A 57,671-nucleotide genomic window follows, 5' to 3' on the forward strand; every position below is an offset into this window, starting at 1 on the left:
CGATGGACCGCTCTCACGCTTCCTTCGCTCCCTTCACGCCCGCCGCGCCATGACCGACCTGCACGCCTCCTCCGCCCACGCCGCCTCGCCGCCCCAAAACGCCCGCATTACCGCCGATCAAGCCGTCGCGGCCGGCAAGGACTACGCCGAACTCGCCGCCAGCGAGCGCGGCGTGTTCTGGACGCAATTCGATCCCGCCGATAGCGCCACGCGCATTTTCCACGTCCCGAGCGGCGAGCCAGGCGCGGCGCCGCGCTGCCTCACGCCGGACGGTTTCAGCGTGCGCGGGCGCGTCTACGAATACGGCGGCGGCGCGTTCTGCGTCGCGGGCGACACGCTCGTGTTCGTCAACGAAAAGGATCAGCGGCTGTATCGGCAAGCCATAGACGGCGATACCCACGCACCGCTCGCGCTCACGCCCGCAGGCCGCCGCTACGGCGATTTGCGCGCGCATCGCGACCACGTGCTCGCGGTGGAAGAAGACGGCGACACGCATCGCATCGTCGCCATCGCGCTTGAAGACGGCGCGCGCGAAGTGCTCGCCGAGGGCGGCGACTTCTATGCCGCACCCTGCCTCCACGAAACCCGCGAAGGCACCGCGCGCCTCGTCTGGATCGAATGGCAACGCCCGCATCAGCCGTGGACTTCCACGCAGCTGCGCGAACGCGTGCGCGACGCCCGCGGCGCGTGGTCTTCGCCGCGCACGCTCGCGGGCGGCGATCGCATCGAGGCGCTGCAACAGCCGCAGTTCGACGCGCACGGCGCGCTCTGGTGCCTTACCGACCGCGCGGGCTACTGGCAACCGTGGCGCGTGCGAGATGACACGCTCGAAGCGCTGCCTTGCGCGGCCGCCGATCACGCTTCGGCGCCGTGGCAACTCGGCGCGCGCAGCTGGCTCGCGCTCGACGAGGGCGCGAGCTTCGCCACGTGGTTCGACGACGGCTTCGGCGTGCTCGCGCATCGCCTCAACGACGGCACGCACGCCATTGCCTCCGCTTACAGCCGCTTTCACCATCTCGCCGCCGACGCCACGCACTTCTACTGCCTCGCGGCCTCGCCCACCTGCCCCGCCGCCGTGCTCGCCATCGCGCGCGACGATCGTCGCGTGGAAGTCCTCAGCGAAGTCTCGCCAATGCTGCCCGCAGCGCGCATTCCGCAGCCCGAAAGCCTGCGCTTCCCGAGCGGCGATTCGCACGCATACGGCTATTTCTACGCGCCACAAGCGGCTGCCGATACCACCGGGAACGCCACCCCGGCGCCGCCCGTCGTCGTGTTCGTGCATGGCGGCCCGACCTCGGCGTGTTACCCCGTATTCGATCCGCGCATGGCGTACTGGACGCAGCGCGGTTTCGCCGTCGTCAATCTCAACTATCGCGGCAGCACGGGTTACGGCCGCGAGTTTCGCGAGGCGCTGCACGACAACTGGGGCGTGGCCGACGTGGACGACGCCTGCAACGCCGTCGCGTGGCTGGCCGCACAGGGCCGCGTGGACGCCACGCGCGCGTTCGTGCGCGGCGGCAGCGCGGGGGGCTACACCGTGCTCTGCGCGCTCGCGTTTCGCGAGGTGTTTCGCGGCGGCGCGAGCCTCTATGGCGTGAGCGATCCGTTGACGCTCGGCGCGCACACGCACAAGTTCGAAGCCGACTATCTCGACTGGCTGATCGGCGACCCCGTCGCGCAGGCCGACCGCTATCGTGCACGCACGCCGCTGCTGCACGCGGACCGCATCGACGCGCCCGTGATCTTTTTTCAGGGCGAACTCGACGCCGTGGTCACGCCCGACCAGACGCGCCGCATGGTGAGCGCGCTCGAAGCGCGTGGCGTCAAAGTCGAAGCGCACTATTACGCCGACGAACGCCACGGCTTTCGCAAGGCCGCGAATCAGGCCCATGCGCTCGAAGCCGAATACCGGTTCTATTGCGCGGTGCTCGGCCAACCGGCGTGACCGGAAAATCGCGTACGTGACACGGCGCGCGTGACGCCGCGCGGTGCGGGACATCGGCGCGCGATTCACGCCTCGGCGCGCCGCCCGGAAAGTAGCCAGACCGCCAGCGCGACCGCCACGGCCAACACCCCCGCCACCGCGAGCGCCGCCGCGAAGCCGCTCGCGAAACTCGCGGGCGCGGCGCCCGCCATCGCCGCGCGTCCCTCCGGCGCGACGCGTGCGAGCGCATGCGCGAGATCGCCCGCCAGCAGGTCCGACATGAACGACGCGTCCACACACGCGCTCACCGCGTGGGCGCACGCCGCCGTGGCATCGAGCGCGCCTCGCGTGCGTGCGGCGAGCACCGCGCCCAGCACGCCCACCGAACTGACGATAGCCGTGAAGCGCGTGGTCGTGCTGATACCCGACGCCATGCCCGTGCGATGCGCGGGCACGCACGCCATGATGGCCTTCTGCGTGTCGCCGTTGAGCACGCCCGCGCCCAGGCCCGTGACGATCATGCCGAGCGCGACCCACGCGTAGTGCCCCGCGGGCGCGAGCGCCGCCGTCGCCAGATTGCCGATGCCGACCAGACCCAGGCCGATGGAAAGCGTCGAAGTCGCGCCACGAAACCGCCGCGCGATACGCGCGCCGAGATACGGACCGGCGATCATCGAAAGCGCGAACGGCAACATCCCCACGCCCGCCGCCACCGGCGACCACTCGAACGCGTTCTGCAGATAGAGCGGCAGAAACGTCATCATCACCTGCGCGCACGCCGCGTAGCCGAACATGCCGAGCACGGCGGCCACGAAGCGCGCCTGCGAGAACAGCGACAAGTCGATCACCGCATGCGCGAGACGCTTTTCCACGACGACGAAACCCGCGATCAGCAGCACGCACGCGCCAAAACGTGCGACCGTCGCCGCGCCGTGCCAGCCCGCGCTTTGCGTGCCGATCAGCGCCCAGATGCCGCACGCGAGGCCCACGCCGAACAGCACGCTGCCCGCGAAGTCGACGCGTTGCGCGTGCGGATTGCGCGACTCCGGCACGACGCGCCGCGCGCACGCCGCGAGAAAGCCACATACCGGCAGATTGAGCAGGAAGATCCAGCGCCAGCCCACCCATTGCGTGATCACGCCGCCCACCAGCGGCGCGATCGTGGTCGCGATACCCATCGTCATGCCCCAGATCGCCCAGGCGCGCGCCCGCTCTCGCGGCCCCGGAAACGCGTGGGCGATCACGGCGAGCGCGGCCGTGAGCAGCATGGCCGCGCCCACGCCTTTGAACGCGCGCGAAACGTTGAGCACGGCCACGCCCGGCGCGAGACCGCAACCGAGCGAGGCGAGCGCGAACACGACCAGGCCGAGCACGAGCATCCTCCTGCGGCCGTAACGATCGGCGAGACCGCCCATCGGCAGCAGGCACGAGGCGAACGACACCATGTACGCGCTCACCACCCATTCGACATCGGCGAAACCGGCGTGAAACGCGCGCGCGATCGAGGGCAGCGAGACCGCGACGATATTGGTGTCCAGCGAAATCAGCGCGCACGTGGCCGATGCCGTGGCGAGCAGCAACCCCGGCGATTTCAGCGCGTTAGCCGGTATCGCGGCCTGCGCGCGTTCCGGCTTGATCGGCCGCCGTAGTTCGCCGATGGTGCTCTCGCACACGGCCTCGTTGCGTCTCTGCTCCATACACGTTCCTTCGCCTGATTCAACCCTGACATAAGGCGATGCTAAAGCCACGCGTGTTAAGAATCGATAGCCGATAGAATCATGTGTATTCATTTGTGGATGAATACCCATGCAACTCGAACTACGCCATTTGCGCTGCATTCTCGCCGTCGCGCGCCATCTGCACTTCGCGCGCGCGGCCGACGAACTCGGCATCGCGCCGCCCTCGCTCACGAAACAGATTCGCGACGCGGAAACGCTGCTCAAATTCCGGCTCTTTCATCGCACGCGGCGCTCGGTCTCGCTCACGAGCGCGGGCGAAGCCTATCTGCCCGGCGCGGCGGCCGTGCTCGCACAACTCGAAGCGGCGCGCGAAAACGGCCTGCTCGCGCAGCGCGGGCAACTCGGGCGCATTCGTGTGGGCTACGTGGCGTCGGCGGTGTATGCGGGCGTGATGCGCAAGACGCTCACGCGGTTTCGCGCGTCGCATCCGCGTATCGAAGTCGAACTCACGGAAATGCCGATGGACGAGATTCCGGCACGCATCGCCGACCGGCAACTCGACGTCGCGTACGTGCGCCCGCCCATGGCGTTCGCCGAGGAATTGCAGGCGACCTGCGTGCATCGCGACGAATTCGTGGTGGCCGTGCCCGCCGATTCGCCGCTCGCCGCGCTCGATCGCATCGCGCCGCAGCAGTTGCGTCACGAGCGTTTTGCGGTGCCCGAGCAGGAACTCGGCACGCTCGAAGTCGCGCGGCGCGGCCGGTTTGCCGCGCCCGCCGGCCGGCGGCCCGGCCCGTTGATCGCCGTGGTCGCCAGCGTCTCGCTCGACGGCACCGTGGCGATCGTGCCCGCCTCGCTCTGCGCGTGCGTCGCGCTGCCGGGCGTGGCGTACCGGCCGCTGAGCGGCAAACCGATTGCTTCGGAAATCGCGCTGCTGTACCGGCGTCACGAAAGCTCGCGTGCGGTGAAGGCATTTTTGCACGATGCGCGCGACGAGAAGGACGTCTAACACCGCGCACGTCTAAAAACACGTCGCGCGAATCATCGGCATTCCGAACGATGGGTCAGGCAGTGTGCTCGACATGCTCGCGCAAATACGCCACCACGCGTTGCGCGCGCGGCGTGAGCGGCCATTCGGCGCGATGAATGAGCCACAGCGTGTCCACCACGCTCTCGCCACCCTCCATCACTTCAATGGCGTCCTGACGCGCGAACGCGCGGCGCGCATAGCGCGGGATCACCGTGAAGCCCAGGCCGCGCGCCACCGGCTCGAGAATCAGCCCGATCTGGTTGCTGAAACCATGGCGCGGCAGCGAGCGAGCGCCCGCGTTGCCCGGAAAACGGCGCGCGAGCAGGCGGTTCGCCATCGCCATGCCGTCGGGGTGATCGATGAAACCGAGGCGCGCGAGATCGCTCCACGTGCGCGCGGTCGCGCCCGCCGGCACCACGAGTTCGAGCGGCTCCTGCGCGAAGCGCGTGGCCGCGATGTGTTCGTCGTCGGGCTTGAGCGTGAGCAAGCCGAGATCGTAATGATTGGCGAGCACGGCCGCGAGCACTTCGGCGTCGGGCGCGAACCTGTGACGCACCGCGAGGCCCGGATGCGCGCCCTGTAAATCGAGCAGCAGCGGATAAATCGCGAGCCCGATGCTACCGGGACTGATCAAGCCCACTTCGCCGCTTTCCGCGCCGCTTTCGGCGAGCCGGCCGCGCAGCCTGCGATCGGCCACTTCGAGTTCGGCGCAATAGTCGAGCAGCGCGCGCCCGGCCGGCGTGATCTCGATGCCGCGCGGGCGCCGGAACACGAGCAGGCCGAGCCGGTCTTCGAGTTGCCGCAAGTGCTGGCTCACGGCCGCTTGCGTGAGCCCGAGCCGTTCGGCCGCGCGTGTGAAGCTGCCCGCTTCCGCGAGCATTTCGAACGTGCGCAGCCATTGCGGATTTAGCATAAGAATATTTTATCGAAGCGATAAGACAGGCGTGCTTGTCATTATAGCGACGCTCCCTAAGATGAACGCGATCGGCCGCGCCGCGCTGGCGCCGCCATGTTTCGATATTTTTCAGGGGGCCAGAATGAGCCAGACTTATCCGCGTAGCTTTTCCCATATCGGCCTGTCCGTTACCGATCTCGACGCCGCCGTGAAGTTCTACACGGAAGTCATGGGCTGGTATCTCATCATGCCGCCCACGACCATCAGCGAGGACGAAAGCGCCATCGGCGTGATGTGCACCGACGTATTCGGCGCGAACTGGGGCTCGTTCCGCATCGCGCATCTCTCCACCGGCGACCGCATCGGCGTGGAAATCTTCGAGTTCCGCAACGCGCAGAAGCCCGAGAACAACTTCGAGTACTGGAAAACCGGCGTATTTCACTTCTGCGTGCAGGACCCGGACGTGGAAGGTCTCGCCGCGAAGATCGTCGCGGCCGGCGGCAAACAGCGCATGCCGGTGCGCGAGTATTTCCCCGGCGAAAAGCCGTATCGCATGGTCTACATGGAAGACCCCTTCGGCAACATCCTCGAAATCTACAGCCACAGCTACGAGCTGACGTACTCGGCCGGAGCGTATCGATGATGGTGACGCCGCCCGCGTGGCGCGCGTGGGTGTGGCAAGGTTCGGCGGACCCGCGGGACCTCGCGCTGGAAACGGTCGCGCGCGAACCGCTCGCGCCGGGTCACGTGCTCGTGCGCAACGCCGTGATCGGGTTGAATCCCGTCGACTGGAAAGTGCTCGGCGGCGACCTCGTGAACTGGCGGGCCGGCAAGGTGCCGGGCGTGGATGGCGCGGGCACCGTGGTCGGCCTGGGCGCGAACGTGGCCGCGCACTGGATCGGCCAGCGCGTGGCATATCACACGAGCCTGCACGCGCCGGGCAGTTTCGCCGAATACACGCCGGTTGCAACGCGCGCGCTGCTGCGCGTGCCCGACGGCGTGGACTTCGCGACGGCCGCGAGCATGCCATGCCCGGCGCTCACGGCGTGGCTCGCGCTCGACAAACTGCCGCGCCGCGTGGGCGCGCGCGTGTTGATCGCGGGTGCGGGCGGCGCGGTCGGCCAGTATCTCGTGCAGCTCGCGGCGGGACGCGGCTTCGAGGTCACGGCGATGAGCCACCCGCGCCACTGGACACGCCTGACCGCGCTCGGCGCGACGGCGTGCATGCATGGCGCGCCGGGTTCGTCGGCGTGGCTCGAGGAAAACGCGGGCCGCTTCTTTGCCGCCATCGACAGCGTGAATGCCGAACACGCTGCACGGATCGCCGGCGTGCTCGAAGCGAACGGCCATCTCGTGTGCATTCAGGGGCGGCTCGCCGCCGCGCCATGCGCGCCGTTCGGCCGCGCGCTCTCCGTGCACGAAGTCGCGCTCGGCGCGCTGCACGATCATGGCGACGACGCCGCGTGGGCGCGTCTCACGCAGGCGGGCGAAGCGCTGCTCGCCGCGCTCGACTACGGCACGCTGCGCGCCGAATCGCACACCATGGCCGCCTTCGAGTCGCTCGCGCAACATCTGCACGCGCTCGAGCATCGTGCGTTCTCCGGCAAGGCGCTGGTGGCCGTGCCGTAAACGCGCAACGCGGCCCGTGACGAGGTCAACGGGCCGCGCGTTGCCTGACTCGGTGCTTCAGGCGTTCGAACGTCAGTCCAGGCCGCCCTGGCACAGATACTTGATGCTCAGGTAGTCGTCGAGACCGTACTTCGAGCCCTCGCGGCCGTAGCCCGATTCCTTCACGCCGCCGAACGGCGCGGCTTCGCTCGCCACCGCGCCTTCGTTGATGCCGACGATGCCCGTTTCGAGTTTGCGCGCGACGCGGTCGATACGGCGCACGTCGTTCGTGTAGAAGTACGCGGCGAGACCGAACGGCGTGTCGTTGGCGATGCGGATGACTTCGTCTTCGTCGCTGAAGCGGAACAGCGGCGCGACCGGGCCGAAGGTTTCCTCGCAGCACAGCACCATGGCGTCGGTGGCGTCGGCGAGCACCGTGGGCGCGTAGTAGTTCGGCCCGAGTGCCGTGAGACGCTGGCCACCCGCGAGCACGCGCGCGCCGTTCGCCACGGCGTCTTCCACGTGCTTGGCGATCTTGTCGATGGCGCGCTCGTTGATCATCGGACCGATCTGCGCGTTCGCGTCCGTCGCCGGGCCCACATGCAGCGCGCTCACGCGCTTCGCGAGCAGCTCGCCAAATGCTTCGTAGACCGAATCGTGAACGTAGATGCGGTTCGGGCACACGCAGGTCTGGCCGCCGTTGCGGAACTTCGCGAGCATGAGGCCCTGCACTGCCGCTTCGAGATCGGCGTCGCCGAACACGATGAACGGCGCGTTGCCGCCCAGTTCGAGCGAAAGCTTCTTGAGCGTGCCCGCCGACTCGCGCGCGAGATGCTTGCCCACGGCCGTCGAGCCCGTGAAGGTGATCTTGCGCACGCGGTCGTCGGCGAGCCAGTCGGCCACGGCGGCAATGCCTTCGTCGCGCGCCGCCGAGATCATGTTGAGCACGCCGTCGGGCAAGCCCGCTTCCTGCGCCAGCGCGACGAGCGCGAGCGCCGTGAGCGGCGTGTCTTCGGCGGGCTTCGCCACCACCGTGCAACCGGCCGCGAGCGCCGGGGCGATCTTGCGCGCGATCATCGCGAGCGGGAAGTTCCACGGCGTGATCGCCGCCACCACGCCAATCGGCTCCTTGATGGCCGTCATGCGCTTGCCGCGCTGCGTCTGCGGAATGATGTCGCCGTAAATCTTCGTGGCTTCCTCGGCGAACCACGCCACGTACGACGCGCCATAGGCGACTTCGCCGCGCGCTTCGGCGAGCGGTTTGCCCTGCTCCAGCGACATCAGGCGCGCGAGGTCTTCCGTGTTCGCGAGGATGAGCGCGTGCCAGCGGTTCAGCACGGCCGCGCGTTCGCGGGGCAGCTTGTCGCGCCATGCGGGCAGCGCGCGCGAAGCGGCGTCCGTGGCCGCGCGCGCGTCGGCGGCGGCGCTGTTCGCGACCTGCGCGAGCGTGGCCTGCGTGGCCGGATTCGTCACGGCGTAACGGTTGTTGCTGGCGGCGGCAACCCACTTGCCGCCGATGAAATTCTCGTGTCGAAGCAGTTCGCCTCGCGTCAACTCCAAACTCACTGCGTTCTCCTTTCTACAAGGGATATCGGGCGTCGAACCGGTTAGTTCGATGCGGATTTAGTTCGTTGCGGCCGGTTCTTTCACGGACGCTTCGGCCGGCGCCGCCTCGCCGTTCGGCTGGCGATCGAGCCACTGCGCGAGATGGAGCGCCGTGCGACCCGTGGTGTTGCGAATCTGCGAGCGGCAGCTGAAACCGTCGCTCACGATCACGGCTTCGTCCTGCAACGCGTCGATCACGGGCACGAGTTCCGACTGCGCGACCTGCTTCGCGAGACCCGCGGTTTTCTGGTGATAACCATACGCGCCCGCCATGCCGCAGCAACCCGTGGGCAGCACCGAGCCCTTGCTCGTGGCCTGCTTGAGCAGTTGCGTTTCGGCCTTCATGCCGCCGCACGCCTTCTGGTGGCAATGGCCGTGCACGTGCACGTCTTCGTCGAGCTTCGGCAGCGTGACGCCGTACTCTTGCAGCAGTTCGGCGAGCGTCTTCACCGCCTTTGCGAGCGCATGCGCGCGCTCGTCGTTCGGGAACAGCGCGCGCAATTCGTCGCGGAACACCGAAAGACAGCTCGGCTCCAGCACGACCACGGGCAGCTTCGAGTCGATCACGTTCGACATCCCCGTCATGATCGTTTCGAGGTTGCGCTTCGCTTCGTCGAGCAGACCCGCGTCGTACATCGGCCGGCCGCAGCACACGTGCTTGCTCAGCAGGCGCACTTCGAAGCCCTTCGATTCGAGCACGCGCACCGCCGCTTCCATCACCTCGGGCGTGAAGCCGTTGTTGAACGTGTCGGTCCACAGCAGCACCGGCGTGCGCTTCGTGGTGGCGGTTTCCGCTTGCGCGAGCAGGCGCTTCGCGCTCGCGCCGTTGCGGAAGGTTTTCGCGGCGATGGCGGGAAACTTCACGTCTTCGGCCAGCCCGAACTTCGCGCTCACCTTGCGGAACGCGGGATTGCGCATCAGCGCGTTCGCCACGCCGCTCACGTGCGTGGCCACGGGCAGCCAGTTGCCGATACGGCTCACCATCGCGTCCATCACGTGACGGCGCTTGTGCTTGTGATACTCGTAGAGGAAGTGGCTCTTGTACTTGGCAATGTCCACGTGCGTGGGGCAATCGCTGCGGCAGCCCTTGCACGCGAGGCAGTGATCGAGCGAATCCTTCACGGCCTCGCTCTGCCAGCCGTCCTCGATCACTTCGCCTTTGAGCAGTTCGAACAGCAGGCGCGCGCGGCCGCGCGTGGAATACTTTTCCTCGCGCGAAGCGCGATAGCTCGGGCACATCGTGCCGCCGCTCAGCGAACGGCACTTGCCCATGCCGATACAGCGTTCCGTCGCGCGCGCGAACGTGTCGGGCTTGCCGAGATCGCCGAACGTGAACGGGCTCGACACGTCCACCCGGCGATACCCCGGTCCGAGGCGCAGGTTTTCATCCACGGGCATGGCATCGACCAGCTTGCCCGGGTTCATGCGGCCGCGCGGGTCCCAGATCGCCTTGAACGCGCGAAACGCTTCCATCAGTTCCGGCGAGTACATGAGGTGCAGCAATTCGCCCTTCGCCTGGCCGTCGCCGTGTTCGCCCGAGAGCGAGCCTTCGTACTTCACGACCAGTCTGGCCGCGTCGAACAAAAACTCGCGCCACGTCTTCACGCCTTGCGCGTTGCGCAGGTCGAAGGTGATGCGCGAGTGTATGCAGCCGTCGCCGAAGTGGCCGTACATGTTGGTCTTGTAGCCGTACGACTCCACCAGCGCCGAGAATTCGCGCAGGTAGGCGCCCAGGTGACGCGGCTCCACGGCGGCGTCTTCCCAGCCCACCACGGGGTCGGGCTTCGACATGTCGTCGCCGATGGACGTGGCCGACGCGCCCGTTTCGCGCACCGACCACAGCCGCTTCATGAGCGCGGCATCGTCGACGAGACGCGCCGAAGGCGTGCCCGGCAACTCGGGCGCGAGCGCCGCCGCGCGTTGCGCGAATTCCATCGCCACGGCCTTGTCGGTCGCCCCGAATTCCACCATCAGCCACGCATTGCCCTCGGGCAGTTCGGCGATGTCGGCCAGCGCCAGACCGCGCTCGCGCAAGCCGCCCACGATACCCGTGTCGAGCCCTTCCATGGCGATGGGCGAGAGCGGCAGCAGTTGCGGCACGCAGTCGGCGGCATCGAAAATGGTCGGGAAACCGTACACCACGAGCAGGCGATGCACGGGGTTGGTCACGAGCGTGGTTTTCGCGCGCAGCACCGAGACGCAGGTGCCTTCGGAACCCACGAGCGCACGCGCGATGTTGAAGCCGTTCTCCGGCAACAGTTGATCGAGGCTGTAGCCGGACACGCGGCGCTTGAGCTTGGGGAAGCCTTCGCGAATCGCGTCGCCGTATTTTTCCACGAGGCCGAGCAGGCCCGAGACGATTTCCGCGCGGCGGCCGCCCGCGGCGAGATGCTCGCGCAGCGCGGCTTCGTCGGTCGGGCCCACCCAGAACTGCTCGCCGTCGTAGGTGAGCACTTCGAGCGCCTCGATGTTTTCGGCGGTTTTGCCCGCCATCACCGAATGCGCGCCGCACGAGTTATTGCCGATCATGCCGCCGAGCGTGCAGCGGCTGTGCGTGGCCGGATCGGGGCCGAACGTGAGGCCCTTGAGCGCCGCCGCGTCTTTCAGCTGATCGCAGATCACACCGGGCTGCACCGTGGCCACGCGGCCCGCCACGTCGATCGCTTCGATGGTCGTGAGGTACTTCGACGCGTCGATGATGACCGCCGCGTTGACCGACTGCCCGCACATGGATGTGCCCGCGCCGCGCGTGAGCACCGGCACGTCGGCGTCGCGGCACGCGCGCATGGTCTCGACCACGTCCTCGATGCTGCGCGGCACGACGATGCCGATCGGCACCTGCCGGTAGTTCGACGCTTCCGACGCGTAGGCGGCGCGCGTGCCCGAATCGAAGCGCACTTCCGCGCGCGTGTTGCTGGCAAGCCGCCGCTGGAGCGAGAGCAAGGCGTTGATATCGTGGCGGGGCAGATCGTTTGAATTCATGACATCGCTAGCGTGGGGCGCTTTTTTCAATAATGGCTACGGCGGGTACAGCGTATTTTGCAACGGGTTTCGTCATCACACGGTCGCCACCGGCGTGACCGGCGAACCGACCGCGCGCGGCAGGCGCAACGGCGGCGCCGTCAGCAGGAAGCGGTTGCGGCCATGCGCGTGCAGCCAGTCGGCCAGTTCGCTCAAATGCCACAATTCGCCGAGGTGCACGCCAAGGCGGAACAAGCACAAATCGTGCAGCGGGTGCGAAGGATACCGCGCGTCGTCGCTGGGCGCGGCCGGCAGAAACTCCACGGCCACGTTATCCGAGATCAGCGCGGCCACGTTCGAGTCGACGATCCAGCGGCGCAGCGCCTCGTCGCGGCCGTCGAGACCGGCGAAGCCGCCTTCGAGCGCCTTGCCGTTCTGCGTGCGATACACGTCGAGCAGCGCTTCGTCCAGACCCGTGCGCAGGCACAGCATGTCGCCGGGCTCGACCACCACGTGCTGCGCCTCCATCGCTTCCCTCAGTTCGTCGTAACCCACGCGCAGCGGCACCGCGCCGAACTGGCGCTTGAGGTCGACCATGACCGCGCGGCCTTGTACGCAGGTGGCGGCCATGTTCTCGATGCCGAGCCGGTACGCGCCCGGCGCGCGATCGGTGGCGGGCAGCGGTTCGCCCGCTTTTTCGTGGCGGTAATCGAGTGGGCCGATCACATCCTCGCCCGCGCGGAAGCCGTTGTAGAAACACATTTCGGGCTGGCCGTCGCCGTCGGCGTCGAACCATTGGCCCATGTGCGCGAGGCTGTCCCACTGCGTCGAGTACTGCAACGCGAGCGTGACGGTGTCGTCGCAGATCACGTCGGTGAGGCTCGCGTTGTCGCGCGAGAGCGGGTACGTCATGTTCGGCAGCTCGCCGCGCACCGTGGGTTGCAGGTGCGGCGGCGCGCGGCGCGGGTTCAGCACGCGGTTGCCGGGACAGTCGAGCGGCAGGCTCAAACAGAACGTGCGCCCTTCGCGCGCCTCGCGCAGGCCTTCCAGCACCTTCGCGGGCGTGATGAGGTTCAGGCGGCCAAGTTGATCGTCGGCGCCCCAGTCGCCCCACGTGGAATCGGCGGGGCGTTGGGTCCAGCGGCGTGCGGTGGTGTTCATCGACATGTCCCGGTTGGTGCGTGGATACGTTCAGCGCGTCGCGTTGCCAGCCGCCAGCAGCGGCGCTTCGGCTTCGCTTTGCATGGCGCCGGTTTCGACGTTGCCTTCGGCTTCCTCGCCGCGCGGCATCCAGCGCGACGTATCGAACAGGCTGATCGCGATCAGCAGCAGCGCGCCGCCCGCGATGAACGACGCCATGCCGAACTTGAGGCCGAGCGAGGGCGTGACGAGCGCGATCGCATACGGCGCGACCACGCTGATCGACGTCATCGCATAACTGATGCCGATGCCGGTTGCGCGGCCTTCCACGGGGAAGCGGCGCGACTGGTAGAGCGGCATGATGCCGAACAGGCCGTTCGCGAACATGCCCATGCAGAACGCGCCCACGCCCAGCAGGAAGTGGCTTTGCACGAGCGTGTAGAGCACGGTGGACGGAATCACCACGCCGAGGAACAGGCAGATCGTGCGGCGCTCGCCGAAGCGCGCGGCCGAGTAACCCGAAAGCGGCTTGCCGATCACCGAGCCCACCGAATACGCGATCACGAACGGGAAGATCTGGCTCGAATCCAGATGCTGCGTGGTCAGCAGGAACGTGGGATACAGCACCTGCACGGCCCACAGCATGAAGTTGATCGCCGCCGAAAACACCCACGCCTGAAACACGGCCGGATTGAAGATGAAGGCCTCGCGCGCGCTGCGGCGCTTGCCGCGCTGCTGTTCGCGTTCCCAGTCGGGCGACTCGCCCACGTTGCGGCGCAGGAACAGCGTGAGCAGCGCGGGCAGCACGCCGAGGAAGAACATCCAGCGCCAGCCCGCGACCGGAAACAGGAAGTGGAACGCGAGCGCCGCAAGCAGGTAACCGAACTCGTAGCCCGCCACCATGATGCCCGAGGCGAGCGGACGGATCTTCGCGGGCACGGTTTCCATCAGCAGCGCGACGGACGCCGTCCATTCGCCGCCGAAGCCGATGCCGAACAGCACGCGCATCGCCATGAACGACGCATAGCTCCACGCGAGGCCGCTCAAACCGGCCGCGCACGAGAACCACAATACGGCGGCCATGAACACGACCTTGCGGCCGAAGCGGTCGGCGGCGAAACCCCAGCCGATGGTGCCCGCGACCTTGGCGAAACCGGTGGCGGTCACGACGAAGGCCATGGCGGGCAGGCCCACGTTGAACACCTTGCCCAGGTGCGGGATCAGGAACAGCAAAATGGTGAAGTCGAAGGCGTCGAGCGCCCACCCCGCCGTGGCGGCGAAGATGATGCGCCAGTTCTCGCGCAACGCCTCTACGTGCGTGCCCGTCTGCGCGGGCCGGTTCACTGCGAAATCGTTCATGTCGTGTCTCCTCCTTTCGTTATGGGCGCCCGATGCGATCGATGCGCGTGGCTCAGTCCGCCGTGCGCACGTCCGCGAAGTCGCGGGCCAGCTTGCGCGCCGCGTTCGCGAACATCAGGATGTCCACGCCCGTGGCCACGAACGTGCAGCCGAGTTCGAGGTAGTGACGCGCGAGCGCCGGATCGGACGTGAGCGTGCCCGCCGCCTTGCCCGAGGCGACGATGGTGCGGATCGCGCTGTCGATCGCCTGCTGGACTTCGGGGTGTGTCGCCTTGCCGCGATACCCCATCGAAGCGGCGAGATCGGCCGGGCCGATGAACACGCCGTCCACGCCGTCCACCGCGCAGATCGCCTCGAGATTGCTCAGCGCCGTGGTGGTCTCGGCTTGCACCAGCAAGCACACTTCGTCGTCCGAAACATCGAGGTAGTCGGTGCGCAGGCTCCAGCGCGACGCGCGGCCCACGGCGCTGCCCACGCCGCGAATGCCGTGCGGCGGATAACGCACGGCGGCGACCAGCGCGCGCGCTTCGTCGGCGGTATCGACCATCGGCACGAGCAGACTGCGCGCGCCAATGTCGAGCAGGCGCTTGAGCAGCGCGGGGTCGCCGTTGACCGGGCGCACCACGGGCTCGCCCGCGTATGGCGCCACCGCCTGCAACTGCGCGAGGATCGTGCGCAGGTCGTTGGGCGCGTGTTCGCTGTCGATCAGCAGCCAGTCGAAGCCCGCGGTCGCGCTCACTTCGGCGAGGTACGGGTCGGCCATCGAGAGCCAGAAGCCCACTTGCTTCCTGTGCGCGGCCAGCGCGGCCTTGAAGGGATTAAGCGCCGAGGTCTGCTTGTTCATGAATGCGTGTCTCCAGTGAAGGGTCGCCGAATTGAATGGGTTCCACCTTCCCGAGGAGGAACAGATAGTTGACGATCGCAATCGCGATCAGCGCCGCCGAGAACAGCAGCGCGGGCACGAACGAACCGGTCATGCCGACGATCGCGCCCGTGATGACCGGGCCAACGACGCCGCCGAGATTCGACACCGTGTTTTGCAGGCCCGCGACCATGGAAACCGCGTTGGGCGGCGCGACGTCGCCGGGCAGCGCCCACACCTGCGAGGCGGCCACGGTGGTGCCCGACTTGGCGATGCACAGCAGCAGCACGGCCACCCAGGCGGACTGCGCGAACGCCGCGAAACCGATGCTCGACGCCATCACCAGACCGACCACGAGAAACAGCTTGCGCGTGGCGGTGAGCGAGAGCTTGCCGCTCGCGAACACGCGGTCCGAGGCCCAGCCCGCGAAAATTTCCACGACGATGGACGCGAGCAGCGGCAGCGAGGCCATCCAGCCCATTTGCAGCACGCTCATGTGGCGCTCCTTCATCAGATACGTGGGCAGCCACGTGATGAAGAAGTACGAGTTGTAGTTGATCATGAAGAAGCCGATGCACATCGCCCAGACGTTGCGATGCGCGAGCAGCTTGCGCCATTGCGGGCGCACCGGGCGCGCTGCGCGTTGCGCGCCCTTGTCGCTCTCGATGTAGGCGAGTTCGGCGGCGCTCACGCGCGGATGCTGCACGGGCGAATCCGTGAAGCTCACGAGCCACACCGCGAACCACACCACGCCGAGCAGACCGGTGAGCACGAAGGTCATCTTCCAGTCGAACGCGGCCAGCAGCCAGGCGATCAGCGGCAAGGCGATCGCGCCGCCGAGTTTCGAGCCGCTGTCGAAAATGCCCGCCACGGTCGCGCGCTCCTTGCGCGGAAACCAGCGCGTGGCAATCCCGGCGTTGCTCGGGTACGCGCCCGCCTCGCCCACGCCCAGCGCCACGCGCAAGGTCACGAGCGAGCGAAAGCCGCTGGCGAGACCCGTCATGGCCGTGGCGACCGACCACCACAGCACCGCGAAGCCCAGCACCTTCTTCTGGCCGAAGCGGTCGGCGAGCAGGCCCGCGGGCAATTGCAGCAGCGCATACGACCAGAAGAACGCCGACATGACGATACCCATCTGGATCGCGTCGAGATGAAACTCCGCCTGGATTTTCGGCGCAGCCGCCGAGAGCACCGTACGATCGATGTAGTTGATCGCGATCGCGGCCCACATGAGGCCCGCGACCCACCAGCGCATGTTCGAGCGGCCCGGCCGCCGAGCAGATTGCAGCATCTGCTGTCTCCCTACCTGTTCTATTGATGTCGATGCAACGCGCGCACGCGGCACGCGTTCAGCTCACGATGCCCATGTGCCAGGGCACGAATTCGTTGTCGCCGAGTCCGAGCAGCTCGCTCTTGGTGCGCTCGCCCGACGCCGCGCGAACGATCAGATCGAAGATGTCCTGACCCATTTCCTCGATGCTGCGTTCGCCGTCGATCACGAGCCCGCAGTTGATGTCCATGTCCTCTTCGAGGCGCGTGAACATGGGCGTGTTGCTCGCGAGCTTGAGCGTGGGCGCGGGCTTCGAGCCGAACATCGAACCGCGTCCGGTCGTGAAGCAGATCAGGTTCGCGCCGCTTGCGATCTGGCCCGTCACGGCGACCGGATCGTAGCCCGGCGAGTCCATGAACACGAAGCCCGCGCGGTCGATCGGTTCCGCGTATTCGTACACGGCTTGCAGCGGCGTGGTGCCGCCCTTCATGGCCGAGCCGAGCGACTTTTCGAAGATGTTGGCGAGGCCGCCCTGCTGGTTGCCCGGCCCCACCACACCGTTGAACTGGCCGTTCTGGCCGCGCGTGTAGCGCTCCCACCAGGCGAGGCGGTCGAGCAGCTTCTGGCCGACTTCCGGCGAGACGGCGCGGCGCGTGAGCATGTATTCGACGCCGTGAATCTCGGGCGTTTCGGAAAGGATCGCGGTGCCGCCGTGGCGCACGAGCAGGTCCATCGCGGCGCCCAGCGCGGGATTCGCGGTGATGCCCGAAAAGCCGTCCGAGCCGCCGCATTCGAGGCCGATCTTCAGATGGCTGACCGGCACCGGCGTGCGCACGATGTCGTTCGCGACGGGCAGCATCGCTTGCACGGCCTCGATGCCCGCTTCGATGGTGGCGCGCGTGCCGCCCGTGTTCTGCATGACGAGCGCGTGCACGGCCTTGCCGGTTTTGAGCCCCTGCGAGTCGAGCAGGTCGCCCACCTGGTTGCGCTCGCAACCAAGCCCGACGATCAGCACGCCGCCGAGATTCGGATGGCGCGCATAACCGGCAATGGTGCGGCGGAGCACGTCGAAGTGCTCGCTCGGCGAGGACATGCCGCAGCCGCTCGTTTGCGCGAATGCGACCACACCGTCAACGTTGGGATAGTCACGCAGGCGCTCGGGCGTGAAATAATCGGCGATATGACGAATCACGGTGGCCGAGCAGTTCACCGAAGCCATGATGCCGATGAAGTTGCGCGTGGCCACGCGGCCGTCGGGACGCACGATGCCCCGGAAGGTCGCACGCTGTTCGGGCGCGACGTAATCCACGGGCTTCACGTCCAGGCCGAAGCCGGGATCGCGGTCGAAGTCGACAAGCGTGATGTTGTGCGTGTGAACGTGGTCGCCGGGTTCGATGTCGCGCGCGGCCACGCCGATCACGGTGTCGTACTTGCGGATGGGTTCGCCCGCCGCAATGCGGCGCGCCGCGACCTTGTGGCCCGCGGCTACCTGGGCGCGCAGGCGGACCGACTCGCCGTCGAGCGCGACCTGATGGCCGATCGTGAGCGGCTCGCGTGCGATCAGAACGTTGTCGTTCGGGTTGAGCCGGATGAGCGGCCCGTTGTAGTTCTTGCTGGACTGGAGCATTCGCCTGTCTCCGTGCGTCGAAGGGGCAAGGCCGCTCCGATCACACTCATAATCTTGACGCCGCGCCGGGGAACGCGCGGCCTTTTCGTTCTGGAACCAAGTTACCGGTTAATGTAACCGGTAACATTGATGCCATCGTAGTACAGTTTTGGGATAATTGCCAACACCTTTTTGCAGCAGGAAAACCCGCGCCCGTGACCAAAAACCCGACAGTGACCAAAAACCCGACAGATTCCGCCCCGCCCGCCGCAGGCCCCGCCGCGCGGCGCGCCCGCAAGAACACCGGCCGCGTCACGCTCAGCGATCTGGCCCAGCTGACCGGCGTCACCAAGGTCACGGTGTCGCGCGCGCTCAACAATCCGGAGCTGGTCTCGGTCGAGACGCTCGAACGCGTGCGCGAGGCGGTGCGGCAAACGGGCTACACGCCCGACCTGATCGCGGGATCGCTCGCCTCCAACCGCAGCCATCTCGTCGTGGCCCTGATTCCGGCCATGGCGGGCAGCGTGTTCCAGGAAACCGTGGCCGCGCTCACGGCGGAACTCGCCACAGCGGGCTATCAGCTGCTGCTCGGCCAGAGCGGCTACGACGAGTCGCGCGAAGAGGCGCTGCTCGACGCCATCATCGGGCGGCGCCCGGCCGGCATCGTGCTCACCGGCGTGATCCACTCGGAGGCCTCGCGCCAGAAGCTGCGCGCGGCCGGCATTCCCGTGGTGGAGACGTGGGACATCACGCGCTCGCCGCTCGACATGCTGATCGGCTTCTCGCACACGCGCGTGGGCGAAACGGCGGCCAACTATCTGCGCGAACGCGGCGCGCGCCATCCGGCCATCGTCACGCCCGGCGACCGCCGCGCGAAGCTGCGCGCCGACGCCTTCATCGAAACCTTCGGCGGCAACGTGCCCGTGGCCGCCACGCCCTCGCCCGCGCATCTCGGCGACGGCCGCCGCGCGCTCGCGAAGCTGCTCGACGAGCATCCGCAGATCGACGCCATTTTTTGCGGCGCCGACATCATGGCGCTCGGCGTGCTGATGGAAGCGCACGCGCGCCAACTCGACGTGCCGGGACGCCTCAAGGTGATCGGCTACGGCGACCAGAACTTCGCGGGCGACACCGAACCGGCCCTCACCACCATTCGTATCGACGGCACGCGCATCGGCAAGCTCGCCGCCGCCATGCTGATCGAGAAGATCGAGACGGGCGCGTGCAAGCGCGCGAAAATCGACGTGGGTTTTACGCTGATCGAACGCGGCTCGGCGTGACGGTTGAATCGCAGCGGCAAAAGCAAAAGGCCTCGCAATCACTGCGAGGCCTTTTTTTACGGCACTTTCTACGCGAAAGCGCGTTTAGAACTTCGTGCGGATGCCGGTGAACACGTCCACCTGGCGATTCGTCGACGAAGCACCGCCCGCGTAGGCGATCGACGCGATCCGGCTATAAGCCGACCCCACGCGCGTGGACGCATCGCCCGCCGCGAGCTGGTAGGTGCCCGAGACATACACGTCGGTGCGCTTCGAGAGCGCGTAGTCCACGCCCAGCGTGAACTGGTGCCACTTCGGCTTGAGCGAGGCGCCGCCCGTGCCCGGCAGGTTGTTCGCGCGGCCGTCCGTGAACGTGTAGATGCCGATCAGCGTCGTGGCCGGCGTGAGCGAGTAGCGCAGGTTGGCGTCGTAGTTGTTGAACTTGCGCGACGAGCCGTCCGTGTAATCGAGCTGCGTGTGGCTGAACGCGAAGCCCGCGATCGCCTTGCCGATCTTGTAGTTCGCACCCGCCACGGCGATCTGCTGGCGTGCCACGCCGCCGTCGAGGTTGTAGAAGAACGCGCCGCTGTAGTCGTCGCCGGTCGTGCTCGACGCGCCGCCGATCGCGCCGCCCGTGTTGGTCGTCGTGTTCGGGTGGTCGAGCAGCACGTAGCCGCCGCCGAACGAGAGCGGGCCGTTCACGTAATTCGCGGCGATACCCCACGCGCGGTTGTTGCCGAAGCCCGTGCCCGTGCCGCTCGCCTGGTTGCTGAACGCGTACATGCCGTCCACGGTGAAGCCCGCGACGGTGTCGCTGCGGAACTTCACGGCGTTGTTGATGCGGAAGGTCTGGTTCAGGTTGTCGTTGTCGCCCACGTGCGTGGACGGCGACCAGATGCCCGAGCCCGCGTATTGCGCCACGAGGTCCGCGAGCGGCTCGTACTGGCGGCCAAACGTGACCGTGCCCACACCGCTCTTCGCGATGCCCACGAACGCGCTACGGCCGAACAGACGGCCGCCTTGCGCCGCGGTACCGTCGTTGGGCTTGAAGCCGCCTTCGAGCGTGAACACCGCGCTCAGGCCGCCACCGAGGTCTTCGTTGCCCTTGAAGCCCCAGCGGCTGCCGCTCAGGCGGCCGCTCGTGGCCTGCACCGCCGAACCGCCCTTGATGTTGTTGACATAACCGATACCGGCATCGACCAGACCATACAGCGTGACGGAACTCTGGGCCTGCGCGACCACGGGTGCGACGGACAACAGTCCGGCCGCTGCGAAAAGTGCTTTTTTCATCCAGGTGACCTGTGAGGTTTTATGTAATTTGGACTACTACGTATTCCGACTTCAGGGGAAGAGCGGGAATTTTTCCTTCGATTCAACGAGCGCCCGGCGGCGCCGAATTTACGGGGCGTGGCTGTGTTCGCGTGCTTGCGGCTGCGTCGCGGTGCCGTCGAGTCCGATCGGCTCAACCTTGCCCAGCAGGAACAGATAATTGACGATGGCGATGGCGATCAGCGCCGAAGAGAACAGCAGCGCGGGCACGAACGAACCCGTTGCACCCACGATCGCGCCCGTGACGATCGGGCCGACCACGCCGCCGAGATTCGACACCGTGTTCTGAATGCCCGCGACCATCGAAACCGCATTGCGCGGCGCGACGTCGCCCGGGAGCGCCCACACCTGCGAAGCCGCCACGGTGGTGCCCGACTTGGCGATGCACAGCAGCAGCACGGCCACCCACGCCGACTCCGCGAACGCCGCGAAACCGATGCTCGACGCCATCAACAGACCGATCACCAGAAACAGCTTGCGCGTGGCGGTGAGCGAGAGTTTGCCGCTCGCGAACACGCGGTCCGAGGCCCAGCCCGCGAAAATTTCCACGACGATGGAAGCCAGCAGCGGCAGCGAGGCCATCCAGCCCATTTCCATCATCGTCATCCCGCGCGCCTTCACCAGATACGTGGGCAGCCACGTGATGAAGAAGTACGAGTTGTAGTTGATCATGAAGAAGCCGATGCACATCGCCCAGATGTTGCGATGCTTGAGCAGCTGGCGCAGCGACGGGCGCGCGCCGTCGTGCTGGCCGGTCAGCGCGTCGCTTTCGATATGCGCGAGTTCCTCGGCGTTGACCCACTTGTGCTGGCGCGGCGAGTCGCTGAACGTGAATTGCCACACCACGAACCAGATCAGCCCGAGCAGACCCGTGATGGCGAACGTGAGCTTCCAGTCGAACGCCGTGAGCATGGCGGCAATGAGCGGCAGCGCGATCGCGCCGCCCAGCTTGGAACCGCTGTCGAAAATACCCGCAACGGTCGCGCGCTCGCGGCGCGGAAACCACTTCGAGGCAATGCCCGCGTTGCTCGGGTAGGCACCCGCCTCGCCCACGCCCAGCGCCACGCGCAGCGCGACGAGCGACTTGAAGCCGTTGGCGAGACCCGTTACCGCGGTGGCCAGCGACCACCAGACCACGGCGAAGCCGAGCACCTTTTTCTGGCCGAAGCGATCGGCGAGGAAACCGGCGGGCAATTGCAGGAGCGCGTACGACCAGAAGAACGCCGACATGACGACGCCCATTTCCACCGCGCTCAGATGAAACTGCGACTGGATGCGCGGCGCCGCGGCCGAGAGCACCGTACGGTCGATGTAGTTGATCGCGATGGCCGCCCACATGAGGCCGGCAACCCACCAGCGCACCCTGGAGCGACTCCGCACGTTGGCGGCCTGAATCATCTGAGTCTCCTGTTGTATTAATAATGGTCGATTCCAGCCGCGCCGGGGAATGCGTGGCCTTGACTACGTTCTTCGTTTCTAATGTTACCGTTTACTGTAACCGGTAACATTTGGCGCCATCGTAGTATGGCCGTCAGATAAATGCCAGCTTCTTTTCCCTGGGGTAAGTGCCGATTCCCAAGCTTTCAGCGCGCAAGCGTAGCGCGCCCGCTTTGAAAGCAAATGGGTGTTGAAAAGCGTGAGAAGCAGGGGTTGCGCGGCCACGCGAGAAGGGCGTCGCACTTTGGGATGGCTGAGATGTTCGAGGCAAAACGGGCCGCGTAGATAGCGCGAACCGACGCTCCAACCCGGCGCTCGATCCGGCGCAATCCCGCACGGAAAACGCCGCGATTCGTCAGGTGTCCGATACGTGTGTTGCGTGCGCGCCGCGCGCGTAGTGCTGCGGCGTCACGCCGCTCGCGCGGCGGAACATCGTTGCGAATGTGCGCGCGTCGGCGTAACCGAGTTCGCGTGCGATGTCGGCGATCGCATGGCCGACCGCGAGCCGCGCCCTCGCCTCCGTCGTGCGCAACTGTTCGCGCCACTGACCGAAACTGAGCCCCGTTTCCACCCGAAAGTGCCGCGCCACCGTGCGCCCGCTCGCGCCCACTTGCGCCGCCCATGCCTCGAGCGTGTCGGGGTTCGCGGGCTGGGCGATCAGGCTCGTGCAGATGCGGCGCAGGCGCGCGTCGGCGGGCAGCGGCAGGCAGGCCGCATCGGCGGTGCGCGGCGCTTCGTCGACGAGATCGAGGATCAGCGGTTCGAGCAGCGCGCTGCGCCGGTTGCCCGTGGCCTGCGTGCCCGCCGCGCACAGATCGGCGATCGCGGCGCGCAGCAGGTCGCCTGGCGCGATCGGGCGGCAGTCGCGTTCGGTCACGGCGAGCGCGCCGGGCTCCAGATAGAGCGTGCGCATGGCGACATCGCCGAGCATGTGCAGTTCGTGCTCGACCTGCGAGCCGATCAGCAGCGCGTGCGCGGGCGTGACCATCCACAACCCGCGCGGCGTGAGCACACGCACGATGCCGCGCGTGGCGTAGACCAGTTGCGCGCGATGGTGCACGTGGGCGATCTCATGCGCGCCATGCGCGTAGTCGAGCGACTGCGCGATGACCTTACGGTCGGCGAACGTCTTGCCGAAAGTTTGCAGTTTGGCGGAAGGCGGGATCAGGGACATGTCGATATCAGTGCGTGAGTCCGATCAACTTGCGCCGATACGGACAAACTCGTCCCGTTTAACGCGCAAGTTGTCCGGACTGAAGGCAGGGTAACAAATTAAAGTCACGGATGGCCGCACGATGCCCTACCCATCCCACGCCGGATCGACTCGCCACACGATGCGATCGCCCTTCCCGCGAGCCGCATCGACACGCCCAAGTCCAAGTTTAATTGTTATAGCGAATCATTCGCATTATTATTTACGACCGAAAAGGAACGACACATGAAAACCGGGGTGCGCGGATCGACCGCCTTGAGCAACACGCTGCTGTTCTGCCTGCTGGGCAGCGCCCTGGCGGCGCACGCGCAGACCGCCGCGAGCGATGCGGGCAGCACGGGCGGCGCGATCGAGGAGAACAGCGCGGCGGCGCCAGCGGGCCCGGCAGGCACGCGGCAAGCCGCCAGCGCCGCGGCCACGCTGCCCACCGTCAAGGTGACCGGCCAGCGCGCCTCCGCCACGGGCACCGCCGACGGCTACGTGCCCGTGAGCGCCCTCACCGCCACCAAAACGGACACGCCGCTGATCGAGACGCCGCAGTCGGTGTCCGTCGTCACGCGCGACCAGATGACCGACCAGGCCGCGCAAACCGTGGCCGAGGCGCTACGCTACACGGCGAGCGTGCTGCCCGAGATACGCGGCGCCTCCGCGCAGGCCGCACCGTATCTGATGAGCCGCGGCTTCTATCTCGAGCAATTTCTCGACGGCGCGCGCATGCCGAGCGACGTGAGCTTCGGCTATGCGATTCCGAGCTTCGACCCGTACGGGCTCGAACGCATCGACGTCGTGCACGGTCCCGCTTCCGTGCTGTACGGCCAGGCGAATCCCGGCGGCGTGGCCAATCTCGTGAGCAAGCAGCCGACCACCGAGCCCGTGCACGAAGTGTTCATGACCACCGGCAGCCATAACCTCGTGCAGGGCGGTGTGGACTTGGGCGGCGCGCTCACCTCCGACGGCAAGCTCGCATACCGTTTCACCGCCACCGGCCTCGATTCGAGCACGCAGACCGCCGGCACGCGTCAAAAGCGCGTGTATATCGCGCCCGCCGTCACGTGGAAACCCGACGCCAACACCACGCTCACGGTCATGGCGAAGTATCAGCGCGATCCGGACGTGGGCTATTACAACTTCGCGCCCGCCGTGGGCACGGTGCTGTTCAATCCGGCCGGGCAGATTTCGTCGCATACGAATCTCGGCGCTCCCGACTTCGATCATCATTCGCGCACGCAATTCACGCTGGGCTACCAGTTCGAGCATCGTTTCGGCGCCACCTGGACCGTGCGCCAGAATCTGCGCTACACCTACGTGAAGGACGATTTCGCCAACGTGTTCCCCTACGCGTACGCGGCCGGCTCGAACACCACGCTCAACCGCTATACGTTCTGGAATCGCGAGAGCGCCAAATTCTTCACCGTCGACAACCAGGCGCAGGCGAAATTCAACACGGGCCCGCTCGCGCACACGATGCTGTTCGGCCTCGACTTCCAGCGCGTGATCTACGGCGAGGACGTGGGCGCGGGCTTCGACGCGCCCTCGCTCGACGCGTTCGCGCCCGTGTACGGCAACAACACGATGCCCGCCGAAACCTCGTTCGATCACATTCGCCAGAAGCAGCTCGGTGTGTATGCACAGGACCAGATCGCGTGGCGCAAGTGGCGCTTCCTGATCGGCGCGCGCGAAGACTGGGCCGACGCCGACGACACCAACACCGCGACCGCGACCTACGCGGCGCAGTCCGCGCGCGCGTTCACGTGGCGCACCGGTCTCGTTTATCTGTTCGACAGCGGTATCGCGCCTTACGCGAGCTTCTCGAAATCGTTCGACCCGCAGGTGGGCGAACTCTACGGCGGCGGCATCGCGAAACCCACCACGGCGCAGCAGTACGAGGTGGGCGTGAAGTATCAGCCGCCCGGTTACAACAGCTTCGTCACGGCCTCGCTGTTCGACCTCACCGAGCGCAACGTGCTCACCTCGGACCTCGATCATCCGGGCTACAGCACGCAGGCCGGTCAGGTGCGCGCGCGCGGCGTCGAACTCGAAGGCCACGCGAGCCTCACCAACGACCTCAATCTCGCGGTCTCGTACACGTATCTCAACGACGTCACCACGGAATCGAACGATAGCGCCACGACGATCTCGGGCCAGTCCACCTCGCTGCAAGGCAAAACCGCGTGGGGCATTCCGCGCAACATCGCCGCCGCGTGGCTCGACTACACGCTGCACGGCGGCCCGCTGCGCGGCCTCGGCTTCGGCGGCGGCATCCGCTATCTGGGCGCAAGCTACGACCAGAGCAACTCGATCCGCGTGCCTTCGGTCACGCTCTTCGACGCGGCCGTGCACTACGACACGGGCCTGCACTGGCTGTTCTCGCTCAACGCGAAGAACCTCTTCAACCGCACTTACGTGGCCTCGTGCTTCAGCGCGGTGACCTGCACTTACGGCGACGGCGTCGAAGTGCTGGCCACCGCGCGGTATCGATGGTGACGGCATGAGGCCTTGATGCGGCGACGCGACTTTCTGCTCGGCGCGGCGTGCGCGCCGGTCATGTCGATGTCGATGTCGATGTCGACGGCGCGCGCGGCGGCCACGCGCGCGCCGCGTCTCGTCGTACTCGACTGGGGCCTCGTCGAAACCTTGCTCGCGTTGGGCGTGACACCCGCGGGCGCCGCCGAAGTCGCCGACTACAACGCGAGCGTGGTACGCCCGCTCGCGCCGCCGCGCGTGACCGACGTGGGCCTGCGTCTCGCGCCGAGTCTGGAACGGATCCAGGATCTCGCGCCCGACTTCATCCTCATCAATTCGAGCCAGGAAACGCAGCGCGCGATGCTCGAACGCATCGCGCCCGTGCGGGCGTTCGCGGTGTACACCGAAGCGGGCGCGCCGTATCGGCATGCCGTGGACATCACGCGCGAGCTCGCGCGGCTCTGCGCGTGCGTCGCGCAAGGCGAAGCGCTCATCGGCAACACGGCGGCGGCGCTCGCCCGGCATCGCGCGCGACTCGCGACGCAGCCCGACGCTCGCGCGCAGGCGACCTACGTGATGCGCTTTTTCGATGCGCGCCACGTGGGCGTGTACGGCGCGCGCAGCCTGTTTCAGGACGTGATGGACGCGCTCGCGGTGCTCAACGCGTGGCACGGCGCCACCGACTACTGGGGTATCGGCGTGACCGGAATCGAAGCGCTCGCCGCGCCCGCCACACGCGTGCTCTACTTCGATCCGCTGCCGCCCGGCGTCGCGCGCGCGCTCGCGACCAACGCGCTGTGGCACGCGCTGCCCGCCGTCGCGGCGCATCGCGTGGCGGCGCTGCCGCCGTTCTGGGGCTTCGGCATGCTGCCTTCGGCGGCGCGTTTTGCCGATGCGCTGAGCCAGGCGCTCATCGGCACGGCGGCCGCATGAACACGCCGCGTCGTTTCATGTCGATGCGCGCGCCCGCGCTCCGCGTGCGTGCCACGCCTGCGTTCGCCGCTTGCGCGCTCGCGCTGCTGGTGGCCGCCGCACTCGCGCTGAGCGCAGCGAATCTCGACGCGATCCTGCCGCTCGCGCACTGGCGCGACCTGCTCGCGACTGGCGACGCGCACGCCGTGCCCACGCTGGCCGCGCTCATCGCCCGCGACACGTGGCTGCCGCGGCTCGTCGTGAGTGGACTGTGCGGCGCGCTGCTCGGTCTCGCGGGCACGATCTTCCAGCAGGTCTTGCGCAATCCGCTCGCCGAACCGATGACGCTCGGCGTTTCCGCTGGCGCGCAACTCGCGCTCACGCTCGCCACGCTGGGCGCGCCCGCGCTGCTCGGCGCGAGCACGGAGGCGCCGCAATGGATCGCACTGGGCGGCGCCACCTGCGCAGCGGCCCTGGTGTTCGGACTCGCGTGGCGCAGCGCGCTCGCACCGGCGGCCGTCGCGGTTTCGGGGCTCGTCGTGACGCTCTGGTGCGGCTCGATCGGCGTGGCCTTGCAACTGTTCTACGCGCCGTATCTGCGCGCGCTGTTCATCTGGGGCGGCGGTTCACTCGTGCAGCAGGACTGGAGCGTGGCGGCGCTGCTCGCACCGCGTCTCGTCGCGGGCGGCGCGCTCGCGTGGCTGCTGCTGCGCCCGCTGACGCTGTTCAACCTCGACGACGCCAACGCGCACGGCCTCGGCCTTTCGCTACGCACGGCGCGTCTCGCGGCGCTCGCGCTCGCCGTGATCCTGAGCGCCGCCGTGGCGGGCGCGGTGGGCGTGATCGGCTTCGTCGGGCTGGCCGCGCCTGCGCTCGCGCGCCTTGCGGGTGCCCGGCGGCTCGGCCAACGGCTCGTGGCGGCGCCGCTCTGCGGCGCGTTGCTGCTGTGGCTCGCCGACCAGACCGTGCAGCGCTACTCGGGCGCGATGGGCGATCTCGTGCCGACGGGCGCGGCCACCGCGCTATTCGGCGCGCCGCTCATGCTGATGCTGCTGGCGCGCGTGCGGCACGGCGGGCGCAGGCAAAGTCGTGGCGATACGGCGCAAGCGCGCACGCCTTTGCATCCTGGGCGCGCGAGCCAGCTTTATCGACGGATAGCAACGGTGGTCGTGCTGCTCGCGGTGGCATCGTTCCTTGCGCTCGATCTCGGGCGCGGCGCGCAAGGCGGGTACGGCTGGCACGGGTGGCATTTCGCAAACGCCGCGCAATTCGGGCAGGTGGCCATCTGGCGCGTGCCGCGCACGCTCGCGGCCTGCAGCGCGGGCGCGATGCTCGCGCTCGCCGGCACGTTGATGCAGCGCCTCACCGCCAATCCGCTCGCCAGCCCCGAAGTGCTCGGCGTGAGCGGCGGCGCGGCGCTGGGTCTCGTCGCGCTGATGTTGTGCGGCGCCGATCTCGGCCGGAGCGCGCGTTTCGCGGCAAGCGGCGCGGGCGCGCTCGCCGCGTTGCTCGCGATGCTGTGGTTCGCGCGCCGCTCGCGCTTCGCGCCCGAGCGCGTAATGCTCGCGGGCATCGCCATCGGCGCGCTGTTTCAGTGCGTGCTCGCCGTGGCCGTGGCGGGCGGCGGCGAACGCGCGGCCGCGTTGCTGCAATGGCTCGCGGGTTCGACCTATACGGTCACGCCCGCCGACGCCGCGCTCGCGCTCGCCGCCTGCCTCGTGCTGGGCGCGCTCACGCCGCTCGCGGCGCGCTGGCTGCGCGTCCTGCCGCTCGGCGAAGCGAGCGCGCGGGCGCTGGGCGTCTCGACGCAATGGGCGCGCGGCGCGCTGCTCGTGCTGATCGCGAGTCTCACAGCGGCGGCAACGCTGCTCGTCGGACCGCTCAGCTTTGTCGGGCTCACCGCGCCGCATTTCGCGCGGCTGCTGGGCGCGCGCACGCCCCTGCAACACCTCGCGCTGGCCGCGCCGCTCGGTGCGCTCGCGATGGTCGTGGCCGACTGGCTCGGCCGCGCGGCGTTGATGCCGCGCGAACTGCCCGCCGGTCTCGTGGCGACGCTGCTCGCCGCGCCCTACCTCATGGCGCTACTGGCGCGCTCGCGCTGAACCCATGCGCCGCCAGGCGGCTTGGGGAGGCTTGGGGAGGCTTGGGACTTTACCTTCCGGTTAAGGGGGACGGTGATTTTCTCAACTGCATGGACTCGGCGAAACGGCGATGCGAATATATCCGTAAGCCAACGCCGCGCGAAACAGGGAAACGAAATGAAACCGGATCAGCCGCACCGGTGTCATTCGCGTAAAACGCGCGCCTTCCAACCCTCCCAACCGTGCAGACGCACTGTAAACGCCACTCAATGGCGCGCTAACCCTCCTTTAAAGGCGCTTTAAAGACGCTTTAAAGGCACAAGCAATATCCGGTTTTACCCTATCCAGTCGAATGACACGATTCGACCGGAGGACCTCAATCGCCCTCGCATTCATAACGGGCGAAAAAATAATAGCAATTACTGGAGACACGATGAAAAGAGTAGTCGGAGCATTGGCTTTGGGCACGCTCGCGTGCGCCGCGCACGCCCAATCCTCGGTCACGCTGTACGGCATCATCGACGGCGGCGTGCGTTACACCAACAACGGCCACGGCGCGGTCGCCACCACCAGCACCAACGGCTGGCTCTCGTCGAGCCGCTTCGGCTTTATCGGCCACGAAAATCTGGGCGGCGGCTGGAAGGCGAATTTCGTGCTCGAAGCGGGTTTCAACGAAAGCACGGGTGCCTTCGACAATACCACCGGCATTCTTTTCAATCGCCAGTCCTATGTGGGTTTGAGCGGCCCATACGGGCAATTCACGATGGGCCGCCAATACAATATTCCGCACGACCTGATGTTCGTGCTGGACACCTTCAATCTGCAATATCCGTCGATCGTGCCGATCTCGCCGGCGCTCGTCGGGATTCACTACAACAACGACGTCAAATACAAGGGCGATTTCGGCCCCGTGCGCGTGAGCGCCGAAAATTCGTTCGGCGGCGTGGCCGGCAATTTCAACGACGCCTCGGCGCGCAGCGTCGGCCTGCAATACAAAACGGCGTGGGTGATCCTCGGCGGCTTTTATACGCATCGCAGCGTGGCCTCCGGCACGGTGTATCTCCCCGACGACTTCTGGGCCGTGGGCGCGAAATTCACCGCGGGCGGCCTGAAGCTCTCGGCCGGTTTGATGAACGAGAACGAAGGCGGCAACGCCAAAACCGCGCCCGTTCGCACCGAGAACTGGTTCGGCGGCGTGACCTACGACATCAATGCGGCGGTGCGCGTGGGCGGCGCGTTCTACGAGACGAACCTGCCCAATACCAGCGGCCGGCGCGACCTCGGCATTCTCAGCGTGACGTATTCGCTCTCCAAACGCACGATGCTGTTCGCCGAAACCGATTACACGCGGTATCACGGCTCCTATATCACCAACGCGACGCTCAACGCGCAGCACGCCGATCACCAGATCGCCGCAACCGTGGGCATCGACCACACGTTCTGACGCCGCGAAACGAGACGGGTAGCGTTAACTTCCCGGTTAACGCGCCGCCGTTTTATTTCAACTCGATGGACAACCTTTGCCGCAGCGCACGATGATGAATTCGGGCGGCACGCCGTCGGCGACTGGGCAGGGATTACCCGCAGACACGCGCCCACGAGACTGAGGAGACACATGAAAAGCTGGTACTCGGAGCTGACGCCGGTCGAACGACGCACCTATTGGGCGTGCTTCGGCGGCTACACGCTCGATTCGCTCGACTCCACCATGTACGCGCTGCTCGCGCCCGTATTGATCGCCGTGGTGGGCCTCACGCGGCCTGAGATCGGCGTGCTGGCCACGGCAGGGCTGATCGGCAACGCCATCGGCGGCTGGGCGGCGGGCATCGTCGCGGACCGCTACGGCCGCGTTTCCGTGCTCAAGTTCACGATCCTGTGGGTCGCGGCGTTCAGCGCGCTCGCGGCGCTCGCTTCGTCGTTTCACGCGTTCCTGTTTGTGCGCGTGCTGCAAGGCCTCGGCTACGGCGGCGAGGCGGCCGTGGGCGGCGTGCTCATCAGCGAGGTCGTGCGGCCGGCGCTGCGCGGTCGCGTGGCGTCTTCGGTGCAGGCGGGCTTCGCGGTGGGCTATGCGCTGTCCACGGGTCTCATGCCCGTGATCTTCGGCCTGCTGCCCGAAGCCACGGCGTGGCGCGTGATGTTCGGCATCGGCATCGTGCCCGCTTTTCTCGTGTTGCTGATTCGTAAGCAAGTGCCCGAGAGCCAGCTTTTCCAGGCGCAGGCGGGCCGCGCGGTCGCGCCGTTCTGGGCGATTTTCCGCCGCGTCCATTTGCGCAATACCTTATTGGGCTTGCTGCTCGCGAGTGGCATTCTGGGCGGGGGCTTCAGCATGAGCGCGTGGCTGCCCACCTACCTGCGCACCGACCTGCATCTCGCCGTGGCATCCACGGCCGGTTATCTGGCGATGAGCATCGCGGGCTCGCTGACCGGCCCGTTCGTGAGCGGATGGTTGAGCGACCGCGTGGGACGCCGCGCCAATTTCGTGCTGTTCGTGCTGTGCGAAGCGGTCGTGGTCGCCACGCTGCTGTTCGTGCCGATCGGTGCGCACGCAACCATCGTGCTGATCTTCCTGCACGGCGCGTTGCAAAGCGGCCTCGCGGCGGGCCTGCTGCCGGTGTTCGCCGAACTGTTCGATACGGAGATCCGCGCGAACGGCTCGGGCTTCTGCGCGACGGGCGGCCGTGGCGTGGCCGCCATCATGCCCGCTTCGGTGGGCGTGCTGTCGGCCACCATGCCGCTCGGCCGCGCGATGGGACTGGCGGCGCTCTGCGCGTTCGCCGTGGCGCTCGTCGCGGCGCTGCTGCTGCCCGAACGTTCCGGCACCGATCTGGCGCGCGTGGAGAACGAAGCCGATGTCGAAGCCGCCCCGGAGACCGCGTCGCGTGAAGACACGCGGCTTTGCGAACATGCGAGCCGCGCATAGCGTGCCGTAATATGCCTTGGCGCGCCGCTGGCTGACAAAGCGGCGCGAGCTAACTACAGAGAAAAAAGTATGGAGACGACCTTCAACAAGCGACGCATCACCGAGCGCCCCTGGGCCATCGTGATCCTGTTGGCGCTGGGCCTGATGATCTCGTTCGTCGATCGCACGAGCATGTCCTCGGCGCTCGCGCACAAAGGGTTTATCGAGGAATTCGGCCTCAACAACATTCAGCGCGGCTGGCTCAATTCGGCCGTGTTCTGGTCCTACGGCCTCGTGCAGATCGCGATGGGCTGGCTCGTCGACCGCTTCGGCGTGAAATGGCCATACGCCATCTGCTTCCTGCTCTGGTGCATCGCGGCGGCGGCGTGCGGCGTGGTGCCGACGCTGTCGGGACTCATCATCATGCGGCTCGTGATCGGCGTGGCGGAAGCGGTGGTCGTGCCCGCCACGTATCGCTATCTCGCCAATCGCTTCGACGAAACGCGCAAAGGCACGGCGCTCGGCATCTACTCGATCGGCGGCAAGCTCGGGCCCGCGCTCGGCGCACCCATTGCCGCGTGGATCATCGTGTCGTATTCGTGGAAGATCATGTTCATCGCCACGGGACTCGTGGGCCTCGTCTGGCTGCTGCCCTGGCTGCTGATGGTGCCGAACGACTATCCCTCGAAGGCGGAGCTTCAATCGGCCATGCGCCGCGCCTCCACCGTGCCGCTCAAGAATCTGCTCGCGAGCCCGGTCGTGTGGGGCGGCCTCATCACCAACTTCTGCTACGCGTATTTCAACTTCTACTGCATGACGTGGATGCCCGCGTATCTCGTCGAGCAGCGCCATCTCTCGCTGGAAAAGTCGGGCATCTACACGCTGGTGAGTTATATCGGCATTGCGATCGTGGCGGCGCTCGCGGGCTGGGGCGCCGACCGCATCATCGCGCGCGGTCACGACGCGGTGCTGGTGCGCAAATCGTTCATCGTTGCGGGCTTTATCGGCGCGACCACGGTCATGCTCGGCGTGTACGCGAAATCGGCGCAAATGGCGCTGTTCTGGAACGTGGTCTCGCTCTCGCTGCTCGGCCTCGTCACCGCGAATAATCTCGCGCTCGTCAAACTCACGCTCATTCCCAAACCGGCGGTGGGTCTGAACACCGGTTTGCAGCAGGTGGCAACGAGCCTGGCGGGTGGCGTATCGGCGAGTCTTTCGGGCTGGCTGCTGCACGTGGGACACAACTACACGCTGCCGATGCAGGCCATTTACGTGTTTCTGATGATTGGCGCGCTGAGTACGATCGTACTGCTGCGTCGCGAGTGGGCACCGAAGGTGAATGAAGGCGCGGAGGAAACCGAAGCCGGCGCGGCGCCTTCCGCGTTGAATCACTCGGCTATTTGAGTGAGTTCCAGCGAATCGGGGTGAGCAGTCGAGCGACCGGCCGGTTTGACATCCGGCCAGTCGTGTTCACGAATCAGGTTTGAACGGCGTCCGATTCCTCGCCCGCGACGTCGCTCGACACCATGGAAGGGCACACTTCCTCGATACAGCGCAGCAGCAGCGACGCGCTCGGCACGAGCGGTTTGTCGGCGCGCCAGATCGCACCGAGCGGCCGGCGAATGAAACTCAGGTCCAGCGGCAGCACGTGAATGGGATTGATCGAGGCATACGGGTAGACGATATCGACCGTGTGAATCGCAATGGCGTCGTTGGACTGGATATACGCGCGAATCAGGTGCGTGGAAAGCGTTTCGATGTAGTTGAGCGGCATGGGCAGGCCATGGCGCGCGAAGGTGCTCTCGATGGGCTCGCGCATCAGCGAACCCGGCGGCGGCAGTACCCACGGAAAGTCGCGCAGGTCGTCCCATTGCACGTCTTTCTTGTGCACGAGCGGATGATTCGGCCCGGTCACCAGTTTCACGCGCGAAGCGAGCAGCACCTTTTCCTGCAGCCCGACCGTGACCGAACGGCTCGGCAAGCGCCCCACCACGATATCCAGATCGCCGCGCCGCAACTCCTGCAACAGCGTGGTCATGCGGCCTTCGCTGATCGACACGTTGGTGTGCGGCGAATCCTGCTTAAGAAGCGCGAGCGCCTTGGGCATGATCGTGGCGATCAAACTAGGCAGCGCGCCCACATTGACCTTGCCCGCACTGCCCGTTTGCAGCGCCTTGATTTCCTCGGCCACACGATTGAGATTGCTGAGCACGGTGCGCGCGTGGCGCACCACGCATTCGCCGTAGGCCGTGGGACGCAGGCCGTTGACCGTGCGTTCGAACAGCTTCACGCCTAGCGCGCTTTCGATTTCACTGAGCGCCTTCGATACCGCCGGGACCGTGATGAATGAATTCGCGGCGACCTGGCGCAAATTGCGAAAGTCATTCACGGCGACGATCAGGCGCAGGTGGCGCGCCTTGAGATTGGCCGTCAAATACCAGTCCAGCTGACTCATCGTGTCTCCCGATCATGCGCACGTTCATGCGTTGCGCGTGCTGTCATTTTACTCGTGCAACGGCCGCGAGTGTGCCGAAGTCATTAACCTTCAGGTTAACTCACTCGGATTTAATTTCAATTTCGTAGACAGCATCGGGGCACGGTTCGATGATGACGACATCACGCTTCACGTGACGCCGCCACGCGGCGAACCTTATCAAGCGGTGCGCGATTACGACGCCGCATCGAGACCAGGAGAACCGATTTGAAGAGCAGAGTCGCGCTCAAGATTGCGATTGCCGACCATCCGCACGTGTCGGCGGTTCGCAACGGCACCATTCCCATCGAAGGCGTGGATGCGGAATTCGTCAACGTGCAGCCTCAGATCGGCGCGTTCCGCCGTATGGTGCGCGACGTCGAATTCGACGTGTGCGAATTGGCGCCCACGACCTATGTGATCGCTCGCGCTTACGGCGCGCCGTTCGTCGGGCTGCCCATTTTCGTGACGCGCCGCTTCCACCACGGCGGCCTGCTCGTGCGCCCCGACGCCGGCATCAAGACGCCCAAAGATCTCGAAGGCAAGAAAGTGGGCGTGCGCGCCTACTCCGTCACCACCGGCGTGTGGACGCGCCAGGTGCTCATCGACGAATTCGGCCTCGATTCCTCGAAGGTCACCTGGGTCGTGGACGACGAAGAACACGTCACGCAGCTCAAACTGCCGCCCAACGTGATTCACGCGCCCGCCGGCACCTCGCTCGCCGACATGATGGCCAGCGGCGAACTCGCCGCGGGCTTCGCGGCCGCCGCCGGCATCGGCCGCACCGGCGCGCCCACCGGCGGCTGGAAGGAAGTGGAAGCCGACTACCCCGACCTGCTGCCCAACGCCACCGAACTCGAAACCGGTTACTACGCACGCACCGGCATCTACCCCATGCACGGCACCATCGTCGTAAAGGATTCCGTGCTCGCCGAGCATCCGTGGGTCGCCAAATCGCTCTACGACGCGTTCTACCAGGCGAAGAAAGAATGGCTCGCCCGCCTCGATGCCGGCGAAGCGAACACCGCCGGCGACAAGAAATACCAGGCATTGCGAAAGATCGTCGGCAACGACCCGCTGCCCTACGGCATCGAGGAGAACCGCAAGACGATCGAGGCGCTCGAAGCCACCGCATTCAAACAGGGCCTCACGCCGCGCCGCATGTCGATGGACGAGCTGTTCGTCGATCCGCTCGCGCAGTGACCCGCACGGAGACACCATGATCATCGATTGCCACGGTCACTTCACGACCGTTCCCGCCTCGTTCCGCAACTGGCGCGCCAAACAGGTCGAATTCGCCAACGATCCGGCCAACGCGCCCTCGCGCAACGGCGCCTTCGTGAGCGACGACGAGATCCGCGAAGCCATCGGCAACGGCCAGCTCAAGCTGCAACGCGAGCGCGGCAGCGACCTCACGCTGTTCTCGCCCATCGCGGGCCTCATGAGCCATCACCTCGGCAACGAGCGCACGAGCCTCGAATGGGCCGAGATCTCGAACGATCTCGTCTATCGCGTGACCGAGATGTTCCCCGAGAACTTCGCGCCCGTGTGCCAGCTGCCGCAGTCGCCGGGCGTGAATCCCGCCAACAGCATTGCCGAACTGCGCCGCTGCGTGGAGCAGATGGGCTTCGTGGGCTGCAACCTGAATCCGGACCCGACCGGCGGCTACTGGACCGGCAAGCCGATGACGGACCGCGAGTGGTATCCGCTCTACGAGGCGCTCGTCGATCTCGACGTGCCGGCCATGATTCACGTGGCCGCCTCGTGCAACCCGTGTTTCCACGGCACGGGCGCGCATTACCTGAACGCGGATACCTCCGTGTTCATGCAGATCCTTCAATCCGACCTGTTCAAGGATTTCCCGAAGCTGCGCCTCGTGATTCCGCATGGCGGCGGGGCGGTGCCGTATCACTGGGGCCGCTATCGCGGCATGTCGCTGGAGATGCGCGACCGTCCGCTCGAGGGGCTGCTCGACAACATCTTCTTCGACTCGTGCGTGTATCACAAGCCGGGTGTGGAGCTGCTCACCAAGGTGATTCCGGCCGACAACGTGCTGTTCGGTTCGGAGATGATCGGTGCGGTGCGCGGTCGCGATCCGGATACCGGTGAGTATTTCGACGATACGAAGCGCTATATCGACGCGTGCTCCGCACTGAGCGACGAAGACCGCTACAAGATTTTCGAGGGCAATGCGCGCCGCGTGTATCCGCGACTCGACGCACGGCTGAAAGCGCAGGGCAAGTAAGTTTTTAAAGTCCCCGGCATCACACAGGATCACAAAAGGACAGAGGCAGACAATGGCTTCACCCATCGTTGATATTCACCCGCACATCATCTCCGACGACGAAACGCGCTACCCGCCCGCGCCGCTGTTCGGCAAGCGCTCAGACTGGTCGAAGGAACGTCCGACCACGGTCGAAACGCTGATCGCGTCGATGGACGCGGCGGGCGTCGGCAAGGCGGCCGTGGTGCATTCGTCCACGACCTACGGTTTCGACAACAGTTACGTGGTGGACAGCTGCGCGCGTTACGCGGACCGTCTCGTGGCCGTGGGTTCCGTCGACGTGATGCAGGAAGACGCGCCGCAGCGCATTCGCGAGTGGGTCGGGCGCGGCCTTGCGGGCCTGCGTCTGTTCACGGGCGGCAGCACGAAGGAGTTCGATCCGAGCGAACTCGACGACCCGCGTTCGTTCCCGGCGTGGGAGCTGTGCGCCGAACTCGGCCTGCCGATGTGCATCCAGACCGGGCCGGTGGGCCTGCCGCAGGTGACGGCGCTCGCGAAGCGCTTTCCCGCGGTGCCGATCGTGCTCGATCACCTGGGCCGCCCCGACGTGCTCGACGGCGCGCCGTACGCGAACGCGCAGAGTCTGTTCGATCTCGCGCCGTACGAAAACATTTTCCTCAAACTCACGCCGCGCATTTTCGGCGATGTGAAGAAAGAGAAAGCCAGCGCGGAAACGTTTTTCCCGCGCGTGGTGGAAGCGTTCGGTGCGAAGCGGATGGCGTGGGGTTCGAATTTCCCCACGTCGCAAGGCACCTTGCAGGAGATTCTGGGCACGGCACAAGCCGGCCTCGCGTGCCTGAGCGAGGAAGATCGCGCATGGGTCTTCGGCAAAACCGCACAAAGCCTGTATGGCGCGCTGGCCTGAGCCGCGCAGGAAACTGGAGGAGACAATCGATGAGCAACACTCGCCTCAACAGCATCATTCGCGCGTTCGAATCGGGCAAGCCCGCGTTCGCCGCGTTCTCGAAACTCGACAAGCAGACCGCCATCGAAATGAGCGATGCCCCCTACGACGGCATCGTGTTCGAGATGGAGCACAACCCCTACGACGTGGCCGCCCTCGGCGACGCCATGCAGTACATGCTCAACCGCAAGGAGATCGCGGAATCCGGCTCGGTCTCGCCGCGCGTCACGCCCATCGCCCGCATTCCCGCCAATGGCGTGGAAATGAACCAGGCCTTCGCCAAGCAGGTGCTCGACCGCGGCGCGTACGGCGTGGTGTGGCCCCACGTGGCCACCGTCGAGCAGGCCTATAACGCCGTGGCCTCGTGCCGCTACGCGCGCCCCAAAAGCGCCCCGCTCTACGAGCCGAAGGGCGTGCGCGGCGACGGTCCCGCCACCGCCGCGCGCTACTGGGGCCTCAGCATGGCCGACTACTACCGGAAGGCCGACGTCTGGCCGCTCGCACCCGAAGGCGAAATTCTCGTTGGTCTGATGTGCGAAAGCACCCAGGCGATCCAGAACCTCGACGACATTCTCTCGAACGTGCCCGGCATCGGCTTCATCCTTATTGGCGAAGGCGATCTCTCGCAGGAGCTCGGTTTCCCGCGCCAGTACGAGCATCCCGAGGTGGTCGACGCGATGCGCCAGATCGTGGAAACCTGCCACAAGCACAACGTCGTGGTCGGCAACCCGCACGTGACGGCGAAGAATCACAAGCGGCTGATCGAGGAAGGCTACCGCTTCCTGATGTCCGCGCCGATGCGCAGCTACGGCGTGGTCGGCATGGCGCGCGAAATGGCCGGTTACTGAGGCACCTGACGTCACGACATCGACAGCCAATTACCCATAGTAAGGAACCCCAACATGTCCACGACGGCCGGCGCAGCGCCCACGCTGCGCACCAACCTCGCCGACTACGCCGTGACGAAGGCGATGAAGGACGGGCGTGTCACGTCCGACCACGTCACGCTCGACTATTGCGGCCCCACGCCCGCGCACAACGGCTTCAAGGCGATGGTGCGCGAGAACCAGTTCGACGCGGGCGAACTCGCCATCGTCACGTTCCTGCAGGCCAGGGCGTACGGCAAGCCCTATGTGCTGCTGCCCGCGCCCATTTCGGGCCGTTTCCAGCATCATTGCGCGGGCTACAACCTCGACTTCGGCCATCTCGATCCGAAGGATATCGAAGGCAAACAGGTGGGCGTGCGCACCTATACGCAGACCACGGCGCTGTGGATTCGCGGCATCCTGCGCCACGAATACGGCGTGGATCTCGACAAGGTCACGTGGATGACGCTCGGCGATGGCCATCTCGCCGAGTTCACCGACCCCGCGAACTGCCAGCGCCTGCCGAAGGGTTCGTCGATTCCGCAGATGATGCTCGACGGCGAACTCGCCGCCGCGCTGCTGGGCGAAGACATGCCGAAGGACGCGCGCGTGCGCACGCTCGTGCCCGACGCGCAGAACGCCGCGAAAGACTGGTTCGCGCGCGAGAACGTGGTGCCGATCAATCACATGTTCGTGGTGCACGAGAACGTGTCGAAGCAGCACCCGGAGGCGGTGCGCGAGATCTACCGCATGATCCGCGAAAGCCGCGAGCAGGCCGAAGGCGTGCCGGCGGTGTTTCCGCCGCTCGGGCTCGAGGCGAACCGCAAGGGCATCCAGCTCGCCATCGACTGGGCGCTCGACCAGAAGATCATTCCGCATCGCCTGAGCGTGGACGAACTGTTCGACGACGTGACCGGCGCGCTGGGCTAAGCGACGCTCAGGCCGCTTCCGCCCCCATCGCATCGAGCCGACCGACGATCGCTTCGAACGTCGGCCGCTGCTCGCCGGGCTCGCTCAGGCATTCGCCAACGAGCGCGTGCATTGCGGGATCGGCATTCACGGTTCGCGCCGCCAATTCTTCGAGCAGGCAGCCGAACGCGCGCACCTCGATACGCTCGAACGCGCGCGCGCGTGCCGTATCGCCTGCATCGTGGAACGACGCCGCGCCGAAGTCGCCGAGCAGCGCATGGCCCGCGCCGTCGTGCAGGATGTTGTGTGCGTAGAGATCGCCGTGCATGATGCCGCGCGCGTGCAGGTGCCGCGCCGCCGACGCCATGCCGCGCGCGAGGCGCAAAGCGATCGACCGGTCGAAACGCACGTCGGGCGCGTAGATGTCGCGCGTGCACGAAGCGAGACTGGGCGGTCCCGCGAGATTGCCGAACGCCGGATCGATGAGCGCCATCACCAGCCCGTGTTCGTCCAGCGGATGCCCCGTGACCTTGCCGAGCACGGGAATCAGATTCGGGTGCGCGCCCGCCTGCAAACACGCGGCCATTTCCAGATCGGGCAAGCCGTCGCTCGTGACCGCGCCTTTGAAGAGCTTCACGGCCACGGCTTCGGCGGGATGCCCGTCGCGCAACAAACGCGTCGCGCGATGAATCACGCCTGACGCGCCCTCGCCCAGCGTCTGGCCGAGCGCGAGCGTGTGCCAGTCGATGTCGGGCACCGGCGTGCTGGCTTGCGCGGCGCGTTCGCGTGCCGCGTTGAACGGATTGCCCGCATACGCGAGCCACGCGAGACGCGGCAAACGCAACAGCCACTCGGGTAGCGCCTCGAACTGGTTCGCGGCAATGCGCAGCAGTTCGAGCCGCGTGCACGCGGCCATGGTTTCCGGCAGCGCGCGCAGACGGTTGCCCGCCAGCATCAGCTTCTGCAGCGGCGCGCAGGCGCCGAGTTCGGGCGGCAGCGTTTCTACTTCGTTGTCGGTGAGGATCAGCCAGCGCAGCGCGCGCGGCAGCGCGGCGGCGGGCACGTGACGAATGCGATTGGCCTTGAAGCCGACCATCGACAAAGCCGGGCACGCGCCGAGCACGGCGGGCAGTTCGGTGAACGCGTTGTTCGACGCGAACACGATGCGCAGCTTGTGCAGCTTCGCGAAGTCGTCAGGCAGCGAGGTGAGCGCGTTGCCCGAGAGGTCGAGCACTTCGAGCGTCTCGGCGAGATCGAATATCTCGCGCGGAAACTCGCTCAGCCCACAAGCGAGCTTGAGTTGCGTGGCGCCCGCGAGTTGGCCGGCGCGCAGTTGGTCGAGAGTGGCAGTGGTCACGCTGGGGGTTGGGGATCGAAAGAAGTGAGCGAGATGGCACGTTCGCCGCGCCGCATAGCTGAATTTTAGCGGCATCGGCGAAAACTGCATGGCTCCCTCACGCGTCCTCGCTCAACCCGCCTTCACCACCTTCGGCTGAAAACCCTTTCCCTGCGGCGCGTCGCCGGCGGCTTCCGTGCGCGCCGCGCTCGTCGACAGATAACGCAGACAACAGACGCGCAAAAACGAGGCGAAGTTGATCGGCTCCTCGCCGCGCAACGCGAGCAGTTCGTCGTAGAGTTTGACGGCGAATTGCGTGGTGGTGAGATTCTCGCGATTGGCGATTTCCTGCAGCACGTCCCAGAACAGGTTTTCCAGCCTCACGGTGGTCACCACGCCATGAATGCGCAGCGCGCGCGTGCGCGACTCGTAGAGAATGGGGTCGGCGCCGATATAGATCTTGCACATGCCAATGTCTCCTTCAGTGAGGGCGCCGCAGCGAAGCCGCTTGCGCTGAAGCGCCCTGCATTCATTCTCTTTATTGCACGCCCTCTACCGCGGGCTCAACACCACGCGCGGCTAGATCTCGCGACGGCTCATTTTTCCCGCAATATAGTCGGCCTGGCGAATCGCGAGCGTCACGATCGTCAAGGTCGGATTCTCTCCCGCGCCGGTCGTGAACTGGCTGCCGTCCGAGATGAAGAGATTCGGGATGTCGTGCGTTTGCCCGAAGCCGTTGCACACGCCGTCTTGCGCGCGGGCGCTCATGCGCGCCGTGCCCAGATTGTGCGTGGACGGATACGGCGGCACGCGATACACCGTTTTCGCGCCCGCTGCCTCGTACACGGCCGTGCCCTGTTTGAAGCCGTGCTCGCGCATGGCTTCGTCGTTGGGGTGATCGTCGAAATTGACGTTGGCCACGGGCAGCCCGAACTGGTCCTTCACGCCGTGGTTGAGCGTAACACGGTTGTTCGCGCGCGGCATGTCTTCGCCCACGATCCACATGCCCGCCGTGTACGGGTAGGCGTCCATCGCGCTCGTGAAGTCGGCACCCCACGCGCCGGGATTCAGGAACGCGGCGTAGAACGGCAAGCCGAGCGAAATCGTTTCCATGTGATAGCCGCCCGCGAAGCCGCGTTTGGGATCGAAGCGCGCTTCGTCTTCGATGATGCCGGCCATCGTCGTGCCCTTGTACATCTCCACTTTCTTGTCGAACACGCCGTACACCGAACCCGTGGTGTGACGCATGTAATTGCGCCCCACCTGGTCTGACGAATTCGCGAGCCCGTTCGGATAGCGAGGGGATGCCGAAGCGAGCAACAGCCGCGGCGTTTCGATCGAATTGCCCGCCACCGCGACAATGCGCGCCTTTTGCCGCTGCAATTTTCCCTTCGCGTCGTAGTAGAGCACGGCGTTCACCTTGCCGGCCTTGTCGTGCTCGATGCGCGCGACATGCGAGCCGGGGCGCAACTCCATGTGCCCGGTGGCCTGCGCCTTCGGCAACTCGGTGTAAAGCGTGGACCACTTCGCGCCAAAGCGGCAACCCTGAAAACAGAAGCCGCGTTGATAGCAATGGCTGCGGTCGTCGCGATTCACGCTGTTGATCGCCATGCGCCCCGTGCTGCACTCGCGATACCCCACCTTGGTCGCGCCCGAGAACATCACCTTGAAATTGTTGTTGCCGGGCAGGCCGGGCAAGCCGTTGGTGCGCGTCACGCCCATTTTCTTTTCGGCGCGATCGTAGTACGGGTCGAGTTCCTCGCGCGTCACCGGCCAGTCGAGCAGCGTGGCGCCGTCGACCGCGCCATAGGTCGTGCGCGCCTTGAATTCGTGCGGCTGAATTCGCAGGCTCGCGCCCGCCCAGTGCGTCGTGGTGCCGCCCACCGTCTTGCAGATCCACGCGGGCAGCGTGGGAAAGTCCTTCGCCACCCGCCACGAACCCGAGGTCGTGCGCGGATCGAGCCAGGACAGCAGCTTGAACGCGTCCCACTCTTCGGTCTTGAAGTCGGCCTGGGTGTTGTGCGCGCCCGCTTCGAGCACGACCACGTCGATACCCTTTTGCGCGAGTTCGTTCGCGAGCGTGCCGCCGCCCGCGCCCGAGCCGATGATGACGACCACGTTGCTGTCGTCGTTGGCAAAGCGCTTGCCGCCTTGCGTCGTCTCTGCATTCGTTGCCATGTTCGCTCTCCTCGATGTCACGCTGCGGGTACAGGACCGCTGTCCTGCGCGGGCGGATCGGGCAACCACGCGAGATTGTTGAAGCCCTTGAAGAGATAGCCGCCGTCGCCCTCGCTCGCGCCATAACCGAAGTGCTGATACGCGAGCGTGTTGCTGTAGAGCGAGACCACGGCCGTGCTGCGCACGGTCTGGAAGAACGGCGTGTTCGCAATGGCCTTGATGTTGTCGGCCTGCGCCTGCGCGCTCTGCTTCGTCCAGTCGCCGCCGGGCGCGGACTTGTCGAGCGCCTTCACGCCTTCGGCGAGTTGCTTGCGCGTGGCCGCGTCTTTCTGCGCCTTGGCGTCGAGGTCTTTCACGGCGAGCGCGTAGACGGCGTCGTCGAGCGTCTTGTGCGGGTAGATCTGCTTGACCATCGCCAGCAGCACCGCGCCCTGGTGCGTGTCGAGATGCTTGAGTTCGAGCGCCCACACGCGGCTCGGCGCAAACATCGCCAGCGTGGAGGACAGCGCGAGCGTGCCGATCAAAACGCCGCTGCCCTTGAGCCATTCGCGGCGCGTGAGCGTGATGCGCGGCGGCGCATCGTCGTGGTCATGTTCATGTTGATGAGCGTGTTCATGCTCATGCGCGGGCCCGTCCGCCACGCGGGCAATCGCTATGGTTTTGCCTTGCATCGTCGTCTCCTTCCATGAAGGCGCGCGGACTGTTCGCGTCCGTCAACGCCACGCCCGTTGCCGGGCTAACGGTAATGTCCGTGCTGCTCCAGTACCTCGATCTTGTAGCCGTCCGGGTCTTCGATAAAGAAGTAGCGCGCCAGCAGCGCACCCGCGTCGTCCTTGAATTCGCGCACGTCCTTCGGCTCGAAGCCGAGGCCCGTGAGCCGTTCGCGTTCCGCGCGCGCATCGCTCACGACGACGGCCACGTGACCGTAACCGTCGCCATGCGTATAGGGCGCATCGCGGCCCTTGTTCCAGGTGAGTTCGATCTCGGCGTCGGCTTCGCCGTTGCGCAGATACACGAGCGAGAAGTCGTCGAAGTCGAGACGATGGCTCGGCGTCATGCCCAGCACGGTCTCGTAGAACTTCAGCGAGCGCTCGAGATCGCGCACGCGGATCATGGTGTGGATGAGTTTGGCCACGTGAGGTCCTCAGGAAATGCGCGTGCCGAGCACGGCCAGAAACTGCGCGAGCCAGTTCGCATGCGAGGTCCAGGCGGGCGCGGTGACGAAATTGCCGTCGGTGATGGCGTCGGGCCAGTCGAGCGGCACGTAGTGCGCGCCCGCGAGTTTCACCTCGGGCTCGCACGCGGGATACGCGGCAATCCGTTTGCCTTCGATCACGCCCGCCGCCGCCAGCAATTGCGCGCCGTGACACACCGCCGCGATCGGTTTGTGCGCTTCCGCGAAGTGCCGCACGATCGCGATCACTTTCGCATTGAGCCGCAGATACTCGGGCGCGCGGCCGCCGGGAATCAGCAGCGCGTCGTATTGCGCGGGATCGACGGCCGCGAAGTCGGCGTTGAGTGTGAAATTGTGGCCGCGCTTTTCCGTGTAGGTCTGGTCGCCTTCGAAGTCGTGAATCGCGGTACGTAGCGTGTCGCCCGTGCGTTTGTCGGGCGCGACCACGTGCACGGTGTGTCCGACCGCGCCGAGCGCCTGGAACGGCACCATCAGCTCGTAGTCTTCGACGAAATCGCCGGCGAGGATCAAGATGCGTTTTGCCATGTCATGCCTCCTTCGAAGCGTTGATTGAAACGCCCTGAGCGAGCGCGAGCCGCACGCAATGAGCGCTATTTCTGCGGGCCCAGCGTGGCGATATACGAAGCGAGATTGTCGATGTCCTGGTCGGAGAGCGGCTTGGCCATCGGCTGCATCATCGCGGCCATGCCGCCGTTGCGTTCGCCGCTTCGGTACGCACGCAGCGCGGCGGCCACATAAGCGGGATTTTGTCCGCCAATCCTGGGAAAGCCCGGAGACGTGGGCGTACGGCCATCGGCGCCATGACAGGCCACGCATGCGGCGAACTTCGCATGCCCTTGCGCGGGGTCGCCCGGCGCCGCGGCATGCGCGAGGTTCACAAACGAGATCGCACCGGCAATCGATGCCGCCGTCATGGCGGCACGCATGGCAAGGCGGAAATAGTGCGAGGGACTTGACGAGCAACGTCGCGAGGCACGACGTCGATGGGAATACACCGGCAATGACCTATCGGTTCTCATGGGTGACAGCAGTCCGTCTTTTGTTTGTGGGGAACGGCGAGCGAGCGTGACGCGCGATGTCGGCACCGTTGCGATGAATGTAGCGAGACACGCGGGCGCGCAGGTAATAGACGGCTAAATGGCGGCCAGGGATTTCACCGAGATGGATTCGTCGTTTGCACGGGCGAGTGCATCGACGCCGATGTGCGGAATGTGCGGTGCATCATGCGCCGCGACGCATGATGCACGCGCATGAAAAAGCCGCGCGCCGACATCACGCTGCGCGCGGCGTTCGCGGGATGACGTCGTCATCCCACCTTCAGGTGCCGGTCTTGAAACCCATGGCCGCGGCCTTCGCGCGCAGATCGCCGAAGCGGTCCGCATTCGGATTGACGATCACCTGCGACTGATCAATTGCCGAGACCGAACTCGTCGACGACGGCCCCGATGCGCCCACGCACAGGCCGCCGAACGGACCCTGCGCCACGCTGAAGGCCGGCGCGTCGGTACGCGGCGCGTCGCTGAAATCGAGCGCACAGGCGAGATTCACCGTGGCCGAGTCGCTGCCGCGCACGCCGAGCGGCGCCAGCCCGAAGCGCCATTGCAACAGCGCGTGAATCGAACTCGGATCGAACGGATAACGCGTGACGGCGCCCGCGCGCACGCGCGGCCCGAGCAGCGCGAGCGGCACGCGAAAGCCGAGCTTGCCGTCGTTGCCGAGCGCGTACTCGCGCTGGCTCACCGGCCGCGTGGGCGGCACCACGTGCTCGTGAAAGCCGCCCCACTCGTCGTACACGACGATCATCAGCGTGCTGTTCCAGTTCGGGCTGGTGCGCAGCGCCTCGTAGACCTGGGCGAGAAACGCCTGACCGTTGCGAATGTCGGCATGCGGATGGTCGTCGGACGAGACGCCCGCTTCCTCGCCCGCGAACGCGGGATCGACCATGCAGAACGGTGGCAGCGTGCCCGCCGCCGCGCGCGAGAGGAAGTCGGAGAAGAGATGCGAGATGCCGAGGTAGTTGGTGCCGTAGAGCGCCGTGAACGGCACGTCGTGATAGTAGTAGTTGCAGCCCACGTTGGCCGCGCTGAGGTTGTCCCAGATCGTCGAGAGCGAGCAGTTGTCGAGGCTGTCGTCGAGCCGGTCCAGCGCGCCGCTGTGCAGATAGATGCGGTTGGGGAACGTGCTGGTGAGCGCGCCGCAGAAGTAGAAGTCGCCCACGGTGTAGTTCGCCGCCGCGGCCTGGAAGAACGGCAGATCGGTGGCGTTGTAATAGCCGATGGGCAACAGGTCGCCTTGCGTCTGATTCGTGTCGGGCGTCTGCAGCCAGCCGTTCATCGCGCCGCCCGCCAGTTGCGTGCGGCCGCCCGCGTAGCTATGGTCGGGATCGGCGAAGCCGCAGCCCTGGTAACCGTACGACGCGTTGGCCGAGAGCAGGAACGGCGCGTGGCTCGCGCCGAATGCGTCGGCGAATTGCTGATTCGCGGGCATGCCTTCAGCGCCCGGCACCCAGCTCAGGAAGTGATCGAACGAGCGGTTTTCCATCGTCACGAGCACGATGTGATCGATGCCGCAGGTCGCGGGGTCGGGTAACGCGGGGCGTGGCAGCGCATAGCGGTCGGCGCCGTCGGGCGATGGCACGTCGCCGACCTGCGGCGCGGGCTGGCTGCCGCTGTCGCCGCTCGAGCCGCCGCCGCCGCAACCCGACAACGCGACGCCGCCCGCCACGGCCGCCATGCCCGCCAGGAAGCGGCGGCGGTCGAAGTGATACGGTCCGTGGGCTCCATCGTCCATGTCGGGTCTCCTCGAGGCGGTTCGCGTTGTCGTGGCTCGGTCGCGGCGTGCCTCGCTGCGCTGCGTCATGGCAGGCGCGGCTCGCGGACGAGTCGTGAGGCATGGGACGTTCGCGCTGTGCGCGAGTTGCAGAACACAGGCTGCGGCACAGGATAGCAGCGCCGCCGCGCGCCCGTCCGCTGCGCGGCTCAGGCGTGTGCGCGCGGCAGGTTCCGAGGTGCGATAAGCTGCGCCTATGGACTTCCGTCAGCTCAAATATTTCGTCGCGATCGTCGACGCAGGCAGCCTCTCGAAGGCGGCCGAGCGGCTATGCGTCGCGCAGCCCTCGCTCAGCCAGCAGGTTGCCGGGCTCGAAACCGAACTCAAGACGCAACTGCTGGTGCGCAGCCACCAGGGCGTGAAGCCGACCGAGGCCGGACGCGCGCTCTATCTGCGCGCGCGCGACGTGCTGCGGCAGATGGCGCAGATTCCGCTGGCCGTGCAGGTGAGCGGCACCGAGTCGGGACAGGTCGCCATCGGCCTGCCGACGAGCGTCGCCGTGGTGTTCGCGCTGCCGCTCTACGAGTTCGTGCGGCGGCGCTATCCGGGCATCCGCCTGCATATCGTCGAGGGCATGAGCGGCTATCTCGCCGAACTGCTCGCGAACGGGCGCCTCGACATGGCGATCCTGTTCCGCGAAACGGAAACGCGCGGCGTGTCCGTGCAGCCGCTGTTCGAGGAAAACCTGTATGTGTTCGGCGCGCTCGAGGGCATCGAAGCCGGCGCGGACGTGCCGCTGCGCCGCCTCGCGGGCGTGCCGCTGGTGCTACCGGGGCCGGGCAACGGGCTGCGGCTTCTGATCGAGCGCGCGTTTGCGCGCGAGGGCATCGAGCCGGAGGTGGTCGCCGATATCGATTCGCTGCCCACCATGCTCGAAATCGCGCGGCGCGGCGGCGGCGTGACCATCGTCTCCTCCGACGCATTCGGGCAAGCGGCGGACCAGCAGTTGATCCATCGGCTCGTCGAGCCCGAGATCTCACGCACGGTGGCGCTTTGCGTGCCGACGGCGCTACCGACCAGCGCGGCGTCGCTCGCGATCCAGCGCGCGGTGGCGGAACAAGTGGCGGAACTGGTGGCAAGCGGCGTGTGGGCGGGCGTGCTGCGGCGGGACAGCGACGCGGTGAGCGGCACGGAAGGCGCGGTGCCGTTGCGGGCGCAGGATGATTCGCGGGTTTGAGGCGTCGCGCGCGCACGGCCCGCTATAGGCGCCCCGCTATAGGCCACCCCTATACCCACTATCCCCAATCCATATTTCACGCCACGCCTCAACCTCGCTACGCTGTGTCCTCCTGAAGCGCTGACTGAACGCAGCGCCGAATAACGAAAGCGCTATCGAGGCGCTCGAAGGAGACACATGTACACGCAGCTATTCGACCCCGTCGCGCATTCCATCGCGGCCTCCGCCGCCTTCGCGGCGCTCCCTCTCCTCACGTTGTTCGTGCTGCTCGGCGTGCTGCGCCTGCCCGCGCGCTGGGCCGCGCTCGCCTCGCTGGTCGTGTCGATGATCGTCGCCGCGTTCGTCTACGGCATGCCCGGCGCCCAGGTCGTGAGCGGCGCGCTCGAAGGCGCCGCCATCGGCTTCTTCCCGATCATCTGGATCGGCATCAACGCCATCTGGCTGTTCAAGCTCACGCAGGCCAGCGGCCACGCCGACGTGCTGCGCCGCGCCCTCGCGCACGTGAGCCCCGACCAGCGCGTGCAGGCCGTGCTGATCGCGTTCTGCTTCGGGGCGCTGCTCGAAGCGCTCGCGGGCGGCGGCGCGCCCGTCGCGATCTGCGCCGTGCTGTTGATCTCGCTCGGCGTGGAGCCGCTCAAAGCCGCCACCGTGTGTCTGCTCGCCGACACCAGTCCGGTCGCGTTCGGCGCGCTCGGCCTGCCGATCACCGTGCTCGCGAAAATCACGCGTCTGCCCGTGCACGAGATCAGCGTGATGGTCGGCCGTCAGGCGCCGCTGCTCTCGCTGTTCATTCCGCTGATGCTCGTGTTCATTCTCGATGGCCGCCGCGGCGCGAAGGAAGTCTGGCCGCTCGCGGGCGTCGCCGGTCTGGCGTTCGCGTTCGCGCAGTTCGCCGGCTCGATGCTCTTGCCGGTCGAACTCGTCGATATCGTCGCGGCGCTATTTTGCGCGGGCGCTTCCATCGCATTCCTGCGCGTGTGGACGCCGGGCACGCTGCGTACCGATCTGCGTACGGATCTCCACCCGGCACATGCTTCAACCACGCGCAACGCGCCTGCGCCGCTGCAAGGCGCCGCGCTCGCCATGCCGATGACGGGCGGCCCCGCCTTCGAACGCGCGAACGAACGCCCCTCCGCACGCACGAGCGCCCAGGCCGGCAGTGCCCATCTCACGCGGGATTCCCGCGCCGAAGTTCTGCGCGCGCTCGCACCCTACGCCGCCGTGATCCTCGTGGTCGCGGCCACGCAGATCGGCTTCGTCGCGCATGCGATGGGCGCGATCACGTCGAGCTTCGCGTGGCCCGGCCTGCATGTCGTCGGTCCCAATGGCGCGACCGTTTCCGCCGTCAACGCTAAGTTCGAGTGGCTGCTGTCCGCCGGCTCGATCGTGCTGATCGCGGGCGTGCTGTCCGTGCCGCTGCTCAGGCTCGACACCCGCACCGCCGCGCGCACTTACCTGAAGAATCTGCACGAACTGCGCTGGGCCGTGTTCACGGTCTGCTGCGTGGTGGGTGTGGCGTACATCATGAATCTCTCGGGGCAGATCGTGACGCTCGGCATCTGGGCCGCGCGCGCGGGCACGGCGTTCGCGCCGGTCTCGCCGGTGCTCGGCTGGTTCGCCACCGCGCTCACCGGCTCGGACACCTCGGCCAACGCGCTGTTCGGCATGCTGCAACTCACCACGGCGCATCACACCGGCCTCTCCGACATTCTTCTCACGGCCGCCAACACCTCGGGCGGTGTGGTGGGCAAGGCGATCTCGCCGCAAAACCTCGCCGTGGGCGCGGTCGCGGTGGGCATGATCGGCCGCGAAGGCGTGCTGTTCCGGCGCGTGGCGGGCTGGACCGTGCTGATGATCGCCGCGCTCAGCCTGCTCGTGTGGGCGCAATCCACACCGCTGCTCGGCTGGATGGTGCCCTGAGGCGGCCAGCCAAACACCGGGCGCCATGAAGGCAGCACCGGCGGCGCACGCAAAACATCAAGCGCCGCCCGCAATCACAAGGACTTTCGACGTCATGCAAAAACCCGCTCTCCCGCTTGCCGATATCACCGTCGTGTCGATCGAACAGGCCATCGCCGCGCCGCTCGCGAGCCGTCATCTGGCCGACTGGGGCGCGCGCGTCATCAAGATCGAACGCCCCGGTCCCGGCGACTTCGCGCGCGGCTACGACACCGCGATGGACGGCCTCTCCAGCCAGTTCGTCTGGACCAATCGCTCGAAGGAAAGCCTCGCGCTCGACATCAAAGACCCGCAAGGCCAGGACACGCTCGAAGCGCTGCTCGCGAACGCCGACGTGTTCATCCAGAATCTCGCGCCCGGCGCGGCGAAGCGCCAGGGACTCGACGCGCAATCGCTGGTCGAGCGCTTTCCGCAACTGATTGCCTGCGATATCTCGGGCTACGGCAGCGGCGGCCCGTACAGCGACAAGAAAGCCTACGACCTGCTCGTGCAGTGCGAAACCGGCTTTCTGTCGATCAACGGCACGGAGGAAACGCCCTCGAAATGCGGGCTCGCCATCGCCGATATCGCAACCGGCATGTACGCGCTCAACGGCATCCTGATGGGCCTGCATCAGCGCGCACGCACGGGCCGCGGCATGGCGTTCGAAGTCTCGCTGTTCGACGCGCTCACCGAGTGGATGAGCTATCCCGCCTACTACACGCGCGGACGCGGCGAGCCCGTGCCGCGCAGCGGCGCGCGCCACGCGACCATCGCGCCGTATGGGCCGTTCGCGACTGGCGACGGCAAGACGGTGTTCTTCGGCATCCAGAACGAGCGCGAATGGCAGAGCTTCTGCACCACGGTGCTCGGCGACGCGAGCCTCGCCACCGACGCGCGCTACGTCACCAACTCGCTGCGCCTCGCCAACCGCGACGCGCTCGAACGCGGCATCACGGAGCGCTTCGCCGCCTGGAGCAGCGACGAAGTGCTCGCGCGCCTCGACCGCGCCGCCATCGCGAACGGCAAGATGAACGATGTCGAAGCGCTGCTCGAACATCCGCAACTCGTCGAGCGCCAGCGCTATCGCAGCGTGGAAACCGAGCGTGGCGCGATGGACATGTTCCTACCCGCCGTGACCATCGCGGGTGTCGAGCCAGTGATGGGCGCGGTCCCCGCCGTTGGTCAGCATACCGAATCAATTCTCGCCGAACTCGAAGCGAAGAAAAAATCCCAAGGGAGCGCAGCATGAGCACGACAATCACGCGCTCGGTACTGGCCGTGCCCGGCCATCGCATGAAGATGCTGCAATCGGCGGCGGCGAGCGCGGCGGATGCGGTGTTCATCGACCTCGAAGACGCCGTGCCGCTCGACAAGAAAGCCGAAGCGCTCGCCTGCGCCGTCGCGGCGCTCAACGATCTCGACTGGGGCGCGAAGTGGGTTTCGGTGCGCATCAATGCGGGCGCCGATGGCGTGGCCGCGCACGAAGTGCGAACGCTCGCGCGCGACGCCAGGCGGCTCGACGCGCTGCTCGTGCCGAAGGTGGAACACGTCGCGACCGTGCAGGACGTCGAGCGTATTTTGAGCGACGAAGCGGGCCATCGCGCAGGCGCACGCGGTATCGCCATCGAAGCGCTGATCGAGACCGCGCGCGGCATCGTCAACGTCGACGCCATCGCCGCATCGAGCGCACGGCTCGCGGCGCTGCACTTTGGCGTGGGCGACTTCTCGGCCTCGATCGGCGCGCGCAACGTGGAGATCGGCGGCACGCATCCGGGCTACGCGCTCACCTTGAAGAACGACGCGGGCAACTACAGCACCACCGCACTCGACCTCTGGACCTATCCGATGATGCGGCTTCTGGTGGCCGCGCGCGCGTTCGGTCTGCGCGCCGTCGACGGTCCGTGCGGCGCGTTCCGCGACCTCGTGCTCACGCGCGCGTGGGCGCTCAAGGCGGCGGCCATGGGCTTCGACGGCAAGCAGGTGATTCACCCCGACCAGATCGAGCCGACCCGCGCCGCGTTTTCGCCCACCGAAGCCGAGATCCGCGACGCGCAGCGCACCATCGAGGCGCTCGAGGCCGCGCAGGCGGCGGGCCTCGCCGCGGTGTCGCTGGACGGCAAGCTGGTCGACTACGCCAACATCCGCATGGCCGAGCGCGTGCTCGCGATGGCCGGCGCATGACTCACGTAGTGCACGTGACGCAGGTGACGGGCGGGCGTGACGCGCGCCGCCGCGCTCACGCGTAGAGCGCGCTCGTCGCGCGCTCGCTTTCGAGGTACGCGTGCAGCGCGTGCGCTTCGAGCGGGCGCGAGCGATAGAAGCCCTGGATCAGGTCCGCGCCCAGCGAGGCGACGCAGTCCATCTCCTCGGCGTGCTCCACCCCTTCCACCACGCATTCGAGCGACATCTGGCGGCTCAGCGTGAGCAGCGTGCGCACGACGGACAGCGCGGTGGCGTTCTCGCACACCTGCTTCGTGAACGCGCGATCGATCTTGATGCGCGTGACCGGCAACTGGCACAGGTACGACATGCTCGAATAGCCCGTGCCGAAGTCGTCGAGCGAAATGCCGCAGCCGAGCGCACGCAGTGCGCGCGTGGCCCTCTGCACCTGCTCGAAGTCCTGGATCATGGCGGTTTCGGTCATCTCGAAGTCGAGCCGCCGCGGGTCGAAGCCGCTGCCTTCGATGATCTCGCCGATCGTCTTCACCACGTCCTCGGAAGCGAGATCGTGCGCGGAGAGATTGAACGAGAGCCGCAGATGCTCGGGCCAGTCGCGCGCGTCGCGCAACGCTTTGCTGAGCAGAATGACCGTGAGTTCGTTGATGAAGCCGATACGCTCGGCGGTGGGAATGAACTCGGCGGGCGAAACCGTGCCGAGCGTGCTGCTGGTCCAGCGCGCGAGCGCTTCGAAACCCGTGGTGTGGCGCCGCGAGACCGAATAGATCGGCTGATACGCCACGCTGATCTCGGTTTCGATATCGCCCGATTGCAGCGCCTGCGCCACGCGCGCGCCGCGCGTGATGGCGTCCTTGTGCGCTTCCGAAAAGATCACCACCGAACCGCGCGAGCGGCGCTTGCCCTGGTAGAGCGCGTAATCGGCATGCTCGAACAGCGCGCGGGCGCTCTCCGAGTGCGCCGAGAAAATCGCGATGCCCACGGTCGCGCCCACCCGGATCGCCATTTCTCCGGCAATGAACGGCCGCGACAGCTCCGCGCACACCGCGCGGCCCAGTTCGCGCAGGCGCTCCTCGCTACAGTCATAGTCCACCACGATGGCGAACTCGTCGCCGCCCAGCCGGGCCACGGCCACGCCTTGCGTCGCGAACGGGCTGAGACGCTTGCCCACTTCCTGCAACACCACGTCGCCGAACGCGTGGCCGTGCAGGTCGTTGATCGGCTTGAAGCCGTCGAGGTCGATGATGCCCACGGCGAGGCCGCGGCCGGCTTCCTTCGCGGTGTCGTAGGCGACGTCGAGGAAGGCGAAGAACGCGCGGCGGTTGGGCAGCGAGGTGAGGCTGTCGAGATTGGCGAGCCGGTAATTTTCGCCCTGCGCGCGCACGAGTTCGCGGAAGTGCTCGTAATGCCGGAAAAACACCACCAGCATGGCGACGGACACCAGCGCGGCGTCGATCGCGATCGCCTCGAAGGTCACGTTGCCCGAGCGCAGGAAAGTCACGACGAACGCGCCGTCCACGATCACCGTCACGGCGAGCGCCGCCGCCAGCAGATGGATGAGGCAGAAAATGATGCCGATGGTGGTGATCGCCATGTAGAACGCCACATGGAAGCGCAGATTCGCGCCGCCGTGCGGCAGCAGCGAGATCGCCCATGCGCTGAAGCTCGCGGCGAGCACCACGGCGAGCACATTGGTGCGGTGCACGGCTTTGCGCGCCATCTCCAGCGTGAACGGTTTGCCGCGCAGCCGCAGCCACGTCGCCATGCGCAGCACGCATACGCCGCTCAGCACGAGCGGGCAAACCAGCCCGAGCCCCACGGGCAGATCGTTCAGATGCGCCAGCACGAGACCCCATGTGTTGACGAGCAACAGCATGTACATCATCGGCAGCTGGTAGGTGAAGATGCGCGAGCGCGCGAGCAGCAACGCCGCGTCCTCCTCCTTCGCGAGGACGGTTCGCAGTGACCTGGGGATGAGTTGACGCAGAACGGACAGCATGTAGGACTTGGCTCACTGGGCGCCATGGGGGCCGCCAAAAGCTGGTCCGACGCACGGGCCAGTGGAGGTGCTTGTTGTTGATATCGGCCGGATTCGGTCCCGGCTTGAGCGCGAGAAACGCGGCGAGGCAGGATGTCGCGGCGCGCGATCGGGTCCTTTTATCGCAGATAACCGCGCGGGTCGCGCACGACCGTGCGGCCGGCGGGCGACAGCCGGGCAAAAATCGGCGCGTCGACTAGACTTCGACAGTCACGCTCCCGGCACCTGGCCGCTGTCTTGTTGTTTTCTTTCCGCTTCCTTTCCGCTGACTGACCGTTACCCGCCGTTACTCGCCGTTACCCGCCGTTGCCGCCGCGCCCGCGCCGGGTGCGTTCGCAACGATCTCGAGCGACGCTCGACGTGTCATTCGCCGCCTGCCTTGTCATCGATACGAAAAAGGGGGAAATCCCGTGAACAAGCCTGTGAACGAAGCCATCAACGCACCCTCCAACGCATCCACTGCCGCAACCGGGCCCGCAGCCGAACCGCATGCCTGGTCCTGCGCCTGTTGCAGCCCGGGCGCGTGGCCGCGCCGCCGTTTTCTCGCGGCCGCCGCCGCATGGACCGCGCTGCCCCATCTCGCCGTGGCCCAGACCGGCGCCCAGACCGCGCAAGGCGTGCCGTCGATCGCCTACGAATCCGTGCGCGACCCGGTGCGCCTGCCCGCCGACGCGTATTTCGGCGAGTGCTCGGGCGTGGCCGTGAACTCGCATGGCCACGTGTTCGTGCTGTCGCGCGGCAACACCAGCGGACCGGCCTATGCCGCCGCGGCCGCGCAACTGTTCGAGTTCGCGCCCGACGGCCGCTTCGTGCGCGAGATCGGCAAGCACCTCTATGCGTGGTCGTTCGCGCATTCGGTCAAGATCGACCGCCACGACAACATCTGGGTCACCGACAAAGGCTCGGACATGGTCATCAAGTTCACGCCCGAAGGGCGCGTGGCGATGGTGTTCGGCCGCAAGCAGGAAGCCGCCGACGAGGACACCGGCCCGCTCAAGCATCCGAATCCGCCCTTGCCCGCCGAACCGGGCCGCTTTCGCCAGGTCACCGACGTCGCCTGGGACACGAACGACAACGCCTATATCAGCGACGGCTATATCAACTCGCGCGTGGCGAAGGTCGACAAGGACGGCAACTGGCTCAAGTCCTGGGGCGATCGCGGCACGGGGCCGGGGCAGTTCCATACGCCGCACAGCATCGCGCTCGACGCGCAGAACCGCGTCTACGTGGCCGATCGCAGCAACCGGCGTATTCAGGTGTTCGACACGGAAGGGCAGTTTCTGCGCCAGTTCACCATCGACGTGCCGGTGCCGCCCGGCGCGCGCGCCGCGATCGGCAACGTTCCCGACGAAGCGGCCATCGCCGCGGGCACGTTCGCGCCGGGCTCGCCGTGGGCGATCTGCATCTCGCCGGGGCCGAACCCGGTGCTTTATAGCGCCGACGCGTATCCGGGCCGCATCTACAAGCTCACGCTCGACGGCCAGGTGCTGGGCGTGCTCGGCGAGTCGGGCAAGCAACTGCGCCAGTTCGGCTGGATCCATCAGATGGCCTGCCCCGCCGAAAACACGCTGTTCGTGGCGGAGCTGCTGAACTGGCGCGTGCAGAAGCTGGTGCTGCGGGCTTGAGCGGGCTTGAGCGGGGTTTCGCGAGGTTTCGCCTCGGCGGCACGGTCGTTGCGCTGAAGCTGGGCGTGCATGGCGAAATCCCGGAGGCATCATGAACTCACGCAACCTAAGGCACGCGGCCATCGCCTCGACCGTGGCCGCTTTGCTCGCCTTGACCGGCGCGGCGAACGGCGCGGCCCAGGGCACCGGCCCCGGACCCTACGGACAGCAAAGCGCAACGCCGGCTTCGAGCACCTCGCCGCCCTCGCACGGCAAATCGGCGGAGAAACGCGCGAAGGACAAGGGCGCGAAGGACAAAGGCGCGAAGGGCGGCGCCTCGGCACCGCGCGCGAACCCTGCGGAAGACACGGGCGCCATGCATTCGAACTAGCGGTTCGAAGCAGTGAATCGAAGCCGCGAATCGAAGCCGCGAATCGAAGCCGCGAATCGAAGCCGCGTTGAGAACTAGCGCGAACCTAGCGCGAACGCGGCGCGTCGGTTCGCGCTGGCAAGCCCAGTGCCGCCACCGCCGTGAGCGCATGCAACGCGGCCAGCAGCAACAACGCATTGGCCCACGCGTTCACGCTGGCGTGAACCGCATGCACATTCAGCATCCAGCCGAGGAACACGGCGCACAGCGTGGTGAGCGTCGGGCCGCCCAGCCGCTGCGCGATATTGAGCGTGGTCGTGGCCATTGGCAGATCGCGGCGTTCGACCGCGGCATACGCCACCGAAACCGCCGGCAAGCCCACCGCGCCCTGCCCCATGCCGCGCAGAAACAGCGCGGGCACGAGCACGAACAGCGTGAGTTCGCGATGCGCGAGCCAGACCAGCGCCAGCGTCGCCAGCAGCGCGAGCAACGCGCCGCCCACGGCCACGGCGCGCGAGCCGAATCGCGCGGTCAGAAAGCCCAGCGAGGGAAACGACACCATCATGCCGAGACCGAGCGGCGCGAGCATCCAGCCCATGGTCGCGGGCGACTGGCCGCACGCCTGGATCAGGTACAGCGGAATCAGCATCTGCCCCGCGAACATCACGCCGTTCGACAGGAACTGCGCGACGGCCGCCACGCTGAACGCGCGGCTGCGAAACTGCCGCAGCTCGATGAGCGCGCGCCCCGGCTTGCGCTTCTCGACGAACACGAACGCCGCGAGCAAGGCGGCGCCCAGCGCGACGGCGGCCGGCCCCACGGGTTGCGCAATACGCTCCGCGCCGAGCAGCATGGCCGCGAGTCCCGGCGAAAGCAGCAGCAAACCGGGCCAGTCGAGTTCGCGCGGCTGACGCTCTTCGCGGTCGTCGGGCAAAAAGCACCAGGCCAGCACGAGCGCGAGCACGCCCACCGGCAGGTTGACGAGAAACAGCCAGCGCCACGAGGCGTAGTGCAGGATCGCGCCCGCGATCACGGGGCCGAGCAGCGGCCCGAGCAGCACCGGAAACGCCGCATAACCCGCAATGCGCGTGAACTGGTCGCCCGCCGCGCGCTTCATCATCATCTGCGCCATGGGCGCGAGCAGGCCGCCGCTCACGCCCTGCAACAGGCGAAAGCCGATCAGCGACTGCGCCGACCACGCGAGCCCGCACAACGCCGAGCTGAGCGTGAATAGCGAAAAACACCATAAATAGAGGGCTTTTCCGCCAATACGGTCGATCAGCCAGCCGTTCAACGGCAGCACGAAGGTGAGCGCGAGCAGATAGCCGCTCGTGACCCATTGAATGGTGGAAAGCGTCGAATGCAGGTCCTGCGCGAGGCTCGACAGCGACACGTTGACGATGGTCGCATCCAGTTGCGCGAGCAACGATCCCAGCACGGCCACGGCCGTGATTTTCCAGATCGAGGCGTCGAGCGCGGCGCTCGCGCGGCGAGTCGTCCCGGTCATGCGCGCGATCGATCGGCGGCGGCGATCCCCTCGTGCGCGGTGCCGGTTTCGCCGAGCCGCCGGATGATGGGAATGGCCGCGTCGAGCGCGCGAATCTCGTCCGCGTCGAATTGTTCCAGCCGCTCGAGCAGCCACGCGCGCTTCGCGATCTGGCTACGGCGGCGTTCCTCGCGCCCCTTCGCCGTGGGCACGAACAGGATCTGGCGGCCGTCGGTGGGATGCGGCTGGCGCGCCACGCAGCCCTCTTCTTCCAGCGTCGCGAGAATCGCCTTCATCGACTGCGGCTTCATCGCTTCCGCGCGCGCGAGGTCGGCGGTGGTCATCGGGCCGTCGCGATCGAGCCGCGCGAGCGC

48 protein-coding genes (1 of these 48 running past the window's edge) are annotated in these 57,671 nt (G+C 66.7%); 23 read left to right on the forward strand and 25 right to left on the reverse strand.

Annotated features, from left to right (window positions below):
• Positions 1-49 precede the first annotated feature (49 nt).
• Entirely contained in the window at positions 50-1,945 is a 1,896-nt protein-coding gene (locus tag FAZ98_RS23530) for an alpha/beta hydrolase family protein (RefSeq protein ID WP_158954578.1), read from the forward strand.
• A 65-nt stretch (positions 1,946-2,010) separates the two neighbouring features.
• Here the strand turns inward: FAZ98_RS23530 and FAZ98_RS23535 are convergent, their stop codons facing one another.
• On the reverse strand, positions 2,011-3,621 hold the full coding sequence (locus FAZ98_RS23535; RefSeq protein ID WP_158954580.1) for an MFS transporter: 1,611 nt from the start codon (positions 3,619-3,621) through the stop codon (positions 2,011-2,013).
• Positions 3,622-3,730: 109 nt separating this feature from the next.
• Here FAZ98_RS23535 and FAZ98_RS23540 point away from each other — a divergent pair, with 109 nt between their 5' ends.
• Complete coding sequence (locus tag FAZ98_RS23540; protein WP_158954582.1) at positions 3,731-4,612, forward strand: LysR family transcriptional regulator; 882 nt, start codon at positions 3,731-3,733, stop codon at positions 4,610-4,612.
• A 55-nt stretch (positions 4,613-4,667) separates the two neighbouring features.
• On the opposite strand, the gene FAZ98_RS23545 is transcribed toward FAZ98_RS23540, so the two are convergent.
• Positions 4,668-5,546: a LysR family transcriptional regulator gene (locus FAZ98_RS23545; protein ID WP_158954584.1), complete on the reverse strand. Its 879-nt coding sequence runs from the start codon at positions 5,544-5,546 to the stop codon at positions 4,668-4,670.
• A gap of 124 nt (positions 5,547-5,670) precedes the next feature.
• On the opposite strand from FAZ98_RS23545, the gene FAZ98_RS23550 reads away from it, so the two are divergent.
• Together FAZ98_RS23550 and FAZ98_RS23555 are read left to right on the forward strand one after the other, a co-directional pair.
• A complete protein-coding gene (locus FAZ98_RS23550) occupies positions 5,671-6,171 on the forward strand; it encodes a lactoylglutathione lyase family protein (protein ID WP_158954586.1) in 501 nt (166 codons plus the stop codon).
• Complete coding sequence (locus FAZ98_RS23555; RefSeq protein WP_158954588.1) at positions 6,168-7,157, forward strand: alcohol dehydrogenase catalytic domain-containing protein; 990 nt, start codon at positions 6,168-6,170, stop codon at positions 7,155-7,157. Before FAZ98_RS23550 ends, FAZ98_RS23555 begins: the two co-directional genes overlap by 4 nt.
• Positions 7,158-7,229: 72 nt before the next feature.
• Here FAZ98_RS23555 and FAZ98_RS23560 read toward each other — a convergent pair whose 3' ends face one another.
• The 7 genes from FAZ98_RS23560 to FAZ98_RS23590 all read right to left on the reverse strand — a co-directional run bounded on the left by FAZ98_RS23560 (position 7,230) and on the right by FAZ98_RS23590 (position 17,960).
• The gene (locus FAZ98_RS23560; RefSeq protein ID WP_158954590.1) at positions 7,230-8,702 is read right to left on the reverse strand and encodes an NAD-dependent succinate-semialdehyde dehydrogenase; all 1,473 of its coding nucleotides are present in this window, start codon (positions 8,700-8,702) and stop codon (positions 7,230-7,232) included.
• A gap of 57 nt (positions 8,703-8,759) precedes the next feature.
• The gene (locus FAZ98_RS23565; RefSeq protein ID WP_158954592.1) at positions 8,760-11,723 is read right to left on the reverse strand and encodes an FAD-binding and (Fe-S)-binding domain-containing protein; all 2,964 of its coding nucleotides are present in this window, start codon (positions 11,721-11,723) and stop codon (positions 8,760-8,762) included.
• A 75-nt stretch (positions 11,724-11,798) separates the two neighbouring features.
• Entirely contained in the window at positions 11,799-12,863 is a 1,065-nt protein-coding gene (locus FAZ98_RS23570) for a cyclase family protein (RefSeq protein WP_158954594.1), read from the reverse strand.
• Between the two features lie 30 nt (positions 12,864-12,893).
• Positions 12,894-14,201 (reverse strand): MFS transporter, encoded by a 1,308-nt coding sequence (locus FAZ98_RS23575; protein WP_158954596.1) that lies wholly within the window; start codon positions 14,199-14,201, stop codon positions 12,894-12,896.
• A gap of 52 nt (positions 14,202-14,253) precedes the next feature.
• Positions 14,254-15,045, reverse strand: coding sequence for a 4-hydroxy-2-oxoheptanedioate aldolase (gene hpaI / locus FAZ98_RS23580; protein ID WP_158954598.1), 792 nt, complete (start codon positions 15,043-15,045; stop codon positions 14,254-14,256).
• Positions 15,020-16,354 carry an MFS transporter gene (locus FAZ98_RS23585; protein ID WP_158954600.1) on the reverse strand — a complete coding sequence of 445 codons (1,335 nt, stop codon included), beginning with the start codon at positions 16,352-16,354 and terminating at the stop codon, positions 15,020-15,022. The genes hpaI and FAZ98_RS23585 overlap by 26 nt, the downstream gene beginning before the upstream one ends.
• A gap of 58 nt (positions 16,355-16,412) precedes the next feature.
• Positions 16,413-17,960 carry a UxaA family hydrolase gene (locus FAZ98_RS23590; RefSeq protein ID WP_158954602.1) on the reverse strand — a complete coding sequence of 516 codons (1,548 nt, stop codon included), beginning with the start codon at positions 17,958-17,960 and terminating at the stop codon, positions 16,413-16,415.
• Positions 17,961-18,172: 212 nt separating this feature from the next.
• Here FAZ98_RS23590 and FAZ98_RS23595 point away from each other — a divergent pair, with 212 nt between their 5' ends.
• Entirely contained in the window at positions 18,173-19,219 is a 1,047-nt protein-coding gene (locus tag FAZ98_RS23595; RefSeq protein WP_158956437.1) for a LacI family DNA-binding transcriptional regulator, read from the forward strand.
• A gap of 84 nt (positions 19,220-19,303) precedes the next feature.
• Here the strand turns inward: FAZ98_RS23595 and FAZ98_RS23600 are convergent, their stop codons facing one another.
• From FAZ98_RS23600 to FAZ98_RS23610, 3 genes are all read right to left on the reverse strand, one after another.
• Positions 19,304-20,488 carry a porin gene (locus tag FAZ98_RS23600; protein WP_158954604.1) on the reverse strand — a complete coding sequence of 395 codons (1,185 nt, stop codon included), beginning with the start codon at positions 20,486-20,488 and terminating at the stop codon, positions 19,304-19,306.
• A gap of 108 nt (positions 20,489-20,596) precedes the next feature.
• Positions 20,597-21,925, reverse strand: a complete 1,329-nt coding sequence (locus FAZ98_RS23605; RefSeq protein WP_158954606.1) for an MFS transporter — start codon at positions 21,923-21,925, stop codon at positions 20,597-20,599.
• 394 nt (positions 21,926-22,319) lie between these two features.
• Positions 22,320-23,138, reverse strand: coding sequence for an AraC family transcriptional regulator (locus tag FAZ98_RS23610; protein ID WP_158954608.1), 819 nt, complete (start codon positions 23,136-23,138; stop codon positions 22,320-22,322).
• Positions 23,139-23,402: 264 nt separating this feature from the next.
• On the opposite strand from FAZ98_RS23610, the gene FAZ98_RS23615 reads away from it, so the two are divergent.
• From FAZ98_RS23615 to FAZ98_RS23640, 6 genes are all read left to right on the forward strand, one after another.
• The gene (locus FAZ98_RS23615; protein WP_158954610.1) at positions 23,403-25,661 is read left to right on the forward strand and encodes a TonB-dependent siderophore receptor; all 2,259 of its coding nucleotides are present in this window, start codon (positions 23,403-23,405) and stop codon (positions 25,659-25,661) included.
• 15 nt (positions 25,662-25,676) lie between these two features.
• A complete protein-coding gene (locus FAZ98_RS23620; protein ID WP_158954612.1) occupies positions 25,677-26,573 on the forward strand; it encodes an ABC transporter substrate-binding protein in 897 nt (298 codons plus the stop codon).
• Positions 26,570-28,654, forward strand: a complete 2,085-nt coding sequence (gene fhuB / locus FAZ98_RS23625; RefSeq protein WP_233272898.1) for a Fe(3+)-hydroxamate ABC transporter permease FhuB — start codon at positions 26,570-26,572, stop codon at positions 28,652-28,654. The genes FAZ98_RS23620 and fhuB overlap by 4 nt, the downstream gene beginning before the upstream one ends.
• A 412-nt stretch (positions 28,655-29,066) precedes the next feature.
• Positions 29,067-30,077: a porin gene (locus FAZ98_RS23630; RefSeq protein WP_158954614.1), complete on the forward strand. Its 1,011-nt coding sequence runs from the start codon at positions 29,067-29,069 to the stop codon at positions 30,075-30,077.
• Positions 30,078-30,248: 171 nt separating this feature from the next.
• Positions 30,249-31,553 (forward strand): MFS transporter, encoded by a 1,305-nt coding sequence (locus tag FAZ98_RS23635; RefSeq protein WP_158954616.1) that lies wholly within the window; start codon positions 30,249-30,251, stop codon positions 31,551-31,553.
• Between the two features lie 69 nt (positions 31,554-31,622).
• Positions 31,623-32,936, forward strand: a complete 1,314-nt coding sequence (locus FAZ98_RS23640) for an MFS transporter (protein WP_158954618.1) — start codon at positions 31,623-31,625, stop codon at positions 32,934-32,936.
• 73 nt (positions 32,937-33,009) lie between these two features.
• Here the strand turns inward: FAZ98_RS23640 and FAZ98_RS23645 are convergent, their stop codons facing one another.
• Positions 33,010-33,987, reverse strand: a complete 978-nt coding sequence (locus FAZ98_RS23645; protein ID WP_158954620.1) for a LysR substrate-binding domain-containing protein — start codon at positions 33,985-33,987, stop codon at positions 33,010-33,012.
• Between the two features lies 1 nt (position 33,988).
• Here FAZ98_RS23645 and FAZ98_RS23650 point away from each other — a divergent pair, with 1 nt between their 5' ends.
• Genes FAZ98_RS23650 through FAZ98_RS23675 form a run of 6 tightly spaced genes read left to right on the forward strand, consistent with a single transcriptional unit; the run spans position 33,989 to position 38,989 of the window.
• Positions 33,989-34,237, forward strand: a complete 249-nt coding sequence (locus tag FAZ98_RS23650; protein ID WP_158954621.1) for a hypothetical protein — start codon at positions 33,989-33,991, stop codon at positions 34,235-34,237.
• On the forward strand, positions 34,234-35,208 hold the full coding sequence (locus tag FAZ98_RS23655) for an ABC transporter substrate-binding protein (RefSeq protein ID WP_158954623.1): 975 nt from the start codon (positions 34,234-34,236) through the stop codon (positions 35,206-35,208). The genes FAZ98_RS23650 and FAZ98_RS23655 overlap by 4 nt, the downstream gene beginning before the upstream one ends.
• A gap of 16 nt (positions 35,209-35,224) precedes the next feature.
• Positions 35,225-36,250, forward strand: a complete 1,026-nt coding sequence (locus FAZ98_RS23660; RefSeq protein WP_158954625.1) for an amidohydrolase family protein — start codon at positions 35,225-35,227, stop codon at positions 36,248-36,250.
• A 52-nt stretch (positions 36,251-36,302) separates the two neighbouring features.
• Positions 36,303-37,154, forward strand: a complete 852-nt coding sequence (locus FAZ98_RS23665; RefSeq protein ID WP_158954627.1) for an amidohydrolase family protein — start codon at positions 36,303-36,305, stop codon at positions 37,152-37,154.
• A gap of 29 nt (positions 37,155-37,183) precedes the next feature.
• Entirely contained in the window at positions 37,184-38,041 is an 858-nt protein-coding gene (locus FAZ98_RS23670; RefSeq protein ID WP_158954629.1) for an HpcH/HpaI aldolase family protein, read from the forward strand.
• A gap of 54 nt (positions 38,042-38,095) precedes the next feature.
• On the forward strand, positions 38,096-38,989 hold the full coding sequence (locus tag FAZ98_RS23675; protein WP_158954631.1) for a substrate-binding domain-containing protein: 894 nt from the start codon (positions 38,096-38,098) through the stop codon (positions 38,987-38,989).
• 7 nt (positions 38,990-38,996) lie between these two features.
• On the opposite strand, the gene FAZ98_RS23680 is transcribed toward FAZ98_RS23675, so the two are convergent.
• From FAZ98_RS23680 to FAZ98_RS23720, 9 genes are all read right to left on the reverse strand, one after another.
• Positions 38,997-40,325 carry a leucine-rich repeat-containing protein kinase family protein gene (locus tag FAZ98_RS23680; RefSeq protein ID WP_233272899.1) on the reverse strand — a complete coding sequence of 443 codons (1,329 nt, stop codon included), beginning with the start codon at positions 40,323-40,325 and terminating at the stop codon, positions 38,997-38,999.
• Positions 40,326-40,436: 111 nt separating this feature from the next.
• On the reverse strand, positions 40,437-40,772 hold the full coding sequence (locus FAZ98_RS23685) for a ribbon-helix-helix domain-containing protein (protein ID WP_158954633.1): 336 nt from the start codon (positions 40,770-40,772) through the stop codon (positions 40,437-40,439).
• A 111-nt stretch (positions 40,773-40,883) separates the two neighbouring features.
• On the reverse strand, positions 40,884-42,482 hold the full coding sequence (locus FAZ98_RS23690) for a GMC family oxidoreductase (protein ID WP_158954635.1): 1,599 nt from the start codon (positions 42,480-42,482) through the stop codon (positions 40,884-40,886).
• Between the two features lie 17 nt (positions 42,483-42,499).
• The gene (locus FAZ98_RS23695) at positions 42,500-43,153 is read right to left on the reverse strand and encodes a tat (twin-arginine translocation) pathway signal sequence (RefSeq protein WP_158954637.1); all 654 of its coding nucleotides are present in this window, start codon (positions 43,151-43,153) and stop codon (positions 42,500-42,502) included.
• A gap of 65 nt (positions 43,154-43,218) precedes the next feature.
• The gene (locus FAZ98_RS23700) at positions 43,219-43,617 is read right to left on the reverse strand and encodes a VOC family protein (RefSeq protein ID WP_158954639.1); all 399 of its coding nucleotides are present in this window, start codon (positions 43,615-43,617) and stop codon (positions 43,219-43,221) included.
• Positions 43,618-43,626: 9 nt separating this feature from the next.
• Entirely contained in the window at positions 43,627-44,202 is a 576-nt protein-coding gene (locus FAZ98_RS23705) for a DJ-1/PfpI family protein (RefSeq protein WP_158954641.1), read from the reverse strand.
• A gap of 65 nt (positions 44,203-44,267) precedes the next feature.
• Entirely contained in the window at positions 44,268-44,591 is a 324-nt protein-coding gene (locus FAZ98_RS23710; RefSeq protein ID WP_158954643.1) for a c-type cytochrome, read from the reverse strand.
• 219 nt (positions 44,592-44,810) lie between these two features.
• Positions 44,811-44,987: a hypothetical protein gene (locus FAZ98_RS23715; protein WP_158954645.1), complete on the reverse strand. Its 177-nt coding sequence runs from the start codon at positions 44,985-44,987 to the stop codon at positions 44,811-44,813.
• 7 nt (positions 44,988-44,994) lie between these two features.
• Positions 44,995-46,467, reverse strand: a complete 1,473-nt coding sequence (locus FAZ98_RS23720) for an alkaline phosphatase family protein (protein WP_158954647.1) — start codon at positions 46,465-46,467, stop codon at positions 44,995-44,997.
• A gap of 235 nt (positions 46,468-46,702) precedes the next feature.
• Between FAZ98_RS23720 and FAZ98_RS23725 the strand changes: the two genes are divergently transcribed.
• From FAZ98_RS23725 to FAZ98_RS23740, 4 genes are all read left to right on the forward strand, one after another.
• Complete coding sequence (locus FAZ98_RS23725; protein WP_158954649.1) at positions 46,703-47,683, forward strand: LysR substrate-binding domain-containing protein; 981 nt, start codon at positions 46,703-46,705, stop codon at positions 47,681-47,683.
• Between the two features lie 177 nt (positions 47,684-47,860).
• Positions 47,861-49,603 (forward strand): L-lactate permease, encoded by a 1,743-nt coding sequence (locus FAZ98_RS23730; protein WP_158954651.1) that lies wholly within the window; start codon positions 47,861-47,863, stop codon positions 49,601-49,603.
• Positions 49,604-49,697: 94 nt separating this feature from the next.
• Entirely contained in the window at positions 49,698-50,873 is a 1,176-nt protein-coding gene (locus tag FAZ98_RS23735) for a CaiB/BaiF CoA transferase family protein (RefSeq protein WP_158954652.1), read from the forward strand.
• A complete protein-coding gene (locus FAZ98_RS23740; RefSeq protein WP_158954654.1) occupies positions 50,870-51,805 on the forward strand; it encodes an HpcH/HpaI aldolase/citrate lyase family protein in 936 nt (311 codons plus the stop codon). The genes FAZ98_RS23735 and FAZ98_RS23740 overlap by 4 nt, the downstream gene beginning before the upstream one ends.
• A gap of 55 nt (positions 51,806-51,860) precedes the next feature.
• On the opposite strand, the gene FAZ98_RS23745 is transcribed toward FAZ98_RS23740, so the two are convergent.
• Positions 51,861-53,798: a putative bifunctional diguanylate cyclase/phosphodiesterase gene (locus FAZ98_RS23745; RefSeq protein ID WP_158954656.1), complete on the reverse strand. Its 1,938-nt coding sequence runs from the start codon at positions 53,796-53,798 to the stop codon at positions 51,861-51,863.
• Between the two features lie 449 nt (positions 53,799-54,247).
• Here FAZ98_RS23745 and FAZ98_RS23750 point away from each other — a divergent pair, with 449 nt between their 5' ends.
• Together FAZ98_RS23750 and FAZ98_RS23755 are read left to right on the forward strand one after the other, a co-directional pair.
• Positions 54,248-55,462, forward strand: a complete 1,215-nt coding sequence (locus FAZ98_RS23750) for a peptidyl-alpha-hydroxyglycine alpha-amidating lyase family protein (RefSeq protein ID WP_233272900.1) — start codon at positions 54,248-54,250, stop codon at positions 55,460-55,462.
• A gap of 91 nt (positions 55,463-55,553) precedes the next feature.
• Complete coding sequence (locus FAZ98_RS23755) at positions 55,554-55,832, forward strand: hypothetical protein (RefSeq protein ID WP_158954658.1); 279 nt, start codon at positions 55,554-55,556, stop codon at positions 55,830-55,832.
• A gap of 85 nt (positions 55,833-55,917) precedes the next feature.
• Here FAZ98_RS23755 and FAZ98_RS23760 read toward each other — a convergent pair whose 3' ends face one another.
• The gene (locus FAZ98_RS23760) at positions 55,918-57,318 is read right to left on the reverse strand and encodes a DHA2 family efflux MFS transporter permease subunit (protein WP_158954660.1); all 1,401 of its coding nucleotides are present in this window, start codon (positions 57,316-57,318) and stop codon (positions 55,918-55,920) included.
• Positions 57,315-57,671 carry the 3' portion of a MarR family winged helix-turn-helix transcriptional regulator gene (locus tag FAZ98_RS23765; protein WP_158956445.1) on the reverse strand. 135 nt of this gene lie beyond the right edge of the window, so only the last 357 of its 492 coding nucleotides appear in the window; the start codon falls outside the window, past its right edge; its stop codon occupies positions 57,315-57,317. Before FAZ98_RS23765 ends, FAZ98_RS23760 begins: the two co-directional genes overlap by 4 nt.

Origin of the sequence: Paraburkholderia acidisoli, assembly GCF_009789675.1 — a bacterium.
Taxonomy (GTDB): domain Bacteria; phylum Pseudomonadota; class Gammaproteobacteria; order Burkholderiales; family Burkholderiaceae; genus Paraburkholderia; species Paraburkholderia acidisoli.

Excerpts from the sequence above, each read along its gene's own strand:
- FAZ98_RS23630 (WP_158954614.1), top strand. The coding sequence starts at position 29,067 with ATGAAAAGAGTAGTCGGAGCATTGGCTTTGGGCACGCTCGCGTGCGCC.
- FAZ98_RS23660 (WP_158954625.1), top strand. The coding sequence starts at position 35,225 with ATGATCATCGATTGCCACGGTCACTTCACGACCGTTCCCGCCTCGTTC.
- FAZ98_RS23690 (WP_158954635.1), bottom strand. The coding sequence starts at position 42,482 with ATGGCAACGAATGCAGAGACGACGCAAGGCGGCAAGCGCTTTGCCAAC.
- FAZ98_RS23540 (WP_158954582.1), top strand. The coding sequence starts at position 3,731 with ATGCAACTCGAACTACGCCATTTGCGCTGCATTCTCGCCGTCGCGCGC.
- FAZ98_RS23635 (WP_158954616.1), top strand. The coding sequence starts at position 30,249 with ATGAAAAGCTGGTACTCGGAGCTGACGCCGGTCGAACGACGCACCTAT.
- FAZ98_RS23675 (WP_158954631.1), top strand. The coding sequence starts at position 38,096 with ATGTCCACGACGGCCGGCGCAGCGCCCACGCTGCGCACCAACCTCGCC.
- FAZ98_RS23755 (WP_158954658.1), top strand. The coding sequence starts at position 55,554 with ATGAACTCACGCAACCTAAGGCACGCGGCCATCGCCTCGACCGTGGCC.
- FAZ98_RS23570 (WP_158954594.1), bottom strand. The coding sequence starts at position 12,863 with ATGAACACCACCGCACGCCGCTGGACCCAACGCCCCGCCGATTCCACG.
- FAZ98_RS23670 (WP_158954629.1), top strand. The coding sequence starts at position 37,184 with ATGAGCAACACTCGCCTCAACAGCATCATTCGCGCGTTCGAATCGGGC.
- FAZ98_RS23610 (WP_158954608.1), bottom strand. The coding sequence starts at position 23,138 with ATGTCCCTGATCCCGCCTTCCGCCAAACTGCAAACTTTCGGCAAGACG.
- FAZ98_RS23535 (WP_158954580.1), bottom strand. The coding sequence starts at position 3,621 with ATGGAGCAGAGACGCAACGAGGCCGTGTGCGAGAGCACCATCGGCGAA.
- FAZ98_RS23720 (WP_158954647.1), bottom strand. The coding sequence starts at position 46,467 with ATGGACGATGGAGCCCACGGACCGTATCACTTCGACCGCCGCCGCTTC.
- FAZ98_RS23620 (WP_158954612.1), top strand. The coding sequence starts at position 25,677 with ATGCGGCGACGCGACTTTCTGCTCGGCGCGGCGTGCGCGCCGGTCATG.
- FAZ98_RS23735 (WP_158954652.1), top strand. The coding sequence starts at position 49,698 with ATGCAAAAACCCGCTCTCCCGCTTGCCGATATCACCGTCGTGTCGATC.
- FAZ98_RS23710 (WP_158954643.1), bottom strand. The coding sequence starts at position 44,591 with ATGACGGCGGCATCGATTGCCGGTGCGATCTCGTTTGTGAACCTCGCG.
- FAZ98_RS23605 (WP_158954606.1), bottom strand. The coding sequence starts at position 21,925 with ATGATTCAGGCCGCCAACGTGCGGAGTCGCTCCAGGGTGCGCTGGTGG.
- FAZ98_RS23725 (WP_158954649.1), top strand. The coding sequence starts at position 46,703 with ATGGACTTCCGTCAGCTCAAATATTTCGTCGCGATCGTCGACGCAGGC.
- FAZ98_RS23640 (WP_158954618.1), top strand. The coding sequence starts at position 31,623 with ATGGAGACGACCTTCAACAAGCGACGCATCACCGAGCGCCCCTGGGCC.
- FAZ98_RS23615 (WP_158954610.1), top strand. The coding sequence starts at position 23,403 with ATGAAAACCGGGGTGCGCGGATCGACCGCCTTGAGCAACACGCTGCTG.
- FAZ98_RS23600 (WP_158954604.1), bottom strand. The coding sequence starts at position 20,488 with ATGAAAAAAGCACTTTTCGCAGCGGCCGGACTGTTGTCCGTCGCACCC.
- FAZ98_RS23740 (WP_158954654.1), top strand. The coding sequence starts at position 50,870 with ATGAGCACGACAATCACGCGCTCGGTACTGGCCGTGCCCGGCCATCGC.
- FAZ98_RS23715 (WP_158954645.1), bottom strand. The coding sequence starts at position 44,987 with ATGACGACGTCATCCCGCGAACGCCGCGCGCAGCGTGATGTCGGCGCG.
- FAZ98_RS23585 (WP_158954600.1), bottom strand. The coding sequence starts at position 16,354 with ATGCTGCAATCTGCTCGGCGGCCGGGCCGCTCGAACATGCGCTGGTGG.
- FAZ98_RS23575 (WP_158954596.1), bottom strand. The coding sequence starts at position 14,201 with ATGAACGATTTCGCAGTGAACCGGCCCGCGCAGACGGGCACGCACGTA.
- FAZ98_RS23545 (WP_158954584.1), bottom strand. The coding sequence starts at position 5,546 with ATGCTAAATCCGCAATGGCTGCGCACGTTCGAAATGCTCGCGGAAGCG.
- hpaI (WP_158954598.1), bottom strand. The coding sequence starts at position 15,045 with ATGAACAAGCAGACCTCGGCGCTTAATCCCTTCAAGGCCGCGCTGGCC.
- FAZ98_RS23550 (WP_158954586.1), top strand. The coding sequence starts at position 5,671 with ATGAGCCAGACTTATCCGCGTAGCTTTTCCCATATCGGCCTGTCCGTT.
- FAZ98_RS23665 (WP_158954627.1), top strand. The coding sequence starts at position 36,303 with ATGGCTTCACCCATCGTTGATATTCACCCGCACATCATCTCCGACGAC.
- FAZ98_RS23745 (WP_158954656.1), bottom strand. The coding sequence starts at position 53,798 with ATGCTGTCCGTTCTGCGTCAACTCATCCCCAGGTCACTGCGAACCGTC.
- FAZ98_RS23645 (WP_158954620.1), bottom strand. The coding sequence starts at position 33,987 with ATGAGTCAGCTGGACTGGTATTTGACGGCCAATCTCAAGGCGCGCCAC.
- FAZ98_RS23730 (WP_158954651.1), top strand. The coding sequence starts at position 47,861 with ATGTACACGCAGCTATTCGACCCCGTCGCGCATTCCATCGCGGCCTCC.
- FAZ98_RS23760 (WP_158954660.1), bottom strand. The coding sequence starts at position 57,318 with ATGACCGGGACGACTCGCCGCGCGAGCGCCGCGCTCGACGCCTCGATC.
- FAZ98_RS23530 (WP_158954578.1), top strand. The coding sequence starts at position 50 with ATGACCGACCTGCACGCCTCCTCCGCCCACGCCGCCTCGCCGCCCCAA.
- FAZ98_RS23555 (WP_158954588.1), top strand. The coding sequence starts at position 6,168 with ATGATGGTGACGCCGCCCGCGTGGCGCGCGTGGGTGTGGCAAGGTTCG.
- FAZ98_RS23705 (WP_158954641.1), bottom strand. The coding sequence starts at position 44,202 with ATGGCAAAACGCATCTTGATCCTCGCCGGCGATTTCGTCGAAGACTAC.
- fhuB (WP_233272898.1), top strand. The coding sequence starts at position 26,570 with ATGAACACGCCGCGTCGTTTCATGTCGATGCGCGCGCCCGCGCTCCGC.
- FAZ98_RS23685 (WP_158954633.1), bottom strand. The coding sequence starts at position 40,772 with ATGTGCAAGATCTATATCGGCGCCGACCCCATTCTCTACGAGTCGCGC.
- FAZ98_RS23565 (WP_158954592.1), bottom strand. The coding sequence starts at position 11,723 with ATGAATTCAAACGATCTGCCCCGCCACGATATCAACGCCTTGCTCTCG.
- FAZ98_RS23695 (WP_158954637.1), bottom strand. The coding sequence starts at position 43,153 with ATGCAAGGCAAAACCATAGCGATTGCCCGCGTGGCGGACGGGCCCGCG.
- FAZ98_RS23590 (WP_158954602.1), bottom strand. The coding sequence starts at position 17,960 with ATGCTCCAGTCCAGCAAGAACTACAACGGGCCGCTCATCCGGCTCAAC.